At 66.5% G+C, this 44,332-nt stretch carries 37 protein-coding genes and 2 pseudogenes; 28 read left to right on the forward strand and 11 right to left on the reverse strand.

Annotation, left to right across the window (positions count from 1 at the left end; genetic code table 11):
* Positions 1–83: 83 nt before the first annotated feature.
* Positions 84–302, forward strand: a complete 219-nt coding sequence (locus tag PMI02_RS08265) for a hypothetical protein (RefSeq protein WP_007681435.1) — start codon at positions 84–86, stop codon at positions 300–302.
* Between the two features lie 35 nt (positions 303–337).
* Positions 338–640 (forward strand): hypothetical protein, encoded by a 303-nt coding sequence (locus PMI02_RS08270; protein WP_007681437.1) that lies wholly within the window; start codon positions 338–340, stop codon positions 638–640.
* A gap of 479 nt (positions 641–1,119) precedes the next feature.
* On the opposite strand, the gene PMI02_RS08275 is transcribed toward PMI02_RS08270, so the two are convergent.
* Both PMI02_RS08275 and PMI02_RS28165 read right to left on the reverse strand, forming a co-directional pair.
* On the reverse strand, positions 1,120–2,463 hold the full coding sequence (locus PMI02_RS08275) for an MFS transporter (protein ID WP_007681439.1): 1,344 nt from the start codon (positions 2,461–2,463) through the stop codon (positions 1,120–1,122).
* 177 nt (positions 2,464–2,640) lie between these two features.
* On the reverse strand, positions 2,641–2,937 hold the full coding sequence (locus PMI02_RS28165) for a family 16 glycosylhydrolase (protein WP_081496658.1): 297 nt from the start codon (positions 2,935–2,937) through the stop codon (positions 2,641–2,643).
* Positions 2,938–3,071: 134 nt separating this feature from the next.
* Between PMI02_RS28165 and PMI02_RS26330 the strand changes: the two are divergent.
* The 13 genes and pseudogenes from PMI02_RS26330 to PMI02_RS08340 form a co-directional block, all read left to right on the forward strand.
* Positions 3,072–3,401, forward strand: a pseudogene (locus tag PMI02_RS26330) (IS21 family transposase); the annotation flags it as partial.
* Positions 3,402–3,405: 4 nt separating this feature from the next.
* The gene (locus tag PMI02_RS08285) at positions 3,406–4,494 is read left to right on the forward strand and encodes a glycosyltransferase family 2 protein (protein ID WP_238539033.1); all 1,089 of its coding nucleotides are present in this window, start codon (positions 3,406–3,408) and stop codon (positions 4,492–4,494) included.
* Between the two features lie 152 nt (positions 4,495–4,646).
* Positions 4,647–5,225, forward strand: a complete 579-nt coding sequence (locus PMI02_RS08290) for an ANTAR domain-containing response regulator (protein WP_007681447.1) — start codon at positions 4,647–4,649, stop codon at positions 5,223–5,225.
* Positions 5,226–5,256: 31 nt separating this feature from the next.
* On the forward strand, positions 5,257–6,465 hold the full coding sequence (locus PMI02_RS08295; protein WP_007681448.1) for an ABC transporter substrate-binding protein: 1,209 nt from the start codon (positions 5,257–5,259) through the stop codon (positions 6,463–6,465).
* 530 nt (positions 6,466–6,995) lie between these two features.
* A complete protein-coding gene (locus tag PMI02_RS08300; protein ID WP_007681449.1) occupies positions 6,996–8,414 on the forward strand; it encodes a CmpA/NrtA family ABC transporter substrate-binding protein in 1,419 nt (472 codons plus the stop codon).
* 24 nt (positions 8,415–8,438) lie between these two features.
* Entirely contained in the window at positions 8,439–9,452 is a 1,014-nt protein-coding gene (locus tag PMI02_RS08305; protein ID WP_007681450.1) for an ABC transporter permease, read from the forward strand.
* A gap of 18 nt (positions 9,453–9,470) precedes the next feature.
* On the forward strand, positions 9,471–11,168 hold the full coding sequence (locus PMI02_RS08310) for an ABC transporter ATP-binding protein (RefSeq protein WP_007681451.1): 1,698 nt from the start codon (positions 9,471–9,473) through the stop codon (positions 11,166–11,168).
* 139 nt (positions 11,169–11,307) lie between these two features.
* Positions 11,308–12,549, forward strand: a complete 1,242-nt coding sequence (locus PMI02_RS08315) for an alginate export family protein (RefSeq protein WP_007681453.1) — start codon at positions 11,308–11,310, stop codon at positions 12,547–12,549.
* A 224-nt stretch (positions 12,550–12,773) separates the two neighbouring features.
* Positions 12,774–15,284: a nitrite reductase large subunit NirB gene (gene nirB / locus PMI02_RS08320; RefSeq protein ID WP_007681455.1), complete on the forward strand. Its 2,511-nt coding sequence runs from the start codon at positions 12,774–12,776 to the stop codon at positions 15,282–15,284.
* A complete protein-coding gene (gene nirD / locus PMI02_RS08325; protein ID WP_036502978.1) occupies positions 15,284–15,628 on the forward strand; it encodes a nitrite reductase small subunit NirD in 345 nt (114 codons plus the stop codon). Before nirB ends, nirD begins: the two co-directional genes overlap by 1 nt.
* Positions 15,628–18,210, forward strand: coding sequence for a nitrate reductase (locus PMI02_RS08330; RefSeq protein WP_007681458.1), 2,583 nt, complete (start codon positions 15,628–15,630; stop codon positions 18,208–18,210). The genes nirD and PMI02_RS08330 overlap by 1 nt, the downstream gene beginning before the upstream one ends.
* Positions 18,207–19,007: a uroporphyrinogen-III C-methyltransferase gene (gene cobA / locus PMI02_RS08335; protein ID WP_007681461.1), complete on the forward strand. Its 801-nt coding sequence runs from the start codon at positions 18,207–18,209 to the stop codon at positions 19,005–19,007. Before PMI02_RS08330 ends, cobA begins: the two co-directional genes overlap by 4 nt.
* Before the next feature lie 48 nt (positions 19,008–19,055).
* A complete protein-coding gene (locus PMI02_RS08340; protein WP_007681463.1) occupies positions 19,056–19,847 on the forward strand; it encodes a hypothetical protein in 792 nt (263 codons plus the stop codon).
* Between the two features lie 84 nt (positions 19,848–19,931).
* Here PMI02_RS08340 and PMI02_RS08345 read toward each other — a convergent pair whose 3' ends face one another.
* Positions 19,932–21,365: an SRPBCC family protein gene (locus PMI02_RS08345; protein WP_007681465.1), complete on the reverse strand. Its 1,434-nt coding sequence runs from the start codon at positions 21,363–21,365 to the stop codon at positions 19,932–19,934.
* A 212-nt stretch (positions 21,366–21,577) separates the two neighbouring features.
* Between PMI02_RS08345 and PMI02_RS08350 the strand changes: the two genes are divergently transcribed.
* Positions 21,578–22,225, forward strand: a complete 648-nt coding sequence (locus PMI02_RS08350) for a TetR/AcrR family transcriptional regulator (protein WP_007681467.1) — start codon at positions 21,578–21,580, stop codon at positions 22,223–22,225.
* Between the two features lie 15 nt (positions 22,226–22,240).
* Here PMI02_RS08350 and PMI02_RS08355 read toward each other — a convergent pair whose 3' ends face one another.
* On the reverse strand, positions 22,241–23,419 hold the full coding sequence (locus tag PMI02_RS08355; protein WP_007681468.1) for an amidohydrolase family protein: 1,179 nt from the start codon (positions 23,417–23,419) through the stop codon (positions 22,241–22,243).
* Positions 23,420–23,621: 202 nt separating this feature from the next.
* On the opposite strand from PMI02_RS08355, the gene PMI02_RS08360 reads away from it, so the two are divergent.
* Positions 23,622–24,602 (forward strand): nitronate monooxygenase family protein, encoded by a 981-nt coding sequence (locus tag PMI02_RS08360; protein WP_007681470.1) that lies wholly within the window; start codon positions 23,622–23,624, stop codon positions 24,600–24,602.
* A 28-nt stretch (positions 24,603–24,630) separates the two neighbouring features.
* Positions 24,631–25,413 (forward strand): enoyl-CoA hydratase-related protein, encoded by a 783-nt coding sequence (locus PMI02_RS08365; RefSeq protein WP_007681471.1) that lies wholly within the window; start codon positions 24,631–24,633, stop codon positions 25,411–25,413.
* A 12-nt stretch (positions 25,414–25,425) separates the two neighbouring features.
* Here the strand turns inward: PMI02_RS08365 and map are convergent, their stop codons facing one another.
* From map to PMI02_RS27940, 4 genes are all read right to left on the reverse strand, one after another.
* The gene (gene map, locus PMI02_RS08370) at positions 25,426–26,214 is read right to left on the reverse strand and encodes a type I methionyl aminopeptidase (protein WP_007681473.1); all 789 of its coding nucleotides are present in this window, start codon (positions 26,212–26,214) and stop codon (positions 25,426–25,428) included.
* Positions 26,211–26,423 (reverse strand): ParD-like family protein, encoded by a 213-nt coding sequence (locus PMI02_RS08375; protein WP_007681475.1) that lies wholly within the window; start codon positions 26,421–26,423, stop codon positions 26,211–26,213. The genes map and PMI02_RS08375 overlap by 4 nt, the downstream gene beginning before the upstream one ends.
* A gap of 81 nt (positions 26,424–26,504) precedes the next feature.
* Positions 26,505–27,812: an FAD-dependent oxidoreductase gene (locus PMI02_RS08380; protein ID WP_007681477.1), complete on the reverse strand. Its 1,308-nt coding sequence runs from the start codon at positions 27,810–27,812 to the stop codon at positions 26,505–26,507.
* 128 nt (positions 27,813–27,940) lie between these two features.
* Complete coding sequence (locus tag PMI02_RS27940) at positions 27,941–28,153, reverse strand: hypothetical protein (RefSeq protein WP_238539034.1); 213 nt, start codon at positions 28,151–28,153, stop codon at positions 27,941–27,943.
* A 27-nt stretch (positions 28,154–28,180) separates the two neighbouring features.
* On the opposite strand from PMI02_RS27940, the gene PMI02_RS08385 reads away from it, so the two are divergent.
* The 6 genes from PMI02_RS08385 to PMI02_RS27950 all read left to right on the forward strand — a co-directional run bounded on the left by PMI02_RS08385 (position 28,181) and on the right by PMI02_RS27950 (position 34,955).
* Positions 28,181–30,718, forward strand: a complete 2,538-nt coding sequence (locus tag PMI02_RS08385; RefSeq protein WP_238539035.1) for an EAL domain-containing protein — start codon at positions 28,181–28,183, stop codon at positions 30,716–30,718.
* A gap of 53 nt (positions 30,719–30,771) precedes the next feature.
* Complete coding sequence (lepA, locus tag PMI02_RS08390; RefSeq protein ID WP_007681480.1) at positions 30,772–32,574, forward strand: translation elongation factor 4; 1,803 nt, start codon at positions 30,772–30,774, stop codon at positions 32,572–32,574.
* A 287-nt stretch (positions 32,575–32,861) separates the two neighbouring features.
* Positions 32,862–33,416 (forward strand): helix-turn-helix transcriptional regulator, encoded by a 555-nt coding sequence (locus PMI02_RS08395; RefSeq protein WP_007681481.1) that lies wholly within the window; start codon positions 32,862–32,864, stop codon positions 33,414–33,416.
* 85 nt (positions 33,417–33,501) lie between these two features.
* A complete protein-coding gene (locus tag PMI02_RS08400) occupies positions 33,502–33,837 on the forward strand; it encodes a hypothetical protein (protein WP_007681482.1) in 336 nt (111 codons plus the stop codon).
* A 39-nt stretch (positions 33,838–33,876) separates the two neighbouring features.
* Positions 33,877–34,407 carry a hypothetical protein gene (locus tag PMI02_RS27945; RefSeq protein WP_007681483.1) on the forward strand — a complete coding sequence of 177 codons (531 nt, stop codon included), beginning with the start codon at positions 33,877–33,879 and terminating at the stop codon, positions 34,405–34,407.
* A 53-nt stretch (positions 34,408–34,460) separates the two neighbouring features.
* A complete protein-coding gene (locus PMI02_RS27950; protein ID WP_007681484.1) occupies positions 34,461–34,955 on the forward strand; it encodes a JAB domain-containing protein in 495 nt (164 codons plus the stop codon).
* A 72-nt stretch (positions 34,956–35,027) separates the two neighbouring features.
* Here PMI02_RS27950 and PMI02_RS08415 read toward each other — a convergent pair whose 3' ends face one another.
* Positions 35,028–36,008: a sensor domain-containing diguanylate cyclase gene (locus PMI02_RS08415; protein ID WP_007681485.1), complete on the reverse strand. Its 981-nt coding sequence runs from the start codon at positions 36,006–36,008 to the stop codon at positions 35,028–35,030.
* A gap of 227 nt (positions 36,009–36,235) precedes the next feature.
* Here PMI02_RS08415 and PMI02_RS08420 point away from each other — a divergent pair, with 227 nt between their 5' ends.
* The 3 genes from PMI02_RS08420 (at position 36,236) to PMI02_RS08430 (ending at position 40,764) form a co-directional block, all read left to right on the forward strand.
* Positions 36,236–37,870 (forward strand): alpha-D-glucose phosphate-specific phosphoglucomutase, encoded by a 1,635-nt coding sequence (locus PMI02_RS08420; protein ID WP_007681486.1) that lies wholly within the window; start codon positions 36,236–36,238, stop codon positions 37,868–37,870.
* Positions 37,871–38,296: 426 nt separating this feature from the next.
* Entirely contained in the window at positions 38,297–39,601 is a 1,305-nt protein-coding gene (locus PMI02_RS08425) for an NtaA/DmoA family FMN-dependent monooxygenase (RefSeq protein WP_007681487.1), read from the forward strand.
* Entirely contained in the window at positions 39,598–40,764 is a 1,167-nt protein-coding gene (locus PMI02_RS08430) for an alpha-hydroxy acid oxidase (protein ID WP_007681488.1), read from the forward strand. The genes PMI02_RS08425 and PMI02_RS08430 overlap by 4 nt, the downstream gene beginning before the upstream one ends.
* 12 nt (positions 40,765–40,776) lie before the next feature.
* Here PMI02_RS08430 and malQ read toward each other — a convergent pair whose 3' ends face one another.
* Positions 40,777–42,789: a 4-alpha-glucanotransferase gene (gene malQ, locus PMI02_RS08435; RefSeq protein ID WP_007681489.1), complete on the reverse strand. Its 2,013-nt coding sequence runs from the start codon at positions 42,787–42,789 to the stop codon at positions 40,777–40,779.
* Between the two features lie 233 nt (positions 42,790–43,022).
* On the opposite strand from malQ, the gene PMI02_RS08440 reads away from it, so the two are divergent.
* Positions 43,023–43,889 (forward strand): alpha/beta fold hydrolase, encoded by an 867-nt coding sequence (locus tag PMI02_RS08440; protein WP_007681490.1) that lies wholly within the window; start codon positions 43,023–43,025, stop codon positions 43,887–43,889.
* On the opposite strand, the pseudogene PMI02_RS08445 reads toward PMI02_RS08440, so the two are convergent.
* Positions 43,876–44,332 (reverse strand): annotated as a pseudogene (locus tag PMI02_RS08445) (DUF2029 domain-containing protein); the annotation flags it as partial. The gene PMI02_RS08440 and the pseudogene PMI02_RS08445 overlap by 14 nt on opposite strands.

Here is a 44,332-nt window from a genome sequence, read left to right on the forward strand (position 1 = left end):
CAATGTCTAGGGCCGTTGGTATCAGGTGTCGCGGCTTCGAGGGGTTTCACGCGATGCTTGTCAATATTTAGGCCCTGCGCGTCATGGCTGCGCTGCTGGTCGCAATCGTCCACCTCGAGGTGCTGGGCGCGGCGCTCGGCCAGGGAGGCGCTTTTTTCGATCTGTTCGCAGTGGGTGTCGACCTCTTTTTCGTGATCAACGGCTTCATCATGATGCACACCCACGTCGCGAGGGTCGGTTTCCTCGGGGCGTTTTTTAGCCAGCAGAGTGATCTCGCATCGCGCCGCTCTACTGGCTGCTGATCCTGGCGGTCTTCACTCTGGCGCTGGCCGATCCCGTGCTGCTTGGCGGCACGCGCGCGGATTTTGACGCGCTGCAGCGTTCGCTCGCCTTCGTGCCGCACCTGCCAGCCGATGGCACCGTGCGGCCAGTCCTGTTCTTAGGGTGGTCGCTGAATCTGGAGATAGCGTTCTACCTGCTTTTTGCGTCGGCGTTGGCGATATCGGACGTGGGCAAGCGGGTGGCTCTGGGCATTGCACTGCTGGCCTTAACAGTCGCGCTTGGAATAGCGTTGCATGGTGCCCTGCCGCCGGAGTTGCAGTTCCTCACGCAGCGAATTCTGCGCAAATTTGCTGCGTGAATGGGGATTGGTTGGCTTTATCCGCGCCTCCCCGTGTCGCGGGCCTTGGCGCGATGTGCCGCCGCAGCCGGAGGGCTTGCGCTCGTCGCGCTGGTCGCGGGCGCGCGGTGGCCGCTGCCGGGCGGCAGGCGGCTTTCGCTCCCGCCAGCAGCAATCCTGGTGCTGGCGGCCATCTTGCCGAAAAAGGGGGGATCGCGATTCGCTGGCGCCCGCTTCAGCGAATCGCCACGCCGACACTCGCCCCTTGGCAGCCGACGGGCTGGTCGCTTTTGAGGTATGACCGCCATGGAGGCGTGCTCACGGTATGGACTTCATGGCTGCCACTTCGGCCGGACTGCATCGCCTTGCGAACGCACGCCATTCCCGCTCCGCTGATCTCTCGTGTTGATGGACGCTGGTGACCTGCTTGTGAGTTGGCTATTTCGAAAGGCAACCACGCGACGCGGACGCTCATGCGCTTTCTCGCCGCATAGCATGATTCAGCGCGAAGTTTCTGCCAATCGCCGCTCGTCTTCGCGGTCGATCGCCAGCAGAGACACATACTTGCTCTCCGACATCATGACGGCTGAGAACAAGCTCACCGCGCCGGCCACGAGGATATAGCACGCGATGGGCAGCCAGTCGTCGTATTCGCGAAGCAGCGCCGTTCCGATGAGGGGGGCCCAGGATCCGGCAAAGATTGCCGTGACCTGGTAGCCAAGCGAGACGCCGGAATAACGCATGCGCGTCGGAAACATCTCGGCCATGATCGCTGGCTGGGCCGCATACATCAGGGCGTGCACGATCATGCCCAGGAAGATCGAGCAGAGGATGACGAGCAGGCTGCCGGTCCCGAACATGGGAAAGGCCACGAATGGCCACACCATGGTGAGCGCAGCGCCTGTGATGTAGATTGGGCGGCGCCCAATCCTGTCGGCCAACGCGCCGAACAACGGAATAACCACGGCGTGCAGGATGTGCGCGCAGAAAAGAAGGGTCAGGATACTCGTGGTCCGAACGCCGATATGCGCGAGGTAGGTTATCGAGAAGGTCACGACCATGTAGTAGAGGATGTTCTCTCCCACGCGCAGTCCCATCGCGGTGAAAACGCCGCGGGGATAGCGGCGGAACACTTCGACAAGGCCGTAGCCGGCGTGCGCGCGCTCCTCCGCCTCTGCCTTGGCTGCTTCAAAGATCGGCGAGTCCGTTACCTGGGTCCGGATGTAGTATCCGATGCCGACGATCACGGCCGAAAGCCAGAAGCCGATACGCCAGCCCCACGCCAGGAACTCCGCGTCGGAAAGGGTCGCGGACAGCACCAGCAGTACGATCGTAGCCAGCAGGTTGCCCAGCGGTACTCCGGCCTGCGGAAAACTGCCCCAGAATGCTCGGCTGCGGTTCGGGCTATGCTCTGCCACAAGCAGGACCGCGCCGCCCCATTCGCCTCCCAGTGCGAAGCCCTGAACGAAGCGGAGCGTCACCAGCAGGACCGGCGCCCAGTAGCCGATACCGGAGAAGGTCGGCAGACACCCCATCAGGAACGTGGAACACCCGATAAGCATGAGGCTGAACTGGAGCAGCGACTTTCGCCCGATCTTGTCTCCGATATGCCCGAAAACAATGCCCCCAAGCGGCCGGGCGATGAAGCCCACAGCATAAGTCGCAAAAGCGGCGATGACGCCGTCGAGCTCGTTGCCAGTCGCCGGAAAGAACAGTTTACCGAAGATCAGTGTAGCCGCGGTCCCGTAAAGGAAGAACTCGTACCACTCGACGATGGTCCCGGCCATCGAAGCGCCAACCACCTTCCGCAGATAGGGGAGATCGGCGGTGTGCTCGTGATCCATTGCTTCCACATCCTAACCCTTCGACGCTGGCGGCGCAGGGACATGTTGCAGCGCATTCAACGCGACTCAAGTCGCTAGAAGGATAGGGGGGATTGGTTTGACAGTGATAGCGCCCCGCCGGTTTCGGATTGGAGTAGGTCTTCGGTGGGCCGGAATGTCACTCGCGTTGCTGTCGGATCAGAAGGAAGGATAGCGCCAGGCAGTAATCCGGCGAATCTCGTACTTGCCCGGAAATTTGGTTGTCTGGTCGGCGTATCGGCCCCAGGCGCCGGCCACCGCAAGGTTGGCGATCAGATAGGCATCCCGCTCATTCCGCGCAGCAACCGTCGGCGCGGTTGCGACAGGTTGGCGATCGACGAACCAGGTCAATTCCTGAGGGCCCCACAAAAGCCCATATCGATGGTGGCCGCCGAAGCGTCGAACTGGAGGCGTACTCGTTTCGTCTGCTTCCGTTGGACCGCGATCACCGTACAGAAGATCGTGCGTGGATCGCCCTGTCTGTTGATTGCACTAAGAAGTGACCCGGGGGGCGTATAAATTTCCATTGAGAATTGACCCATGTTTTACTCGCCTCCGGCTGCCAGACGGAGGGTCGTGGAGTGATCGACATGGACTTACTCAGTGTGATCCGCCGGTGGCATTTCCGGCAGGAGATTTCCATTCGGGAGTTCAAGCGCCGGACTGGCCTATCTCGTAACACCATCCGTAAATATCTGCGTTCTGATGCGCTTAAGCCCAGCTTCAAGGTTCCGGTCCGGCCGAGCAAACTCGCCCCATTTGCCGAGAAGCTGACGGCTTGGCTGCGGGTGGAATCCAAGAAATCACACAAACAGAAGCGGATCTTTAAGCAGTTGTACGTTGATCTGGTGAAGCTGGGTTACGATGGCTCTTATAACCGGGTGGCCGCCTTTGCCCGGCGGTGGCGGACCGAGCTTCAGCGATGTGCTGATAGTCGTACCGTGTCTCGACGAAGAAGCACATCTACCGGCCCTATTGGTAGGGTTACTGCGCAATGCGGGGGGCGCGCTCGTGGTCGTGGCGGATGGCGGCAGCAAGGACGGCAGCCGCGCGATCGTCACCGACCTGAGCAGGAATCACGCAAACCTGGTTCTGCTCGACAACCCCCGCCGTATTCAGAGCGCAGCATTGAACCTCGCTGCACGTCGTTTCGGCATAGGCCACAAGTGGCTGCTACGCATCGACGCGCATGCGGAATATCCCGATCATTTCGTCGATCGTCTGTGCCAAGCTGCGAGGGAGACAAGCGCGACTTCCGTAGTGGTACCCATGGTCACGAGCGGGCACACCTGCTTCCAGAAGGCTGCGGCGGCGGCGCAGAATTCGGTCCTGGGCACGGGCGGTGCGCCGCACCGGCACATGGGCTCTGCACAGTGGGTGGACCATGGACACCACGCCCTTTTCGACCTGCGTCTATTCATGGCCGTCGGCGGGTATGACGAGCATTTTGCCGCCAACGAGGACGCTGAACTTGACCGCAGGCTGATTGCAGCAGGTGGGCGGATATGGCTGGAGCCACGAGCTGCGATATTTTATTTCCCTCGCAAATCGATAGGTTCGCTATTTCGCCAGTACCATAACTATGGGAAAGGCCGTGCGCGCAACCTCAAGCGTCATCCGGCACCCATCAAGGTACGTCAGCTACTCCCGTTGGGGATCATTCCCGCTATGCTTGCAGGCTTGGCAGGCATTTCGCTGGCACCGCTGCATCCCGAGGCGCTCCTGCTCGTATCGCCGGTCCTTTGCTGGATGGTCGGCGCGTTGGGCATCGGGCTGCTATTGGGTTGTCGCGCAAGATCGATGTGCGGCGCGGGAGCCGGCATCGCCGCCGTGACGATGCATGCGGCATGGTCGTTGGGCTTCATCGGAGAGGCTCTGTCCAGAAGCCCGTTGCCGGCGGGGCCTCGCTCATTTTGCTTCGACTTTGACGATCTTCCGGCCAGCGATGTGTCCGAGATGCCTGAGGAGATGCCGTTGCGATCTGAAATGCAGCTGGCGCTGCAGGCGTTCTGACGGGCTGACTGTTTATCGTGGGCCGCCTCGCCGTCCTGGCCTCGGTTCCTGGCTGCGTAGGTCAACCCGTCACACCGCGTTACGACGACGCGGCAGTCGAGGCGTGGACGGACTTGCCAAGTCGGGCTGCTGCGCTGCACAAGGCCGTTTCAATGCGCATTGCCATTATCGACGAAAGCGCTGCACGCGCCTCGATCATCCAGGAGGGTCTTGCGACTCTGGAAGACTGCGAGCTTTTTGTGGTGACCGATCGGCGTGGGCTGTTGGCCCGCGTCGCGGGTTTCGATCCTGACATCGTGTTGATGGATCTGGGCAATCCGTCTCGGGACGTGCTGGAAGAATACTTCGCGGTCAGCCGAGCTTTGCAGCGACCGATCGCCATGTTCGTCGACGAGTCGGACGACGAGTCGATCATCGCCTCCGTCGATGCCGGCGTCTCCAGTTACGTCGTGGATGGCCTTGCACCGAACAGGATCCGCCCGATTCTCGATCTCGCGGTTACGCGCTTCAATGCATTCTCCAGGCTGCAGCGGGATCTGGCTGAAGCCAAGGGGCAACTCGCCGAGCGCGACGCCGTCGACAAGGCGAAGCGCATTCTGATGGACACTCGCGGATTGCCCGAGCCCAAGGCCTATGCGGAAATGCGCAAGGCGGCGATGAACCAAGGCAAGCGTATCGTCGACATTGCCGAGGCGATCGTGACTGCGCACAAGCTTATGGGAGGCGCATGATGTGCACCGCCCATCCCGGGAGAGTACTCGCGTGACGAGCGAACTGACGATTGGCTTCCTGCCGCTGGTAGATGCCTGCCTGCCCATCCTGGCGCACGAGCATGGATTTGCCGAAGAGGCAGGTGTTTCCCTGCGGCTCGTCAAGGACATGAGTTGGGCGACGGTGCTCGACCGATTGCTCTACGGTCACAGCGATGCCGCGCATCTCGTGGTGCCGCTGGCGATTGCGACCACTCTGGGGCGGGGGAGGCCGGCGCAGCCGCTGGCGGTCCCGTTCGTACTGGGGCTCAACGGCAACGCGGTCACCCTGCGGCCTCAACTGGCGCAGCGAGTAAGGCCGGAAGGGCGCATCGGTGAGCCAGCGCAGGTAGGGGCTGGGCTTCGCAAGATCGTGCAGGAACGGCTCGCGGCGGGAAACCCACTGCGGTTCGGCGTCGTCCATCGCTATTCCAGCCACAACTACATGCTGCGCTACTGGCTCGCTGCGTGCGGCATCCAGCCGGATCGCGACGTCGAGATCACGACGGTGGCGCCGCCGTTCTGCGCCGATGCGCTGGCGCAGGGCGATGTCGATGGCATCTGCGTGGGCGAGCCGTGGAACAGCGTCGCGGTGGAGCAGGGGGCGGGTGAGATCGTGCTTTCCACTGCGCAGATATGGCGGCGCGGCGTCGAGAAGGTGCTGGCGATGCGCGAGCCCGTGCTCGACGAGAAGCGCGATGCGGTTGAGGCGTTGATCCGCGCGCTCTGCCGGGCGGGAGCGCATTTCGTGGATCCTGCGAACTGGGAGCAGAACGCGGCGATCCTCGCACGGCCGGAGTATCTCGACGGGTCCGCTGAACTGATCCGGCGGGCGATTTCTGACCAGTTGCTGATCGCGCGCGGCGGGGCGCTGATCCATTATCCGGACTTCATGTTCCAGTATCGAGAGGCGGCGAACTTCCCGTGGGTCAGCCAGGCGGAGTGGCTCTACACGCAGATGGTGCGCTGGGATTCGCTGCAATTCGACGCCGGCGATGCGGCGAAGGCGGCGCGGGTGTTCCGGCCCGACGTCTACCGCGCCGCGCTGCTGGGAACCGGGGAGCCGCTGCCCGGCGCCAGCTCCAAGGTTGAGGGCAGCCTTGCCGCGCGGACCGTGGTGGGGACGCAGCAGGGTGCCATGATGCTGGAAGCGAACAGTTTCTTCGACGGCAAGGTGTTCGATCCGCATCACATCGAGGGCTATCTTGCAGGGCTGCCGTAAGACGCCGCGGGTGACTGGAATTTAATCGCAGGCCATTTCGCCGCCGCTTCGGGCTGGGGGTTTGTTGATGAAATACATGCGCGTGCGATCTTCCTTGTAGGCCGGGGCAGAGGCGATTCCGACGATGTGAAAGAACCCTGCGCGAAGGTAGCATCGCCTGGCGGTGTAGGAAAATCGGTTGGCGACCTCGTCGCCCGTCCGCCGACCGGCATCGCCTGAGGAGTAGCCGAAGCGAAGGCGACGAATTTAGAACGGCCGAATTTTTCCGTTTCTTCTCCGCACTTGCGGGCTTCCGGGTAAGCATCGGAAAGGCGCGAAACGTGCTGCGCTGCAAAAAAGCGCTTTACGCCAAGTCGGCGAATCGCTTACATGTCGGGCAAGCAGAACGGTCGGCTCCCAAGGAAGGGAACCCTCAAGCACCGTTCCGTGGCTTTCAAGAACAGTGGCAACGTGGCCGCCCGATGTAGTCCAACCGGACTTTACGTCGAGGCGGCTTTTTCGCGTTTTGCCGTCAGGCGGGGTTGGTTTCGATGCGCAAGGTTCGGGGGAACGGTTTCACGCGGCAGGCGGCGGCGGTCGCACTCATGGCAGGCGCCGCGCTGGCAGGCTGCGGCAAGAGCGACGCACCGACGGAGGCTGCCAAGGTCGTCGCCGGCGGGGTGGAAAAGCCTTCGCTCAAGCTGGGCTTCATCAAGCTGACCGACATGGCGCCCCTCGCCATCGCCAAGGAAAAGGGCTTCTTCGCCGAGGAGGGCCTCAACGTCATGCTGGAGCCGCAGGCCAACTGGAAGGTCCTGCTCGACGGCGTGATCGGCGCACAGCTCGACGGCGCGCACATGCTGGCAGGGCAGCCGATCGCGGCGACACTGGGGCTGGGCACCAAGGCGGAGATGATCGCGCCGATCAGCCTCGACCTCAACGGCAACGCGATCACGCTGTCGAACCGCGTCTGGAGCCTGATCGAACCCACTTTGCCCAAGGGCGCCGACGGCGAGCCGGTCCATCCGATTTCGGCATCGGTGCTGCAGCCGGTCGTCCAGAAATTCCGGCAGGAGGGCAAGCCCTTCAAGATGGGCATGGTCTTCCCGGTTTCCACGCACAACTACGAGCTGCGCTACTGGCTCGCGGCGGGCGGCCTCAACCCGGGCTACTACCTGCCCGGCGACGTCGGCGGCACTACCAGCGCGGACGTCCAGCTTTCGGTGACGCCGCCGCCGCAGATGCCCGCGACGCTCGAGGCCGGCACGATCGAGGGCTACAGTGTCGGCGAGCCGTGGAGCCAGGCGGCGGTGAAGAAGAAGATCGGCGTCCCGGTCATCACCGACGACCAGATCTGGCACGACAATCCGGAGAAGGTCCTCGGCCTGCGCAAGGATTTCGCCGACAAGTACCCCGGCACCACCGCCGCGCTGCTGCGCGCGATCATCAAGGCGCAGCAATGGCTCGATGCGGACGGCGGCAGAAACCGCGCCGAAGCGGTGCAGATCCTGAGCCGGTCGAACTACGTCGGTGCCGATGCCGACGTGATCGCCGCGTCGATGACGGGCAAGTTCACATTCGGCCCCGGCGACACGCGCGATGCGGCCGGTTTCAACGTATTCTTCGACAGGTTCGCCGGCTACCCGTTCTACTCCGATGCGATCTGGACGATGACGCAGATGCGCCGCTGGGGTCAGCTTTCGGTGGATCACGACGACGCCTGGTACGCCGCGCAGGCCAGGGCGGTCTATCGCCCCGACCTCTACCTCGCTGCGGCGAAGGCACTGGCCGACCGCAAGGTCATCCCGGCCGCAGCGATCCCGCAGACCGACGGTTTCAAGCCGCTCGATACCGGGTTCATCGATCATGTGCCCTACGATGGGCACAAGCCCAACGCCTATATCCAGTCGCTCAGGATCGGCCTGAAGCAGGGCCAGAAGGTCACCGCTTCGGGCGTGACCGGCTACTGATCCGACCTCCCGAGGAGAATTTCGATGGCAACCGCTTTCGCTGATATCGAGCCGGTCGGACAGGCCGCCCCGGAGACGACAATGACCGCTTTGCGCAAGGCTCCCGCCGTTGCCGTGCCGGGCACGCTGCAACTCGCGCTCGCCCGCCACGCCAGGGCGCTGCTGGCGCCGCTGCTGGGCATCGCCGCGTTCCTCGGCCTCTGGGCGGCGCTGGCGCCGATGGTCCAGACCTCGCTCGGCGCGCTGCCGGGGCCGGTGGAAGTCGCCGCGCAGGGCGGGGCTCTGTTCGAGGAATGGCAGGCTTCGAACGAGGCGAAAGTGCAGTTCTACGCCGACCAGGACGCGCGCATCGCCGCCGGCACGCAGGCCGCCGCGTTCGACTATTCGGGCTCGCCCACCTTCGTCGACCAGGTCTTCACTTCGCTGGAGACGGTGGCGCTGGGCTTCGTGCTGGCGACGATCTGCGCGGTGCCGATCGGTCTGGCCGCCGGCCTCTCGCCCCTGTTCAACGCCGCGATCAATCCGCTGGTGCAGATCATGAAGCCGGTCAGCCCGCTCGCCTGGTTGCCGATCGTGACCATGGTGGTGTCCGCGACCGTGACCAGCGCCGATCCGGTGCTGGCCAAGAGCTTCGTGATCTCGGCGATCGTGGTGATGCTGTGCTCGCTCTGGCCGACGCTCATCAACACGGCGATCGGCGCGGCCTCGATCGACAAGGACCTGTTGAACGTGGGCCGTGTGCTCCGGCTGGGCGCGTTCCAGAAGCTGACGCGCCTCGTGCTGCCGAGCGCGCTGCCCTTCATCTTCACCGGGATGCGCCTGTCGCTGGGGGTGGGCTGGATGGTGCTGATCGCCGCCGAAATGCTCGCGCAGAACCCGGGCCTCGGCAAGTTCGTGTGGGACGAGTTCCAGAACGGATCGAGCCAGTCGCTGGCGCGGATCATGTTCGCGGTCGTCGTCATCGGCCTGATCGGCTTCCTGCTCGACCGCGTGATGATGAGCCTCCAGGCGCTCGTCAGCCGCAACCGCACCGTCTGATCGAAGGAGCACGCGACAATGGCCACGATCCTCTCGCTGCAGGGCGTCACAAAGGACTACATCGGCAAGTCGGGCGAAGTCAGCCGCGTGCTGGGCGGCGTCGATCTCGACGTGGAGGACGGCGAGTTCATCGCCATCCTCGGCTTCTCGGGCGCGGGCAAGACCACGCTGATCTCGGCCATTGCCGGGCTGATCGAGCCCGATGCGGGCGCGATAATGCTGCGCGGCGAGCAGGTGAAGGGACCGGGCAAGGACCGGGGGCTGGTGTTCCAGTCGTACTCGCTCTTCCCGTGGCTGAGCGTGGAGAAGAACGTCGCGCTGGCGGTGGACGCGGTGCATGCCGAGCGTTCGAAGGCGGAGCGCGCTGCGCTGGTGCGGCAGAAGGTGGAACTCGTTGGCCTCGGCCATGCGATGGACCGCAAGCCTTCGCAGCTTTCGGGCGGGATGCGGCAGCGCGTGGCGGTGGCGCGCGCGCTCGCCATGGAGCCGGAAATCCTGCTGCTGGACGAACCGCTCTCCGCGCTCGACGCGCTGACCCGCGCGAAGTTGCAGGACGAGATCGAGCGCATCCGCAAGGAGGAGCGGCGCACCATCATCCTCGTCACCAACGACGTCGACGAGGCGCTGCTGCTGGCCGACCGCGTGGCGGTGCTGACCCCAGCGCCCGCCGCGACGATCGGGCGGCTGTTCACCGTCGACGTACCGCGCCCGCGCGACCGCGAGGCGGTGAACGACGACGCGCACTTCCAGGCGCTGCGCAAGGATATCGTCGAATATCTCGGCGCGCTGAACGAGCGGGGGGCGGGCGCCGGTGAGGCCGCGGTGGCGCTTCCGGTCGTCGCGCCGATCGACCTGTTTGCCGGGCGGCAGGAGATCGAACTGCCGGCAGCCTATGTCGCGGCGGGCAGCTCGGCGGTCGAGCGGCGATATCTCGAGTTCTTCCGGCTGCACAAGGTCTATCCGTCGCCGAAGGGGCCTCTCACCGTGGTCGAGGACTTCAACCTGTTGATGGGCAAGGGCGAATTCGTCTCGCTTATCGGCCACTCGGGCTGCGGCAAGTCGACCGTGCTGACGATGGCGGCGGGGCTCAACGCGATCAGCGCGGGCGGCATCGTCCTAGACAACCGCGAGATCGACGCCGCCGGGCCGGACAAGGCAGTGGTGTTCCAGGCGCCGAGCCTGATGCCCTGGCTCACCGCGCGGCAGAACGTGGCGCTGGGCGTCGAGCGGGTCTACCCCCACGCCAGCAAGGCCGAGCGGCGCGATATCGTCGACTATTACCTCGGCCGCGTCGGCCTCGGCGGCGCGATGGACAAGATGGCGGCGGAGATGTCGAACGGCATGCGCCAGCGCGTCGGCATCGCCCGGGCCTTCGCGCTTTCGCCCCGCCTGCTGCTGCTCGACGAGCCTTTCGGCATGCTCGACAGCCTGACGCGCTGGGACCTGCAGGACGTGCTGGTCGAAACCTGGAACCGCACCAAGGTCACCGCGATCATGGTCACGCACGACGTGGACGAGGCGATCCTGCTCGCCGACCGCGTGGTGATGATGACAAACGGGCCCAACGCCACGATCGGCAAGGTGCTCAAGGTGGATCTGCCGCGCCCGCGCGATCGCAAGGCGCTGCTCGATGATCCGAAGTTCTACCAGTACCGGCAGGAGGTGCTGCACTTCCTCGCCGAGTACGACCACGGGCCGGCGGCGAAGGCGGCCTGAGTTACGAATGCGTTGAAGGGCTGGCAATGCGCGCGCTCGTGAGGGGCGGCGGCGGGCAAGGGCGTCCGTCGATCGACGCGCGACGTGAACACGGCGGGCAATGGCGTCTGTCTTCGATCCAGTTTCGGAGGGCACACCCATGAAGACCGCGATTTCGCTTGCAGCATTGTCCGCAGCAATCACCGCCACCCCCGTCCTTGCCGCGCCCGGTGCGCCGGTGCGGGTCAGCGACGACCTGACCATCGACCCGATCGTCGATGCCCGTCTGCGCTGGGAATCGGTCGACCAACCGGGCGCCGACCGCGATGCCGATGCCGTCACCCTGCGCGTCCGCGCCGGGGCCGAGGTCAAGCTGAACAATCTCTTGCTGCTGGCCGAGGGCGAGGGCGTGCTCGCACTGGCGGACGGGTACAACGCCTTCCCCTTTGCCAACGGCACGAGCGGCCAGTACCGGCCGGCCCGCTCCGTGGTCCCCGATCCCGAGACGGTCGGCCTCAACCGGTTGCAGATCGCCTACAAGGTCAAGGGCACGGGCGTCACCGTGGGCCGCCAGCGCATCAACCTCGACGACCAGCGCTGGGTCGGCTCGGTCGGCTGGCGGCAGGACGAGCAGACCTTCGACGCGGTGCGCGGCGAGGCCAGGATCGGCCCCGTGGCGCTCGACGCGACGTGGAGCTGGGACCAGCGGACGATCTTTGGATCGGAATCCGGGCCTCGCCAGTCTTACGACGGCAACTTCTTCTTCGGCGGCGCGGAATTGAAGGCCGGGCCGCTGGCCCTGAAGGGCTTCGCCTATCTCCTCGACTACGATGACCCGCTGCAGGTCGCCAGTTCCAGCAAGACTTATGGCGCGCGCGCTACCGGCGCTTTTCCGCTGGGCAAGTCCGCAAAGCTGGACCTGACCGCCTCCTACGCCCGCCAGTCCGACTGGAAGACCACGGCGAAAGACTACGCCGCAGACTACATCGCGGGCGAAGCTGGCCTGACGGTCGGGGGCCTGCGCCTCGCCGGGGGATACGAGAAGCTGGGCGCCGACAACGGCTTCGCGCTCCAGACCCCGCTGGCCACGCTGCACAAGTTCAACGGCACCGCCGACGTTTTCCTGACCACGCCCGCGCAGGGCCTGCAGGACGCCTACGCCAGCGCGACATACAAGCTGGGCGACTTCGGCGCACTCAAGAGCGTCGCCGCCAACGTCACCTGGCACCAGTTCGACAGTGACGTGGGCAACATCGAATACGGCAGCGAATGGGACGCGCAGGTCACCTTCAGGCTCAGCCAGTTCGCCGTGCTCGCCAAGTACGCGCGCTATGATGCGGTTTCCTTGCCCGCCACGGGGGACGTGGAGAAGTTCTGGCTCAGCCTCGAAATCGCATACTGACCGGATCGGACACCTTTACTTGTTGCACCGCAAAAACTCGCTTGCCGCAACCATACCGAATCAGGTACACATCGATCAGCGATAGAGCGCTCGTCCACCGCCGGACGAACCAGCGCCTCGCATCACATGACAGAACGCGTGGCAATGAAGCCGCCCGTACCTCTTCCTTCCGGGACAGGCACGAGGCGGTTTTTTTGCGTGCGCGTTGCGGATGGAGACGTGACGTGAATGCACCCGTGAACTTCGAGAGGGACAGCTTCCCCGGCAGCGGCAGGGAACGGCTGGTGGTGATCGGCAACGGCATGGCGGGCTGCCGCGCGGTGGAGGAAATCCTCGCCCGCGACCCGCTCCGCTTCGACGTCACGATCTTCGGCGCCGAGCCGCGCGTGAACTACAACCGCATCATGCTCTCGCCGGTGCTGGCGGGCGAGAAGACGTTCGAAGAGATCGTCATCAATACCGCGCAGTGGTACGAGGACAACGCGATCACGCTGGTCTCGGGCGACAAGGTCGTGGCGATCGACCGCGCGGCGCAGAGCGTCATCGCCGCCTCGGGCCGGGTCGAGCCCTACGACCGGCTGCTGATCGCGACTGGCTCCGATCCCTTCATCATCCCGGTGCCGGGCAAAGACCTCGACGGCGTGGTGACGTTCCGCGACCTCGACGACGTCGACCGGATGCTGAGCGCGGCGGATCGCGGCGGCGCGGCCGTGGTGATCGGCGGCGGGCTGCTCGGGCTGGAGGCGGCGCACGGGCTGAACCTGCGCGGCATGAAGGTGACCGTCATCCACCTGATGCCCACGCTGATGGAACGCCAGCTCGACGAGGCGGCGGGCTATCTGCTGCGCTCGGAACTGGAACGGCGCGGCCAGACGATCCTGACCGGCGCCAACACCAGGGAAATCCTGGGCGAGGGCGGCAAGGTCGTCGGCGTCCGGCTCGAGGACGGGACCGAAATCCCCTGCGACATCGTCATCATGGCGGTCGGCATCCGCCCCGCCACCGCGCTCGCCCGCGAGGCCGGGCTGGACGTGGAGCGCGGCATCATGGTCGACGACCACATGGTCACCTCCGACCCGGCGGTGCTGGCGGTGGGCGAATGCGTGCAGCATCGCGGCACGTGCTACGGCCTCGTCGCCCCGCTGTGGGATATGTGCCGCGCGCTCGCCGACCATGCGACCGGCGCGCCGACGGGCTACGAAGGCTCGGTCACCTCCACCAAGCTCAAGGTCTCGGGCATCGACCTGTTCTCCGCCGGGGACTTCTTGGGCGGGGAAGGCTGCGAGGACATTGTCATGCGCGATGCCGCGCGCGGGGCCTACAAGCGAGTGATCGTCAGGGACGACCGGGTGATCGGCGCGGTGCTCTACGGCGATACCGCCGACGGCTCATGGTACTTCGACCTCATGAAGAAGGGCGCGGACATCTCGCCCATCCGCGAGGCGCTGATCTTCGGACAGGCTTTCGCGTCCGGGGGTGCGCTCGCGGACCCTAACGCCGCCGTTGCCGCCCTCTCGGACGATGTCGAGATCTGTGGTTGCAACGGCGTTTCCAAGGGCACGGTGGTCAGGACCATCCAGGCGGGCGCCTGCTCGCTGGACGCGGTGCGCAGCAGTTGCAAGGCTTCGGCCTCGTGCGGCTCCTGCACTGGTCTGGTCGAGAGCCTGCTGGCGGTGACGCTGGGCGGCGAGGTCCAGTCGGGGCCCAGGACGCTGTGCAAGTGCACCAGCTTCACCCACGACGACGTGCGCCGCCTGATCGTCGAGAAGGACCTGCGCCTCATCCCTCAGGTCATGCAGGAACTGCACTGGACCACGCCCGACGGCTGCTCCTCGTGCCGCCCCGCGCTCAACTATTACCTGCTTTGCGCGTGGCCGGGCGAGTACGTGGACGACCAGAAGAGCCGCTTCGTCAACGAGCGCATGCACGCCAACATCCAGAAGGACGGCACCTATTCCGTCGTCCCGCGCATGTGGGGCGGGCTCACCAACCCCCGCGAACTGCGGGCAATCGCGGACGTGGTGGAGAAGTACGATGCGCCCATGGTCAAGGTCACCGGCGGCCAGCGGCTCGACATCTTCGGCATCAGGAAGGAGGACCTGCCCGCCGTCTGGGCCGATCTCAACGCCGCGGGGATGGTCTCGGGCCACGCCTACGGCAAGTCGCTGCGCACCGTGAAGACCTGCGTTGGCAGCGAATGGTGCCGCTTCGGCACGCAGGATTCGACCGGCCTCGGTGTCAAGATCGAGCACATGACATGGGGCTCGTGGATGCCGCACAAGTTCAAGATCGCCGTCTCGGGCTGCCCCCGTAACTGCGCGGAAGCGACGATCAAGGACTTCGGCGTCATCTGCGTGGACTCGGGCTACGAACTCCACGTGGGCGGCAATGGCGGCATCAAGGTGCGCGCCACCGACTTCCTCTGCAAGGTCGCGACCGAGGAGGAGGCGATGGACATGTGCGCCGCCTTCACGCAGCTCTACCGCGAGGAGGCGCACTATCTCGAGCGCACGGCGCCGTGGATCGAGCGCGTCGGCCTGCAATACGTCAAGAACCGGCTGGCCGAGGAGGGCGCGGTGGAACGCTACGCCGCGCGCTTCCGCTACTCGCAGCAGTTCATGCAGGACGACCCCTGGGCGAAGCGCGCCGCGGGCGAGGACGCCAAGCTGCACCAGCACCTTGCCGAGGTGCGACCTTTTCCGACAGCCCCGAAGCCCCAGCTGGAGAACGCATGATGATCGGCAACTGGCTCGATATCGGCCCGGTCACCCAGATCGAACCGGGCACCGCGCGCACGCTCCCGGTCGTGGGCAGCGACGAGATCGCGGTGTTCCACACCATGCGCGGCGAGTTCTTCGCGCTGCGCAACCAGTGCCCGCACAAGCAGGGCCCGCTCAGCCAGGGCATCGTCCACGGCGAGGTGGTGGCCTGCCCGCTCCACAACTGGAACATCTCGCTGCGCACCGGCAAGGCGCTTGGCGATGACGAGGGCTGCGTGCCGACGATCCCGCTCAGGGTCGACGCCGGACGGCTCTACCTGCTGCGCTCGGCGGTGGTCACGCGGGCCGAGGCGGCGTGATGAAGACGGGGGCGCCGATCCGCACCACCTGCGCCTACTGCGGTGTCGGCTGCGGCGTCTCCGCCACTGTCACCGGCCCGCGCGCGGTCGAGATCAGGGGCGACGCCGCCCACCCGGCGAACCACGGCCGCCTCTGCTCCAAGGGCACGCACCTGGGCGAGACGGTCAGCCTCGACGGCCGCCTGCTCGCGCCGATGATCGGCGACCGCGAAGCCGGCTGGGACGAGGCGCTGGACCTCGTCGCCGGGAAAATGCGCGACTGCATCGCCGAGCATGGTCCAGACAGCGTCGCCTTCTACGTCTCCGGCCAGCTGCTGACCGAGGACTACTACGCCGCCAACAAGCTCATGAAGGGCTTCGTCGGCAGCGCCAACATCGACACCAATTCACGCCTCTGCATGGCGAGCGCTGTCGCCGCCCACAACCGCGCTTTCGGCGAGGACGTGGTGCCGTGCTCCTACGCCGATCTCGACGAGGCGGACCTCGTGCTGCTGGTCGGCTCGAACACCGCCTGGTGCCACCCGGTCGTCTGGCAGCGGCTGGAGCAGGCCCGCGCTGCGCGCGGCACCAGACTCGTCGTCATCGACCCACGCCGCACCGAAACCGCCGAGCAGGCCGACCTCCACGTGCCCATCGCGCCGGACGGCGACGTCGCGCTGTTCAATGCCCTGCTTGCCGAGACGCGCAGGCGGGGCCTGGTGGACGAGGAATACCTCGCCGCCCACGGAGAGGTGGACGCCGGGTTCTGGGAGGCACTCGATGCCGCGCCCGGCGTCCCCGCCGAGACGTTCACTGCGCTGTGCGATCTCGTCGCCGCGCATCCGCGCATGGTCACGCTGTTCAGCCAGGGCGCCAACCAGTCGGTCTGCGGGACGGACAAGGGCAACGCGATCATCAACCTCCACCTCGCGACCGGCCGGATCAACCGCGCCGGGGCAGGGCCGTTCAGCATCACCGGCCAGCCCAACGCCATGGGCGGGCGCGAGGTGGGCGGGCTATCGAACACGCTCGCCTGCCACCTCGGTTTCGGCGAGGACGAGCGCGCCGAGGTCGAAGCGTTCTGGGACGCCCCGAACCTCTGCGCGGGCCCCGGCCTCAAGGCGGTCGACCTGTTTCGGGCCGTCCACGACGGGCGCATCCGGTTCCTCTGGGTCATGGCGACCAACCCCGCAGTTTCGATGCCCGACAGCGGTTTCGTGCGCAAGGCCCTGGCGCGCTGCCCGACCGTGGTGGTGTCAGACATCATCGCCGACACAGACACCGGCCGCCTCGCCCACATCCGTCTGCCCGCCCACGGTTGGGGCGAGAAGGACGGCACCGTCACCAATTCCGAACGCCGCGTCAGCCGCCAGCGCGCGCTGTTCGCCGCTCCCGGCGAGGCACGCGCGGACTGGCGCATCATCGCGCAGGTCGCCGCGCGGATGGGCTGGACGGAGCATTTCGCGTGGGACGGTCCGTCCGCGATCTTCCGCGAGTTCGCCGCCATGACGGGCCTTGCGGCACGGCGCGGAAAGGCGCTCGACCTTACCGCCCACGCCGGGCTGACCGACGACGAATACGAGGGGCTGGAGCCGTTCCAGTGGGGCGGGGCGCAGCCGCTTGGTGCCCGTTTCCCCACGCCCTCGGGCAAGGCACGGCTGGTGCCCGTGACACCGCCCGCGCCTGCCATCGACACGGAGTTCCCGCTGCGGCTCAACACCGCGCGCTACCGCGACCAGTGGCACACGATGACCCGCACCGGTCTCTCGCCCACGCTCTCGCAGCACCGGCCCGAGCCGCTGCTGGAGGTCCATCCGCTCGACGCCGCCGAACTGGGACTGACGGACGGGGGCTTCAGCCGGGTCGAGACAAAGCAAGGTGCCAGCCTCTACCGCGTCGCCGTGACGGAGGGCCAGCGGCGCGGCGAGGTCTGCGTGCCGATGCACTGGACCGATGCCATGGCAGGGGAAGGACGCGCGAACCGGCTGCCCTCGCAGGCGGTGGACCCGGTGTCCGGCCAGCCCGGCTTCAAGAACGCCGCCGCGCGCGTGGTCGCCGTGACGCCCGACTGGCGCGGCTTCCTGGTGCGCCATGACGTCGCCGCGCCGGAGGGCTTGCTCTACTGGACCCGCGCCCGCGTGAAGGCGGGCTGGCTCTACGAACTCGCGGGCGAGGGCACGATCGACATCGGAGCGCTGCTGCCGGAGGGCGAGCGGATCGAGGTGGTCGACATGGCCCGGGGCATGCGGCGCATTGCCGTTCGGGACACCGGGGGCACGCTGCTTGCCGCCGCCTACCTCACCCGCTCGGGACAACTGCCGCCGCGTGAATGGGTCGCCGGACAGCTTGGCCTCGATGCCGCCAGCACAGCCGAACTGCTCGCCGGGCGGCCCAGCACGCCGCTGCCCGATCGCGGTCCGATCGTCTGCGTCTGCCACGGCATCGGCGAGAAGGACATCGCGGCGGCCGTGCAGGGCGGGGCGAGCAGCGTCGCCGAGGTCGGCGCCTGCACCCGCGCCGGCACCAATTGCGGCTCCTGCCGGCCGGCGATAGCCCGGCTCGTCGAAGCCTGGACCCCGATCGCATTGGAGGCAGCGGAATGACCGACTTTCCCGAAGGCATGGTCTGGCTCGTCGGCGCAGGGCCTGGTGACGCCGAATTGCTCACGCGCAAGGCCGAGCGGCTGATCGGCGAGGCGAGCGTGGTGTTCCATGACGCGCTGGTCGGGCCGGGCATCCTCGAAATGGCGGCCCGCTCGGCCCGGCTTGTCCATGTCGGCAAGCGCTCCGGGCGGCATTCAAAGGACCAGAGGACGATTGACCGCCTCATCGTCGAGGCTGCGCTGGCGGGCGAGAAAGTCGTGCGTCTCAAGGGCGGGGACCCGGCGATTTTCGGCCGCGCAACCGAGGAACTGGATGCCTGCCGCGAGGCCGGTGTCGTGATCCGCATCTGCCCCGGCGTGACGGCGGCGAGCGCGGCGGCGGCGAGCATCGGCGCCTCGCTCACCTTGCGAGGGCTGGCGCGGAAGCTGACGTTCGTGACGGCCCACGCCCGCGCCGGTGAGGCGCTCGACCTCGACTGGGCGCGGCTCGCGGATCCCGACGCCACGCTGGCGATCTACATGGGCAAGGCGGCGGCACCGGAGGTTTCGGCTGAGCTGATCGCCGCGGGCCTGCCTGCCTCGACCCCGGCCGCGCTGGTCGAAAGCGCCAGCCTGCCGGGCGAGCGACATTTCCATACCAGCCTCGGCCTGCTCCCCCTCGCAGCTCGCACGGCGCTGGGCGACGGCCCGGCGCTGCTGCTGATCGGCAAGGCCATGGCTCAGCCGGCTGCGAACGCCGGGACGCGGCAACCGGCCGCGCTGACGGCGGCGGGGCTCGCCGTCGGCAAAGTTGCTTGAAGCGGAACTTCGCGTAGGCTGGCGGGAGAGGATCACGGGGGACGCGCGGTGGTGCTGCAACAAAGGGTGGACTGGCTGACCATTGCCGGATGGGGCGCACTGCTGATGCCCCTGCTCACCATGTGGCACGAGATCGGCGGACACGCCGCTGCGTGTGCGATGCAAGGCGGACGGGTCACCACGATCGGTGCCTTCTACGCCGAGTGTGCCGGACTGCCGGACCTGCAGAACGCGGTGGTGGCAAGCGCGGGGGTAGCGGTGAACGCGGCGCTGTCGCTCGCTGCCTATGCATGCTGGCGACGGGCGCAGGGAAACGTCGCGCGGTTGGCGCTGTGGCTTGTCTGGGTTTCCGAGGGTTTCGTCGCGGCCGGGTATTTCTGCTTTTCGGGCGTCACGGGAGTCGGCGATCTTGGGAGGCGGCTGGCCGGGCTGGTCGGATTCCCGTGGCCGGTAGTCTGGCGGCTGGGCGAGACGGCGATCGGCATCATTGCCTACGTGCTGCTGGTTCGCGCCGCGATCACGGGGCTGAACGCAATGCTGGGAACCGGCATCCGCACACGGCTGGCCAGGCGGCGCATCGCCCACTCCTTTTATCTGGCGGCGGGCCTGTGTGCCGTGTTGGTCGGGCTGCTCAACCCCGTGGGCATTTTCGTGACGATCATGTCGGCGGCCGCATCGTCTTTCGGCGGACTGGCCGGGTTCATTTCCGTCGGCTTCGCTGCAGGGGGTGCGGACGCACCGCGAGATTTCCTCATAAGCCGCAACTGGGCGGTCATCGCGTGCGGCGGCGCGGTGCTGACGGCATTTGCGATCGTGCTGGGGCCTTCGGTTCAACCGTAACGATTGAAGACATGCGACCGCGAACGGAACAGGCCCCGCGAGCTTTCACCCGCGAGGCCCGGTGTCTTCAATGCCGTGCGGTGATCAGAGGCTGAGTTCCTCGATCTTGCCGTCGAAGTTGCCGCCCAGCTTGTTGGTCGCCGCCGCCAGCTTTTCGGCGGGCGCGCCCGCAAGGTAGCCGTCGATGATGCGCTGGTAGTTGCTGATCATGCCTTCCACCTGCGAGGACAGGCGCATGTACTCGAAACCCGAGGCGTGGAGGCCCTTCTGCTGGATCGGGATGTTCGAGTAGTCCTGACGAGGGATCGGCGGGAATTCCGGGCTGTCGTAAGGAAGCACGGTGGCTTCCATGATCGGCTCGGGTTCCTTGCCTTCGGGGAAGAAGGTCAGCGACCAGATTTCGAAGAAGCAGCTTTCCGGGCCCAGCGGGCGGATGCGGTAGGCCGACATCGAGCTGAAGTAGGGCAGCAGGAAGTAGTGCGGGAACAGGAACTCGACCGCGTTGATCGGGTGAGTCTGTGCCACTGCGCAGAGGTCGGGGATCGGTTCTCCATTGGCCTTCAGACGCTCGGAGATCTGGTGCATGACCATGCCGAGCCACATGAACATGGCCTGGTTCTTGTCTTCGGGCAGGCCTTCCTCGATGCCGATCATGCTGCGCGCAATCTCGACTTCCTTCTCGTGGATCATGCCGGCCATGCCTTCGCCGAGCAGGGCCATCGACTTCACCTGAAGCTCCTGGTTCTCGACGTGCGAAAGGTCTTCCATCGCCATCTGCGGGAAGGGACCGCGCGGCACCGCGTACATGCTGTCGTACATCATCGGCGCGGCGTGCTGGAGCTGCGGATGCGTCTGCTGGACATGGTAGCCTTCCATGAAGGCCTCCATCGCGATCTTCCAGTTGGCCGGAAGCACCGCGCCGTAGCACCATTCGGCGTGCAGCTTGTCGATGTTGTGCGCCTCGAGCCGCTCGGCCAGCGGACCGATCGACGCGCGGACGGGCAGGGCGTCGTTGTCGTGGTTGATCCACACGCAGCCGATGAAGGTCTCGGCCTTGCAGGGGATGAGGTTGAGTTCGGCGTCCTCGAGCTGGCGCTCGGAGAACAGGTGCTTGCCATAGATCTTGGTGCTTTCGCCGTCCATGTTCCAGCGCCAGCCGTGGAACGGGCAGACGAACCCGCTCTTCGAGCAGTTGCCGTGGGCGGTGGCATGCGAGGACCCCAGCGGCGAGCCGCCGGCGAAGGGCACGCCGCGGTGGCGGCAGGCGTTGTGGAAGGCCTTCACGCCGGTCGCGGTGCGCACCACGATCACCGACTTGCCGACGTTCTCGTACTCGATCCAGTCGCCCACTTCGGGAATCTGTTCCTCGCGGCAGGCCATCTGCCAGACGTTCGGCCAAAGATGGTCGAGCTCTGCCTGGTAGAAGTCCGCGTCGAAGTAGCGCTTGACCGGAATGCGTTCGGGATCGTCGATCGGGAACGGCACAGACCTAAGGCCGCCGTCTGCTGATTTGAGCACTCCCATACCTCTCGATTAATCTTGTTCCTGTTGAACGAATGTACAGTGCCCGGCAGGGGAGGCAATGGCGCATGGCCTCGCGCTCATCGCGGTCACGGTAAATACGCCTGCAGAGGCAAGGGAGCCGCCTGTCGCGGTGCGACTTCCCATGACGCTGATGAGCCGATAGAGCCTTGATTCAAGACGGCCCCTCGCACGGGAAGGACACGGATTTGGCAAGCGAAGGGACCGACGCGAAGACGCCGCGCAGGCGGCGGCGCTCGTCGGAGGAAGTGGCCGACCGAATCCTTGAGGCGGCAGCCGAGGAGTTCGAGCTTTCCGGGTATTCGGGCGCGACCACGGCCGCCATCGCCCGGCGCGCGGAGGTCACCGAGGCGCAGATATTCCGCTTCCACGCCTCCAAGCAGGACCTGTTTCGTGCGGCGATCTTCACGCCGCTCAACCGCCACTTCGCCGATTTCCAGGCGCGCACGGTGGCCGATCCTGAAGCAGGCCGCGACGGCCACGACCTTGCGCGCGCCTACATCGGCGAGTTGCAGGAGTTCATGTCGCGTCACTCGCGCATGTTCCTGTCGCTGGTGGTCGCCAACGCCTATTCGCCCGGCGCCACCGGGGGCATCGACGCGCTCGACGGGCTGCAGGCTTACTTCGACAAGGGCAAGGCGATGATGACCGCGCGCGTCGGTGAGACCCCGCGTGTCTCGCCCGAACTGATGGTGCGCGTCTCCTTCGCGGCGGTGCTGGCCAACCTCATGTTCCGTGACTGGCTGTTCCCGCGCGGCCTCGCCGGGGAGGATGAAATCCGCGAGGCCATCACCGCCTTCGTGATCGAGGGCATCGAGGCGAACGGGCGGATCTGATCCTCCCGGTCCGGATCAGCCGATATCGAAGCCGAATACCCGCGCTGCGTTTTCCGACAGCGTCTTGCGCGTATCCTCCACCGTCAGCGCGTCGGTCATCTTCAGCGCCACGTCGCGCGAGTGGGGCCAGATCGTCGCCGAATGAGGGTAGTCCGACGAGAACATCGTCATGCTCGCCATCCAGGGCCAGCGGCCGGTCTCGATCATCTGGTAGCCGCAGTAGTCGTCGACGTTGGTGGTGAAGACGTTTCGGCCGATGAATTCGGTCGGGCTGTGCTTGAGCTTCACCGGGAACCAAGATTTCTGGATGTCCCAGTGATGCTCCATGGTCTGCACCCAGAACGGCGCCCAGCCGCAGTCGACCTCGGCGCCGACCATCTTCAGGTTCGGGTACTGGTCGAAGATGCCCGCGAAGATCAGGTAGGAGAACGGCTTGAGGCACGAGAAGTAGCGCGTCACGATGCCGCCGATCGAAACCTTGTCCTCCTGAAGGCGGTCCCAGTCGGTGGCGTCGGGCGGGCCGCCGTGGTTGCGGTGCATGCACAAGGTCAGGCCCAGCTCGTCCGCCGCCTGCCACACCGGATGGTAATGCGTAGGGTGGTTGTAGGGGATCGTCGGGTTGCCCGGAATGTACATCGCCCGCGCCCCCTTTTTCGCGACGCGGCGCATCTCGGCGACGGCGTGTTCGATGCCCAGTTCGGTGGGGTTGATGGTCAGGCCGCACAGCCGCTTGGGATCGGCGGACTGGAAATCATCGAGAATCCAGTCGTTGTAGGCGACGAACCCGGCGGCGGCGACTTCCGGGTCTGGGTGAGTGTAGAACGAGGGGCTGAAGCCGGGGTACGTCACCGAGGCGAACACGCCGTCGATCGCCATGTCGGCGAGGTGCGCGGCGCCGTCGTAGTTGCCAGGGCGCAGGTCCGCGTGGCGCAGGCCCGACATGCGGTATTCGCTCTTGTCGAAGCCTGCCATGCATTCGAGGCCGTAGGTCCGCTTGGGCGGGGTGCCGTCGATGCTCCAGCCTTCGCCACCGTCCTTCCCGTCGATCACGCGCGGGGCCTTGTCCTTCAGGTGCGCCGGAAAGCGGTCGATGAAGAGATTGCGCGGTTCGTTGATATGGTTGTCGGCGCTGATGAGCTTGATGCCGAGTTCTTCGATACGGTCCTTGGGGCGTTCGAGTGCGGCAGTGGCCATGGCGATTCTCCCTTGTTGTTTGAGAGGATCATACGCCGATCCATTTGCGTAGCAAGCGCTTGGTTCGTGTTCGCTGCCACGATGGTCAATCGCTTTGGCCTTGGCGGCGTCATCCCCACCTTGAAGCTCCGCGCGCCATGGCATAGCCGGGTGCGGGGGCTTTCCGCGCAGATCGGTGGCCCGAGAGGGAGTTGCAGCGACCATGCCATTCAAGACCCGCGTCACCGAGATGCTCGGCATCGAACACCCGATCGTCCAGGGCGGCATGCAGGGCGTTGGCTATGCCGAACTGGCGAGCGCCGTGTCGGAGGCGGGCGGCCTCGGCACGCTGACCGCGCTGACCCAGCCCAGCCCCGAGGCGCTGCGCGACGAGATCGAGCGCTGCCGCTCGATGACCTACAAGCCCTTCGCGGTGAACATCACCGTGCTGCCCACGATCCTCCCGCCCGATTACAAGGGCTATGCCCAGGCCGCGATCGAGGGCGGCGTGAAGATCATCGAGACCGCCGGCACCCAGCAGGTCCGCGAGATCTGGGAGATGGTCAAGCCCCACGGCATCACCGTCCTGCACAAGTGCACCGCCGTGCGCCACGCGCTCTCGGCCGAGCGCGCGGGCTGCGACATCATCTCGATCGACGGTTTCGAATGTGCCGGCCACCCGGGCGAGGACGACATTCCCGGCCTGATCCTGATCCCGACCGCCGCCGACAAGGTCAAGATCCCGATGCTGGCCTCGGGCGGGATCGGCGACGGGCGCGGCCTCGTCGCGGCGCTGGCGCTGGGCGCGGAAGGCATCAACATGGGCACGCGTTTCTGCGCCACGCAGGAAGCGCCGATCCACGACAACGTGAAGGCCAAGTACGTCGAGAACGACGAGCGCGGCACCAACCTCATCTTCCGCAAGTTCAAGAACACCGCCCGCGTGGGCAAGAACTCGGTCTCCGACGAAGTGGTGGAGATTTCGGCCCGCCCGGACGCACAGTTCGAGGATATCCGCCACCTCGTCGCCGGCGCCGTAGGCCGTGAACTGCTGGCGAGCGGCGATCTCGACAAGGGTATCTTCTGGGCCGGCATGGTCCAGGGCCTGATCCACGACGTCCCCACCTGCAGGGAACTGATCGAAAGGATCATTGGCGACGCCGAGGAAATCGTGAAGGGACGCCTTGGCGCCATGCTCGCCTGATCGACGTTGCCGGTTCCAAGGAGTTCCCATGACTTACGAGCATATCCTATACAGCCTCGAGGACGGGGTCGCGCGCATCGCGCTGAACGATCCCAAGACCATGAACGGCGTCACCGAGGCGATGGGCCACGAACTGGTAGACGCGCTCGACATCGCGGCGCGCGATGCACGCGCCGTGCTGCTCACGGGTGAGGGCAAGGGTTTCTGCTCGGGCGCCAACCTTTCGGCGGCGCAGGATCTGCTCGCCGACCCGATGCGCGACATCGGCGGCCAGCTCGACCGTGCGTTCAACCCCGTCATCATGGCGATCAAGCGCATGGAGCAGCCTGTCATCACCGCGATCCGCGGGCCTGCCGCGGGCTTCGGCGCGGGACTGGCGGCGGCGGGCGACGTGGTGCTGATGGCTGAGGGGGCGTACTTCTTCTGCGCCTTCTGCCACGTCGGCCTCGTGCCCGACGGCGGCGCCACCTACCTGCTGGCGCAGGCCGTGGGCCGCGTGCGCGCCATGCAGATGATGCTGCTGGGCGAGAAGATCGATGCCAAGACAGCGCTCGACTGGGGCCTCGCCACCAAGGTCGTGCCCGAACCCGACCTCGACGGCGAGGCGATGAAGCTGGCTAGGTCGCTGGCGCGTGGCCCACGATCGCTCGGACTCATCAAGCGCATGGCGTGGGACGCTCTCGATTCCAGCCTCGAAACCGCCCTCCAGGCCGAGCGCCGCGGGCAGCGCGATGCCGGGCGCACCGAGGACTTCCTCGAGGGCGTAAATTCATTCCTCGAAAAGCGGAAGCCGGCGTTCAAAGGGCAGTGAGGGCAGAGGCGCTCAGGCGGCGATCTTCATCCGGTTCAGCATCGCGTGTTCGTCGGCGCGCAGGGTGAGCACGGAGACGCCGGACGCGGTGACCGCCACGGTGTGCTCGAACTGCGCCGAAAGCGAGCCGTCCCGGGTGACGACGGTCCAGCCATCGTCCTCGGTGCGCACATTGCGCCGCCCGCGATTGAGCATCGGCTCGATCGTGAAGACCATGCCCTCGCGCAGGACGAGGCCGGTCCCCGGCTTGCCGAAATGCAGGACCTGCGGCTCCTCGTGCATCTCGCGGCCGATGCCGTGGCCGCAGTATTCGCGCACCACCGAATAGCCGTGGCGCTTGGCATGGCGCTCGATCGCATAGCCGACATCCCCAAGTCGCGCTCCTGGGCGGACCGCGCGGATGCCCATCCACAGCGCCTCGTAAGTGGTCTGGACGAGCTTGCGCGCGGCGGGATTCACGTCGCCGACGAGGTAGGTTTTGCTGGAATCGGCGATGAAGCCGCTCTTCTCCAGCGTGATGTCGAGATTGACGATGTCGCCGTCTTTCAGCACCTTCGACGGCGAGGGCACGCCGTGGCAGACTTCCTCGTTGATCGAGGAATTGAGCACGAAACCATAGCCGTACTGGCCCTTGCTGGCGGGCCGGGCCTGAAGGTCGTCGACGATGAACCGCTCGACCAGCGTATCGATCTCGAGCGTCGACAGGCCGGTGAGTGCGGTGCGGTCCAGCATCTCGAACACCGAGGCCAGTAGCCGGCCGGACTCGGCCATCAGCGCCAGTTCGTGAGGTTGCTTGGTCACGCGTCGCTCACTTCCAGCGGCCGCGCCGAAACGCCGGCGGCGCCCAGTTCGCGCTTCATGATCTCGCCGAAGGTCAGCGCAGGATCGGCCTCGCACAGCATGCCGACCTTGATCCAGTAGGCGGCCTGCGCGTTGATCGAGCGGCAAGAGACTTTGCTCGCGCGGCGAACCTGATCGTGCAGGTCGTCGTCTATGTTCACGATACCCATTTGGAACTCCATATACGATTTGTATACGAAGTGTATAGTTTCTCCTGCGACGATGCCAAGTGCGGGGCGGCTCGAATTGCGTCAGACGCGGTGGGAGGCCTCGATCATCTGCTCCACCGCGACGAACTTCTCGCGCGGGGCGCCCTGGCGGGCGTTGGCGATTTCGGCTTCCTCGATCTTCTGCCAGTCGGTGAACCTGACGACCTCGATGCCGCGCTCCTCGGCGAGGGCGTCGAAGCCGGGACGACCCGGCTTGCCCGAACCGTCTTGCATGTCGGCGGCGATCTTCTCGACGATCGCGAAGCCGTCGGGGCGGTTGGTGCCGATGGTGCCAGTCGGCCCGCGCCGCGCCCAGCCGACACAGTAGAGGCCCGGCGCGATCCGGCCCTCGACATTGGCGAAGCGGCCGCCCTGTTCGTCGAACGGCACGTCGGGGATAGGCGAGGTCTGGTATCCGATGCAGGCGACGACGAGCCCGGCGGGGATGCGATAGGTTTCGCCGGTGCCGGCGGCCTTGCCGTTCTCCAGCCGGGTGCGTTCCACCTCGACCGCCTCGACGCGGGTATCGCCGAGGATCGCGCGGGGGGCGCCGAAGAAGTCGAACTCGACGGTGACGGCATCGGTGCCGGGGCGGGCCTGGCCCGCCGCGAAAGCGCGCAGGTGGGCCATGGACTTGCGCAGGCCGGTTTCCAGCGCCGCATCCTCGGCCACGTCGGGGAGGTCGGCCGGGTCTACCTCGGGGTGCGCGCGGGTGAGCTTGGCGAGTTCGGACAATTCCTTGGGCGTCATCGCTACCTGATGGGGGCCGCGCCGTCCCAGAATGACGATCCGCCGCACCGCCGAGCCCCTGAGCGAGGCGAGCGCGTGGGCGACGATGTCCGATTCGGCGAATTCCTCCTCGGACTTGGCGAGGATGCGCGCCACGTCGAGCGCGACATTGCCGTTGCCGATGACGACGGCCGTGTCATGGCTGAGCTTAGGGTCGAGCCCGGCGAACTGCGGGTGCCCATTGTACCAGCCCACGAATGCGGCCGAACCGAAGACGTTGGCGAGGTCGTCCCCGCGTAGGTCCAGCTTGCGATCGTGCGGGGCGCCCGTGGCGAGGATCACGGCATCGTACAACTCTTGCAGTTCCGGCACCGAAACGTCGCGGCCGAGCATGACGTTGCCAACGAAGCGCACGTTACCAAGCCGCGCGGTCGCCTCGTAGCGGCGCGACACACCCTTGATCGCCTGATGGTCTGGCGCAACTCCGGTACGTATAAGGCCGAAGGGAACGGGCTGGCTGTCGAATATATCGACCCGCACGTTGTCTCCCCACTGCTTCTGGGCCGCTTCGGCGGTGTAGTAACCTGCAGGGCCGGATCCGACGATGGCGATGTGGCGCACGGACGTTTCTCCCACTGTGCCAGCTTGGATGCCGGCTGTTTGCGTCAAGCAAGCACGGGGATAACGCATGGGCAAGCGAAATGGTTACTCGCCCCGACCGGCGGAAAGGTAGCCGGGACCGCCCACATTTAACCGTTTCGAAATGGGCAGGCGGCCATGGTGGCGCCATGGCGAAATTGGCTTTGCGCACGAAACGACAGGCGGTGCTTCCGGGCGGCGACAGCAGGGTTGAACCCCTGGTCCCCGAGGAGGGAAATGGCGCGCGCCCGGCGGATCAGCCGGCCGCGTTCGGCGGATTTTCGCGGGTTCACGCACGTCGCTCCGCCGATGACGTCCTGCATTATTTGACATCGCGCCGCTGGGTGCTGATGGCGCCGACGTTGCTCGCCTGCGCGCTGCTGATGACGCTACTCACCGGATTCGCGCCCGATATGGGCTCTGCGCTCTGCATGGGCGCGGCGATGGCGCTGTGCTTGCCTGCACCGCTCTACGCCCGGCTGGAGCGCCGTATCCTGCACGACGGCTGGCAGCGTTATCCGCTGATGGCGCTGGCCGTGCTGCTGCCGCTGGGCCTGTTCGGCTATGGAACCGCCCGCTGGACCCATCTGCATGCCGGCCTCGGCTGGGACGTGACAGTCAACATCTATGTCATCGTCGTGCTGATGGCGACGGTGCTGCTGGAGAACCGGCTGACCTCGATCATCGGCGCCACGATCGGGCTCTGGGGCGGCGCGTCCATGCTTGGCGGTTCGGTGGCGGCGTTCGGGCTGCTGGCGGTAGGCGGAGCGATCGGGCTCGTGATCGCGGTCGGCCAGTCGCGCCAGGCGGCGTCGCAGTCGCTCGCCCATTCCGAGCGCGAGCGCGAGCAGCGCCGCGCCGAGCAACTGCTCCACGAATACGAGCAAACGGGGCAGGGCTGGTTCTGGGAAACCGACCGCCTGGGCAAGATCACGTATGTTTCCGAACGCATCGCCGCACTGCTCGGCAAGAGCGCGGCAGAGCTGGAAGGCCGGCCGTTCACAAGCCTGTTCCTGCTCAATTCGGCAGGCCAGCAGAGCGAGCGCACGCTGGTATTCCATCTCAACACGCGCTCGTCGTTCCAGGACCTGAACGTGCGGGCCGCCGCCGAGGCCGTGGGAACACTCGACGACGAAGACGGCGATGGCCGCTGGTGGTCGATCTCCGGCCGTCCCGTGCTCGACCAGTTCAACAATTTCATGGGCTTCCGGGGCTCGGGCACCGACCTCACCGAAAAGCGCCGTTCGCAGCAACACGTCACGCAGCTGGCGCGCTTCGATTCGCTGACCAAGCTCGCCAACCGTTTCCAGATGGCGGAGTGGCTGGAGAAGATCCTGACCACGCCGCGCATAGAGATGCGGGCCTGCGCGGTCTTCCTGCTCGACCTCGACCGTTTCAAGCAGGTCAACGATACCATGGGCCACCCGGCCGGCGACGCGCTGCTCAAGCAGGTCGCCGAACGCCTTGGCGGCACCGTGGGCGACCGGGGCCGCGTCGGGCGATTGGGCGGCGACGAGTTCCAGGTGGTGCTCCACGGCGCCCAGCAGCGCGAAGGCCTTGCGCACCTCGCCCGCCGGATCATCGAGAACCTGTCGCAGCCCTATTCGATCGACGGTGCGCGCGTGACCATCGGCGCCTCCATCGGCATCGCGCTGTGCCCCGACGACGGCAACACCTCGGAGGCGCTCATCCGCAATGCCGACCTCGCGCTCTACGCCGCCAAGGGCAATGGGCGCGGCCGGCATCACTTCTACAACGAGGACCTGCACGCCGACGCGCGCGAGCGCCAGCAGCTGGAAGAGGACTTGCGCGATGCGATCGCGGGCGGCGCGCTAGAGTTGCACTACCAGCCGCAGGTGCGCACCACGAGCGAGCGGATCACCGGGTTCGAGGCGCTGCTGCGCTGGAAGCATCCCGTCCACGGCTACATGTCGCCTGCCCGGTTCGTGCCGGTGGCAGAGGAAACCGGCCTCGTTGCCCAGATCGGCGAGTGGGCGCTGCGCACCGCCTGCCGCGACCTGGCGGCATGGCCGGAGGACGTGCGCGTCGCGGTCAACGTCTCGCCGCTGCAGTTCGCCAATCCGGCGCTGCCGGCCATCGTCACCAACGCCATCGCGGCTGCCGGGATCAATCCGACACGGCTGGAACTGGAGATCACCGAAAGCGTGTTCCTCGGCGAGGACAAGTCGACCGAATCGATGTTCGCCGCGCTGAAGGGCATCGGCGTGCGCCTCGCGCTCGACGATTTCGGCACCGGCTATTCCTCGCTCGGCTATCTGAAGAAGGCGCCGTTCGACAAGATCAAGATCGACCAGAGCTTCGTGCGGGGCGCCACCGTCCCGGGCAGTCGCAACGGCGCGATCATCGCCTCGATCGTCAGCCTCGCCGAGGCGCTGGGCATGGAGACGACGGCGGAGGGCGTGGAGACGCTCGACGAACTGGATCTGGTGCGCGTGCTCGGCTGCAGTCATGTGCAGGGCTACATCTACGAACGGCCGATCAGTTTCGAGGCGGCCTCGGCCAAGCTCAGCGAGAGCCTCGTCGCCGTGGCACAGGGGCCCAGGTCGGCCCGCGCGCCGCGCCAGACCATGCTGCGCAAGGTCATGCTGGACCACGGATCGCACGTCTATTACGGCACGATCCGCAATATCTCGCAGTCGGGCGCCATGATCGAGGGCTTGTGGAACGTGCCGGCGGGCACGGTGTTCGGGGTCCACCTCGCCGAGGACTACCTGATGATGGCGACTGCGCGTTGGAGCAAGGAGGACCGCATGGGCGTCGAATTCGCCCAGGCGCTCGAACTCGACCACACCGGCGCGGTACTGTTTGCCTCGGCCCGGCAGAGGCGGGATCGCTCGGATCAGGCGCTGCTGCGCAGGGTCGGCTGAAGCGGTCGGATTCGGCGGCTGACATCGCTTCAAAGCGCTGCTAACGGCGCACCATGACCGAACTCGCGCAAATCCGTAACTTCAGCATCATTGCCCACATCGACCATGGCAAGTCGACGCTCGCCGACCGTCTGATCCAGACGACCGGCGGCCTCACCGAGCGCGAGATGAGCGCCCAGGTCCTCGACAACATGGACATCGAGAAGGAGCGCGGGATCACCATCAAGGCGCAGACCGTGCGCCTGAGCTACACCGCCAAGGACGGGCTCACCTACGAGCTGAACCTGATGGACACGCCGGGCCACGTGGACTTCGCCTACGAAGTCAGCCGCAGCCTTGCCGCCTGCGAAGGCGCGCTGCTGGTGGTGGACGCGGCGCAGGGCGTGGAAGCGCAGACGCTCGCCAACGTCTATCAGTCGATCGAGCATGACCACGAGATCGTGCCCGTCATCAACAAGATCGACCTTCCCGCCGCCGAACCCGAGAAGGTCCGCGCCGAGATCGAGGAAGTCATCGGCATCGACGCCAGCGGCGCCGTGCTCGCCAGCGCCAAGTCGGGCATCGGCATCGCCGAAGTGCTCGAGGCGATCGTCACCAAGATCCCGCCGCCCAAGGGCGAGCGTGACAAGCCGCTGAAAGCGATGCTGGTCGATTCGTGGTACGATCCGTACCTCGGCGTCGTCATCCTCGTCCGCGTGATCGACGGCATGATCAAGAAGGGCCTGAGCGTCAAGTTCATGCAGGGCGCCACCGAGCACCTCATCGACCGCGTCGGCTGCTTCACGCCCAAGCGGGTGGACCTGCCCGAACTCGGCCCCGGCGAGATCGGCTTCATCACCGCGCAGATCAAGGAAGTCGAGCAGGCCAAGGTCGGCGACACCATCACCACCGTGAAGGGCGGCGCCACGCAGGCGCTGCCGGGCTACAAGGAAGTCCAGCCGGTGGTCTTCTGCGGCTTGTTCCCGGTCGACGCCAACGACTTCGAGAAGCTGCGCGAATCGATCGGCAAGCTGCGCCTCAACGACGCCTCGTTCAGTTTCGAGATGGAATCGAGCGCGGCGCTGGGCTTCGGCTTCCGTTGCGGCTTCCTCGGCCTGCTGCACCTGGAAATCATCCAGGAGCGCCTGAGCCGTGAATACGACCTTGACCTCATCACCACGGCGCCTTCGGTGGTCTACCGCCTGTCGATGACCGACGGCACCGTGAAGGAACTGCACAACCCGGCCGACATGCCCGATCCCGTGAAGATCGACTTCATGGAGGAGCCGTGGATCAAGGCGGTGATCTACACGCCCGACGAATACCTCGGCTCGATCCTCAAGCTCTGCCAGGATCGCCGCGGCATCCAGAAGGACCTCACCTATGTCGGCGGCCGTGCCCAGGTGACCTATGAACTGCCGCTCAACGAAGTGGTGTTCGACTTCTACGACCGCCTGAAGTCGATCAGCCGCGGCTACGCCAGCTTCGACTACGAGCAGACGGGCCTGCGCGAGGGCGACCTCGTGATGATGAACATCCTCGTCAACAACGAGCCGGTCGACGCGCTCTCGATGATCGTCCACCGCAACCAGGCGGAGCCGCGCGGGCGTGCACTGGTAGAGCGGCTCAAGGAACTGATCCCCCGCCACATGTTCAAGGTGCCGATCCAGGCTGCCATCGGTGCCAAGGTCATCGCGCGCGAGACCATCAGCGCGATGCGCAAGGACGTTACTGCCAAGTGCTACGGCGGCGACATCAGCCGCAAGAAGAAGCTCCTCGACAAGCAGAAGGAAGGCAAGAAGCGCATGCGCGAATATGGCAACGTCCAGATCCCGCAGGAAGCCTTCATCGCCGCCCTTCGCATGGGCGAGGAATAGAACCGATCCGGCTCTAATTTCACACCCAGAAACGGCGTCCGCGGAAATTGACTCCTAACCGCGCCTGAGGCGGATCGCTGTCGAATTTTGCCTCAAATCGAATTGCGGTGCTGGATTCCAGTTCCCTCTTTGGTTTTGCCGTGCCGCAATGCCGAGATCTCTCATCGCGCATAACTTATCGTTGAAACCCCTCGTATCGGTTGCGATCGTCTGGGACTCCATCCTTGGCGTTGCGCGTTACGCATAAGTCTGCCTAAAGCGTCCGCAGGGGCGGGGGTCTCTCAAAAATGAATATGGGTCTGCAAATTCCGGATGTGATCGACGGGCGTCGTCCGGCGCTGATGCACATCTTTCCGCGGCTGACGCCGAAACAGCACGAGGTGCTGCGCTTCGTCGCGGAGAATCGCACCAGCAAGGAGATCGCCTGGGAGCTCGGCATCTCCGAAAGCGCGGTCAACCAGCGCATCGAGGGCGTTCGCGTCCGGGCCGGCTCGCCGCCGCGGGCGGAGCTGGCGCGTGCCTATCGTGCTTACCTGCAGGAACTCGAACAAGCCTGTAATCCCGTACCAGATAAGATTCCTCAGGTTCCGGAAGCCCTCCCCGAACCGCCAATCGAGCGGCGGGACGAACGTGTCGAACCTCTCGCCCTGGCAGACCCTGTGAACTATTTCGTCACGGCACCCTGGCAGCGCGCGGAGTTCGGCATCATCGTTCCGGAGGTGCTCGATGGGGCAAACGCCGGGCTCAGCCGCGCGGCCGCCATGATCGTCATCGCCGGAGGCATGTTGCTGGTGGCGATGGTGGGACTTGGAGTGGTGCGTACGCTGAGCGAACTGATCTGAATGATCGGACCGGTCTTGTCCCAGCCTCCTGAACCGATTGCTTATGGCGCGCCGAACGGGCCGGTGCCGCTTCAGGGGGACTTGTATGTCGATGACCATTGCTGCTGCTACCGCACGTATCTCGCGCCAGCTGCCCGAAGCCGAGCTTTCGCTCGATTCCGCCCTGCTCGCATCGGCGCGACTGATGGAATCGATGCTGCTGGCACGACAGGTCGACGGCCTGGAGGTCTACACCGGCCAGACCGCGCTGATGCGTCTCGCCAAGGCGCAGCGCACGCTGATCGAAAGCCAGAACGACATGCTGCGGATCCATCAGGAACTGCGCGGCATCGGCCGGGACGTGAAGGCGCTGGGCGACGAGGAGGGCAGCTGCCCGACCACCGGCGCGGCCGATGCGGAACCGCTGCTCCGCACAGCCTGACCTGTGGATCGCCCGGATCGCGGCGGGGAGGGCAGCGGCATGCCTGACCCGTCCTGGCCGGTGATCCTGTGGCATCTGAAAAGTCATATCCAGGCGGCCTGCTATGTACTGCTGTTCCTCTACTCCATCGCCCGCAAGGCGGCGGCACCGGAGTGCATCCTCTCCGGGCTGCTCTGCGCGATGGTGGGGGTCGACAGGATCTATCATGCCGTCTCGCCGGTGCCGATCCTATGGGGCCATACAGACCTGGTACATCTCGGCATCGATGTGGCGATGCTCGCGTGTACCAGCGCCGTCGCGCTGTACGCCAACCGCGTCTATCCGCTGTGGATAGGGGCAGCGCAGATTATCGCGGTATCAGGTCATGTCTATCGCCTGGCCCTCTCGCAGATCAACGAGTTCGCCTACGACATGATGGTCATGCTGCCCTCCTACATCCAGTTGGTGGCGATGACGCTGGGGCTCGCATTTCACATGTCGCGGCGCAGGAGACTGGGCAACTATCCGTCCTGGCGTCGCTTATCGAGCCCTACGCCGGCAGCCACGGCGAGGATATCGCGCACCGTCTGATCGGGCGCTTCGGGTCTCTGCGGACGATATATTCCGCTTCCCCCGACGCGCTAGTGGACGCCCTTGCCGAAGCGGGGTCCGAATTGGGCGAGGGACGGGCGGCGGTGGCGTCTGCCATCGTCGCCGCCCGGCGCCTGTCCGAAGCCGCAACACGGGAAGTGCTGCTGGGTCAGCCCACCGATACGGGCACACTCGCCTTCCGCCAGTACCTCGTCAGCCGGCTGGGTAGCCGCCGCGAGGAATGCGTGATGGTCCTCTTCTTCACTGGCGATGCACTCTACATTGCCGAAGACCTCTACGTCGGCGGCACGCGGGCGGAAATCCGCATTCCGCTGCGTCGCACTGTGCGCCGTGCTTTCGATCTCGATGCGCGGCGCCTCGTCATCGCGCACAACCATCCGTCCGGCATACCCCAGCCCAGCGCCGCGGACATCGCCGCCACCGGACGTCTCCGTGAAGTGATCGAGGCCTTGGAGATTGGTCTGGACGATCATTGCGTCGTCGCGGGGAATTGCGTGGTGAGCATGCGAGCCATGGGGCTGCTTTAAGACTGGCGGCGTCGGGGGCTACCGACCTCGCCACGCCCGTCCGGACAGGGGCATGTGCAATGTGCAGATGCTTCAGGCGGCGATGCAGCGGTTCCGCCCGGCATGCTTCGCCTCGTATAGCGGCACGTCCGCGCGCGCGATCCAGTCTTCCGCCGTGGCTGTCGTATCGTCGAGGGCGGCAATCCCGAAGCTCGCGGTGATGGCGATGGTGCGGGCGGGCGCGATGGCGATCGGGTGCGCAGCGATGGCCGCGCGGTGACGTTCAGCAGCTGCGAGGGCGGCGGCGCCGTCTGCTTCCGGCAGCAGCATCGCGAACTCCTCGCCGCCGATCCGGCCCAGCAGGTCGGCGTGGCGACCGGAGCCGTGGAGCACTTTCGCCAGTTCGCGCAAAACCGCGTCGCCGGCCGGGTGGCCCCAGGTATCGTTCACCGTCTTGAAGTGGTCGATGTCGATCAGCACCAGCGAAGCAGCGTGGCCGTGCCGGCGCGCGCGGGCCATTTCCTTTTCCACCCTGTCGAGGAAGCCGCGCCGGGTCAGGACGCCTGTGAGCTGGTCGCGCTCGGCGATGCGGCGCAGTTCCATCTCATTGACGACGATGCTGGCGAAGTTCCGCAGGATGGCGATCTCGCCCTCGGAGAAGTCGCGCGGGCGGGTGTCGATGGCGCACAGCGCTCCGACGTTGTAGCCGTCCGAGGTCACCAACGGCACGCCGGCATAGGCGCGGATATGCGGAGCGCCGTTGACCAGCGCATTGTCGGCGAAGCGCGAATCCGCTTTTGCATCGGGTATGACAAGCGGCATGCGCTGGCGGATGGTGTGGGTGCAGAACGACACGTCGCGCGGCGTCTCGGTTGCATCGAGGCCTACCCTGGCCTTGAACCACTGCCGCTCCTCATCCAGCAGCGTCACCACCGATATCGGCACGCCGAGTACGGCCCGCACGAGGTTCACGACGTTCTCGAAGGGTTCCTCCGGCGGCGTGTCGAGAATGTCCAGACGACGAAGCGCTGCAAGGCGGGCAGTTTCGTCGGCAAGGGCATTCTGGGCGTACATGCTGCAGCATCTCGTTCCGCGCGTGTTCCCCGGCGCAAGGGCAGGGGCGGGGCGACCTTCGCCTCCTTACCGCCCGCGAGTAAAGGAAGTGCGAACATGCAGCAACTTCCCTGCTCTTGCTGCATTGCAATCAACCATTTGACAATGCACCGCCTGACACGAAACTGTCGCCCGGTGCGCACATTCCTTTTCGGCGCGAAGGCCGCCCTACCATTGGAGACGCTTGCTTGACCCAGATCGTCACAGTCCCGACCACGCCCTTCGACGGGCAGGCGCCCGGAACCTCGGGCCTGCGCAAGAAGGTGAAGGTCTTCCAGCAGCCGGGCTATGCCGAGAATTTCATCCAGTCTGTCTTCGACGTCGTGAAGCCGCAGGCGGGCGCGGTGCTGGTGATCGGCGGCGACGGGCGTTATCACAACCGCACGGTCATCCAGCAGGCGATCCGCATGGCCGCCGCCAACGGCTATGGCCGCGTGCTGGTCGGGCAGGGCGGCATCCTTTCCACCCCGGCGGCAAGCCATGTCATCCGCAAGTACAAGGCGAGCGGCGGCCTCGTCCTTTCGGCGAGCCACAACCCCGGCGGTCCGGACGAGGACTTCGGCATCAAGTACAACATCGCCAATGGCGGCCCGGCGCCCGAGAGCGTGACCGACGCGGTGCTGGCGGGCACGAAGACGATCGACCGCTGGCTGACCGTCGAGACGCCCGACATCGATCTCGACACGCTGGGCGAGACGCAGGTAGGCGACCTGATCGTGGAAGTTCTCGATCCCGTCGCCGACTACGCCGACCTCATGGAGGAGCTGTTCGACTTCGACGCGATCCGCAAGGTCGTCGCCTCGGGCTTCTCCATGCGCATGGATTCGATGAGCGCGGTGACGGGGCCTTATGCCGTCGAAATCCTCGAAAACCGGCTGGGCTTCGCGCCGGGCACCGTGGTCAACGGCGTGCCGCTGGAGGCCTTCGGCGGGCACCATCCCGACCCGAACCTGATCCACGCCAAGGAACTCTATGACCTCATGATGTCCGAGGATGCGCCCGACATCGGCGCGGCCTCGGACGGAGACGGCGACCGCAACCTCATCATCGGGCGTGGGCGCTTCATCACCCCGTCCGACTCGCTGGCGATGCTGGCCGCCAACATCGAGATCGCGCCTGCCTACCGCGGCCGCCTCGCCGGGATCGCCCGCTCGATGCCGACCAGCGCCGCCGCCGACCGCGTGGCCGAGGCGCTTGGCGTGCCGTGCTTCGAGACACCGACCGGCTGGAAGTTCTTCGGCAACCTGCTCGATGCCGGTAAGGTCACCATCTGCGGCGAGGAAAGCGCGGGCACCGGCTCGGACCATGTGCGCGAGAAGGACGGCCTCTGGGCGGTGCTGCTTTGGCTCAACATCCTGGCGGTGCGCGGCATCAGCGTCGACGATCTCGCGAAGGAGCACTGGGCGCGTTACGGGCGCAACTACTACGCGCGGCACGACTACGAGGGCATCGAGACGGCGGGCGCCAACGCGCTGATGGACGGACTCAAGGCGCAGCTCGCCGCGCTGCCCGGCAAGAGCTTCGGCCCACAGGTCGTCAGCCATGCGGACAGCTTTGCGTATACCGACCCGGTCGACGGCTCCGTCAGCGCCAACCAGGGCATCCGCGTGCTGTTCGAGGACGGCAGCCGCATCGTCTTCCGCCTTTCGGGCACGGGCACGCAAGGCGCCACCCTGCGCGTCTATCTCGAGCGCTACGAGCCGCGCTCGGGTCATCTCGACGCCGACACCGGCGCGATGCTGGAGCCGCAGATCGCCGCCGCCGAGGCAATCGCCGGGATCGTGGCCCACACCGGCCGGACGGCGCCCGACGTCATCACCTGAGGTCGCCCCCGCCGCGCAAGGCGACACAGGTTTACACGGTTTACACGGTCCAGGGGGAAATGGCGCCTTCCTGGCCCTGAAAGTGTCGCCTTGTGGGGTGACTGGTGTAACCTTGCGTCCCGTGCAAGTGTCAACTTGCGCAAGGGCCGCCGCATGGCAGTGAGCCGCGGAAGGCAGGGAAGCAGGTGGGAGGGCGGATCTTCTCACGCGCCCAATCTAACGCGGCGGACCATCTGTAGGAAAACGGTTTAGGGTGGCAGGAGGCCCGCCGCTCCCGCGATGAATTGGATATGTTGCGGCGCGAAATTCGCGTAAATTCCCGCCAATTCCGCGTTATCGCCCTGTGTGTGTATACATGACGGATCGAACTGCTCTTGCCTCGACCCCATCAAGGCGCCATCACGCCGGGCGAGAGAGGAACGCCCTATGAGCAAGCACATCCATCTGGTCAGCTTCCTGATCAATTCGCCGATCAACCACACCGTGCTCAGCTGGTCGCAGCCCGGCGACAACCGCCTCGACGCTCTGCACGACCTCAAGCTGTGGCAGGAATTGGCGCAGACGCTGGAGCGCGGGCGCTTCGACGGCATCTTCTTCGCCGACACGCCCGGCGTGTTCGACCGCTACCGCGACAGCCACGAGGACGCGGTGAAATACGGCGTGTGCTGGCCCTGCATGGACCCGGTGGTGCTGCTCTCGGCGCTGGCGGCGGCGACCACGCACCTTGGCCTTGCGGCGACGATGTCTACGAGTTCGTACCAGCCCTGGACGATCGTGCGCCAGCTCGGCACGCTCGACTATCTCTCGGGCGGGCGCGTCGGGTGGAACATCGTCACCGGACACCTGCGCGGCGAGCATCGCGCGCTCGGCCTGCACCAGCTGGAGCATGACCGCCGCTACGACCGCGCGGACGAGTACATGGAGGTCTGCTACAAGCTCTGGAACTCGGTGAAGCCCGGCGCCATCCTCGCCGACCGTGAAAGCGGGATCTACGCCGACCCCTCGAAGGTCGAGTTCATCGACCATCAGGGCGAATTCTTCTCGTGCCAGACGGTGTCGCCCGTGCTGCCCTCGCCGCAGGGCCATCCGGTGCTGTTCCAGGCGGGCAGTTCCGGGCGCGGCCAGCAGTTCGCGGTGAGCCACGCCGACGTGGTGTTCTCCATCCAGCCCAACGTGCCGGGCATGAAGCGCTTCACGGTCAACCTCGAGGATGCGGCCAGGGCGGCGGGCAAGAAGACGCCCGGCGTCAGCTTCGGCATCCAGCCGATCGTCGGCGGCACCGAGGAGGAAGCGAAGCGCAAGCTCGCGGATCTCGTCGAGAAGCTGCCGATCGACGCCTGCCTCGCGCGGCTTTCGGGCACCATGGGCGTGGACTTCGCAGGGATGGAACTCGACCAGCCGCTCGCCGAGATCGAGACGCAGGCTTCGCAGGGGCTGATGAAAGCGTTCTCCAACATCGAGGGCGACAAGCCGCTCACCTTGCGCGAAGTTGCGGTCCGCTGGGGTCTTGCCGTGGGCAAGCCGCAGATCGTCGGCACCCCCGAGCAGGTGGCAGCCGAGATGGAGCGCATCTGGTGCGAAACCGGTTGCTACGGCTACAACGTGACCCCCACCGTCATGGCCAGCTCGGTCACCGACTTCGTCGACCAGGTCGTGCCGATCCTGCAGGCGAAGGGCGTCTACCGCACCGAATACGAAGGCACGACGCTGCGCGAGAACCTGGGTCTGTGAAGGCGCACAACATTGCGCAGGTGAGGGAGCGGGCGAGGCGCCGCCTGCCGCGCGCGATCTGGGAGTTCATCGAGCGCGGGACCGAAGACGACGTGCTGGTGAACCGCAACGTCACCGCTCTGCAGGACGTGCGGCTACTGCCGCGTAGTTTGCGCGACGTGTCGCAGCGCTCGGCCGAGATCGAGCTGTTCGGCCGCCGCCAGCCGCTGCCGCTGGTGATCGCGCCGACCGGCGTGTCCGACCTGCTCTGGCACCGGGGCGAGCGGGCCATCGCCTCTGCTGCGGCGTCGGCGGGCATCCCCTTCACCCAGACCACCAGCTCGACCACCAGCTTCGCCGACATCGCCAAATGCGCCACTTCGGGCCACTGGATGCAGATGTACCTGTGGGAGCGGCGCGACCTCTCGTGGCAGGTGGTGGACGCGGCGCGGGAGAACGGGGCGGACGTGATCGTCCTCACCGTCGACACCCCGATGTGGCCGCTGCGCGAATTCAACAAGCGCGCCGGCATGTCGAACCCGATCCGGCCCAACGCCACGCTGGTGTCGGACTTCCTCAAGCGGCCCTCGTGGCTGGCCTCGGTCATCTGCCGGTACTACCTCGAGGGCGGTCTGCCGCAGTTCGCCAACTATCCGCCCGAGGTCGGCGGCAAGCTCACCGGCACCGTCAGCCGCGTGTCCAACTCGGCCTCGGTCAACTGGGCCGACGTCGATGAACTGCGCCGCCGCTGGCCGGGCAAGCTGGTCATCAAGGGCGTGCTCTCCGCCGACGATGCCCGCATCGCGCTCGATCACGGGGTCGACGGCATCGCGGTGTCCAACCACGGGGGCCGCAACTTCGACAGCTCGCCGCCCGCGATCGACGTGCTGGCCGGCATCGTCGACGCTGTGGGGGACCGCACCACCGTCCTGTTCGACAGCGGCGTGAGGCGCGGCGCCGACGTGCTCAAGGCGCTGGCGATCGGAGCGAAGGCCGTGCTGATCGGCCGCGCCACGCTTTACGGCTGCGCCGCCGGGGGGCAGGCCGGGGCCCGCCACGCGATAGACCTGCTGGCGAACGAGATCGACGTGGCCATGGCGATGCTGGGCGTGACCCGGCTGGACGAACTGGACCGCAGCTACCTGGTGCCGGGGACTTACCGCAACCCGTCGTCCCCGGCCTGACCGGGGACCGGATCAAGTTCGGGGCGACGTAAGTCTTCGCTCCTCGTCCAGCGCCCGCACTCGTGCCGCGGTATCCTCATTGTCCAGTAGCACCGACAGCGGCGCATCCAGCCGGCGTCGCCAGTTCGGGTGCTCGGTGATCGTGCCCGGCAGGTTGGGTTGTTCTACCTCCGCCAGCAGGTCCTCGAGCGGGGCGATCGCCAGCACGCAGGGCGTGCGGCCGATGTGGCGCAGCGCGGCTTCCACCACGGGCGCGGGGTCGTCCGGCAAAGGGCGCGGCGCGGTGTCGCCGGTCAGGGTGGCCCAGAGCAGGCCCCGGTCCCAATCGCGGCGTTCCTCGGCCTCGGCGCGCGTGGTGCCCGGGGGCAGGCGGCCCAGCTTCTCCGCCCAGTCGAGGTCGCGGCCGGTCCACCAGCCGGCGACGGTGGCGGTGTCGTGGGTCCCGGTCATGGCGGCGGCCTGCGCGTCGTAGTCGGCCGCGCCGATGAAGCCGTCGTCCGGCGCGCGCTCGAACCACAGCACGCGCATGCCGAGCATCCCGCGCGCGGTGATGGCCGGGCCGAAGCCGCCGGGCATGGTGCCGAGGTCTTCGGCGACGATCAGCGCGTTCGCAAGATGCGCCTCCAGCGCGGCAAGGCGGACGAGGTCGTCGAACGGATAGGTGAGATAGGCTCCCGCGCTCGACGGCTGGCCTTCCGGCACCACCCATAGCCGCGCGAGGCCAAAGGCATGGTCGATCCGCAGCGCGCCCGAAGTCGCCAGCGCGGCGCGGATCGTCTCGATCCACGGGCCGTAGCCGCTGCGCGCGAGGCCGCGCGGGCTGAAGCCGGTGAGCATCCAGTTCTGCCCGAGCGGCCCGAGCGGATCGGGCGGCGCGCCGATCGTCAGTCCCTGCAGCAGTGCATCGCCCATCGACCAGGCATCCGCCCCGCCGGTATGCACGCCCACCGCGAGGTCGGCGAGCAGGCCGACCGCCATGCCCGCTTCCCGCGCCCGCGCCTGGACGACGGCGAGGCTCTCGCGCGCCAGCCACTGGGTGAAGAGGTGGAAGGCGACCTCCTCGGCGGTGTCGCGCGCGAACTTGGCGACCGCCTTGCCGTCGGGGTCGTGGTAGGCGGGGGGCCATGCCTGCCAGCCATGCGCGCCCTTTGCGCGGAAATGGACGTCGAGCGCGTCGTATAGCGCCTGCCGCCTCAGGCCCTCGCCGTGGGGCGCGTTGTCGCGCGCGATGCGTTCGCGGGTGGCGGCGTCGAGGCCGGCGAACACCGTGCGGAGCTGCGCCAGGCGGCGGGGCAGGGCGCTTTCCCAGTCGATCAGCTCATCCGCGCCAGCGTCGTCCCCGGGCAGCGGCGGCAGGCCGAGCAATTCGGGGCTGCCCATCGCACCGTTGAGATAGAGGCGGCTCGACGGGGAGTAAGGGCTGAAATCATGGCCGTAGCCCGCGAACAGCGCGTGGACCGGGTTGATCGCCAGCGCGTCCGCCCCGCGCGCGGCGAAGGCATCGACGGCCTCGGCGAGTTCCGAGAAGGTCCCGAAGGCGCGCGGTGACGCTCCGCGCAGGGCGGGTATCTGGACGGCCGGCCCCCAGATGCGGCCCTTGCCCAGCCTCTCCACCGAGGGACATTCGCGCGGGGCGACGGCGAGGGTGAGGGCATGGCCATTGATCGTGAGCGCGTGGTAGCCCGGCTCGTCCACCGGCGGCAGGGTCCAGGTGGACAGGTCGAGGCTGCGCGGGGTTCCGTCCGGCCCGGCAATCTCGGCATGAGCGAGGCTTGGCGGCAGCGGGATCGGCATGCCGACATCGGCGACCAGCATTTTCGGCGGCTCTGCGCGCTCGCGGCGGACCTGATCGAGGCTGGCGGCGATGTCTTCCTGAGTGATCGCCGGATAGCCGAGAGCGGTCGCGATCGCGGCCAGCGAGGCGTCGCTGACGGTCTGCTCGTCGCCTTCCGAACTCCACCAGATGCGCACGAGGCCGATCGCCTCGGCGAGGGCGTGCAATTCGGGCGCATGCGATGGCTGCATCTGGGGTGTCTGCTCCTCGGGCGGCGGCCCTATCCGGTTTGAAGCACCTGGGTAGGTTCATGTCGAGCGAAGTCGCGAGGTCATGCACCGTGCGTGGTGTCTCGACTTCGCTCGGCACGAACGGAGATGGCACGGCGCTCCCCTTCGAACCGCGCGGGCGATCGTTCCAATGCGGGGACTTGCGCCCGCCGCCCGGGCGCTCGACGATGCCGCAAAATCACGGGAGAGAGACATTGGCCAAGATCGACGTCGGCGGGATCGGCATTGCCTACGAACTGCTGGGCAAGGAGAGCGACCCGGCCATCGCGCTGACGCCGGGCGGGCGCTTCACCATGGACGTGCCGGGCCTGCGCGAGATGGCGGACGAGTTCGTCAAGGCGGGCCGCCGCGTGCTCATCTACGACCGGCCGAACTGCGGCCTCTCCGACGCCTGCCTGCTGGGCGAGAGCGAATCCGAGATGCAGGCCGAGGCGCTGTCCGGCCTGATCCGCAAGCTCGACCTCGGGCCGACGGTGATCGCGGGCGGCTCGGGCGGCAGCCGCGTTTCGATGCTGGCGGCGGCGCGGGACCCGGAAATCTGCTCGCACCTCGCGCTGTGGTGGATTTCGGGCGACCCGATCGGCCTCATGCAGCTCGCCACCTACTACTGCGGCGAGGCAGGCTCGCTGGCGAGCGTGGGCGGCATGGAAGCGGTGCTGAAAGCCACCAGCTGGGCCGAGAACTTCGCCAAGAGCGAGCAGTCGCGCGCGTTCATCAAGGCGCAGGACCCGGAGAAGTTCATCGCGGTGATGCAGAAGTGGGCCGCCGCCTACGTGCCCTCGCCGATCACCCCGGTGCCCGGCATGACGCCGCGCGACTTCGCCCGGCTGACGATGCCCACGCTGGTGTTCCGCAGCGGCAAGAGCGACCTTTCGCACACCCGCGCGACCTCGGAGTGGGTGCATCGGCTGGTGCCGCACTCGCTGTTCCTAGATCCGCCGTGGAACGACGACGAGTGGAACTACCGCTCGGGGCAGACCATGTCGGGGACCGAGGGGCACACGCTGTTCCGCTCGTGGCCCAAGCTGGTGCCGCAAATCCTCGACTTCATCGCGGGGTGAGGGCGGCGCTCGCGCCGCGCGCGTCCCAAGCGATCAGCCATGCCAGCACGGCGGCGACGAGGGCGTAGCGGGCGCGGAAGGGCACGTTGAGCAGCGGGTACTGGCCGATGAGGTGCGGCGGGTCGGTCCACGCGGGCACGACCAGCGCCAGCCAGCAGGCCACCACCAGCGGCGTGCGCAGCCACGTCGGGCTCGCCAGCGTCTGGGCCAGCGCGGCGAGGATCACCGGGAAGATCAGCGCGTAGTGATAGCCCCAGGCATTGGGCGCAGCGACCAGCGAGGCGCAGAGCAGCAGGTTCAGGCTGTCGAGCGGCTTCGTCTCACGCGTGACCTGCTGGTGGGCCATCGCGGCGAGGATGCCGAAGGCCAGCAGCAGCTTCGACGCTAGCTGCACCGCATGCGGGATCGGCACGAAGTGGAGCACCGGCTGGCCGCCGCCCGCC

The organism is Novosphingobium sp. AP12 (assembly GCF_000281975.1).
GTDB lineage: Bacteria > Pseudomonadota > Alphaproteobacteria > Sphingomonadales > Sphingomonadaceae > Novosphingobium.

Bases quoted from the DNA above. Each gene is read 5' to 3' on its own strand.
- PMI02_RS08265 (WP_007681435.1), top strand. From the start codon at position 84: ATGGCTGCGCTGCTGGTCGCAATCGTCCACCTCGAGGTGCTGGGCGCG.
- PMI02_RS08275 (WP_007681439.1), bottom strand. From the start codon at position 2,463: ATGGATCACGAGCACACCGCCGATCTCCCCTATCTGCGGAAGGTGGTT.
- PMI02_RS08290 (WP_007681447.1), top strand. From the start codon at position 4,647: ATGCGCATTGCCATTATCGACGAAAGCGCTGCACGCGCCTCGATCATC.
- PMI02_RS08300 (WP_007681449.1), top strand. From the start codon at position 6,996: ATGCGCAAGGTTCGGGGGAACGGTTTCACGCGGCAGGCGGCGGCGGTC.
- PMI02_RS08305 (WP_007681450.1), top strand. From the start codon at position 8,439: ATGGCAACCGCTTTCGCTGATATCGAGCCGGTCGGACAGGCCGCCCCG.
- PMI02_RS08310 (WP_007681451.1), top strand. From the start codon at position 9,471: ATGGCCACGATCCTCTCGCTGCAGGGCGTCACAAAGGACTACATCGGC.
- PMI02_RS08315 (WP_007681453.1), top strand. From the start codon at position 11,308: ATGAAGACCGCGATTTCGCTTGCAGCATTGTCCGCAGCAATCACCGCC.
- nirD (WP_036502978.1), top strand. From the start codon at position 15,284: ATGATCGGCAACTGGCTCGATATCGGCCCGGTCACCCAGATCGAACCG.
- PMI02_RS08330 (WP_007681458.1), top strand. From the start codon at position 15,628: ATGAAGACGGGGGCGCCGATCCGCACCACCTGCGCCTACTGCGGTGTC.
- cobA (WP_007681461.1), top strand. From the start codon at position 18,207: ATGACCGACTTTCCCGAAGGCATGGTCTGGCTCGTCGGCGCAGGGCCT.
- PMI02_RS08355 (WP_007681468.1), bottom strand. From the start codon at position 23,419: ATGGCCACTGCCGCACTCGAACGCCCCAAGGACCGTATCGAAGAACTC.
- PMI02_RS08360 (WP_007681470.1), top strand. From the start codon at position 23,622: ATGCCATTCAAGACCCGCGTCACCGAGATGCTCGGCATCGAACACCCG.
- PMI02_RS08365 (WP_007681471.1), top strand. From the start codon at position 24,631: ATGACTTACGAGCATATCCTATACAGCCTCGAGGACGGGGTCGCGCGC.
- PMI02_RS08375 (WP_007681475.1), bottom strand. From the start codon at position 26,423: ATGGGTATCGTGAACATAGACGACGACCTGCACGATCAGGTTCGCCGC.
- PMI02_RS27940 (WP_238539034.1), bottom strand. From the start codon at position 28,153: ATGCAGGACGTCATCGGCGGAGCGACGTGCGTGAACCCGCGAAAATCC.
- PMI02_RS08385 (WP_238539035.1), top strand. From the start codon at position 28,181: ATGGCGCCGACGTTGCTCGCCTGCGCGCTGCTGATGACGCTACTCACC.
- lepA (WP_007681480.1), top strand. From the start codon at position 30,772: ATGACCGAACTCGCGCAAATCCGTAACTTCAGCATCATTGCCCACATC.
- PMI02_RS08395 (WP_007681481.1), top strand. From the start codon at position 32,862: ATGAATATGGGTCTGCAAATTCCGGATGTGATCGACGGGCGTCGTCCG.
- PMI02_RS08400 (WP_007681482.1), top strand. From the start codon at position 33,502: ATGTCGATGACCATTGCTGCTGCTACCGCACGTATCTCGCGCCAGCTG.
- PMI02_RS27945 (WP_007681483.1), top strand. From the start codon at position 33,877: ATGCCTGACCCGTCCTGGCCGGTGATCCTGTGGCATCTGAAAAGTCAT.
- PMI02_RS08415 (WP_007681485.1), bottom strand. From the start codon at position 36,008: ATGTACGCCCAGAATGCCCTTGCCGACGAAACTGCCCGCCTTGCAGCG.
- PMI02_RS08425 (WP_007681487.1), top strand. From the start codon at position 38,297: ATGAGCAAGCACATCCATCTGGTCAGCTTCCTGATCAATTCGCCGATC.
- malQ (WP_007681489.1), bottom strand. From the start codon at position 42,789: ATGCAGCCATCGCATGCGCCCGAATTGCACGCCCTCGCCGAGGCGATC.